We start from the raw sequence: 56914 nt of genomic DNA, 5'->3' as shown, positions 1-56914 counted from the left end.
ACCCGCAAAATCGCGCCGCACGTGCGCGGCATCATCGTGCCGGGCTCAACCCAGGTGCGGCAGCAGGCGGAGGCGGAAGGACTGGCGGCCATCTTTATCGACGCTGGCTTCGAGTGGCGTCAGTCGGGCTGTTCGATGTGTCTGGCGATGAACGAAGATGTGCTGGCACCGGGCGATCGCTGCGCATCGGGCACCAATCGTAACTTTGCCGGCCGTCAGGGCGCGGGCGCGCGTACTCACTTAATGAGTCCGGCGATGGTCGCCGCCGCTGCGCTGGCGGGCCATCTGGTTGATGTTCGTCACTATCTGCAATCCGGGGTTTAATATGCAAGCTTTCACTACCATCACCGGCAAGCTGGCACCGCTGCCGGCTGCTAACATCGATACCGATGTGATTATGCCCAAGCAGTTTCTCAAAGGCATTGACCGGCAGGGGCTGGACCGCGGCGTGTTCTTTGACCTGCGCTTTCTGGCCGACGGTGCACCAAACCCTGATTTCATCCTCAATCAGCCGGGCTGGCAGAACGCGACGTTTTTGCTGGTCGGCGCCAACTTTGGCTGTGGCTCCAGCCGCGAACATGCAGTGTGGGGGCTGAATCAGCTGGGCATCCGCGCGATTATCGGCACCAGCTTCGCCGGCATTTTTGACGACAACTGCCAGCGTAACGGCGTGCTGACGCTGAGCCTGAGCGAGGCGGATTATCAGCGTCTGAGCGCGGTGGCCGCCGATGCGCAGCGCAACACCATCAGCGTGTCGCTGGAGCAGCAAACCATTCAGTTCGCGGATGAAGTGATTCACTTTACGGTCAGTGCCCTGAAGCGCGAAATGCTGATCGGTGGCGGCAGCGCGGTGGACTGGACGCTGCAATATGAAGCGGATATCCGCCAGTTTGAAGCGCAGCACTTTGCGCAGCGCCCGTGGCTGCAGCGCACCAGGGAGCAACCATGAGTAAGATTATCGATCGCGGCCCGTCGCCGTTTATCGCCGGTTTTACCCTGCAGGATGTGACGCTGGATAATGGCGTTACGCTGCGCGTGGCCAGCGGCGGCAAGGGCACGCCTTTGCTGATGCTGCACGGCCATCCGCAAAATCATCTGGCCTGGCGTAAAATCGCACCACAGCTGGCGCAGCATTATCAGGTGATCCTGCCGGATTTGCGCGGCTACGGTGACAGCAACAAGCCCGCCAGCGATGCTGAACATCTGCCGTATGCCAAACGCAGCATGGCACAGGATATCAGTCAGCTGATCGACGCGCTTGGCCTGCAGCGCGTGGCGTTTGTCGGCCACGATCGCGGCGGGCGCGTCGGGCACCGGCTGGCGCTCGATCATCCGGAGAAAGTCAGCTGCTGCGTGTTTGTCGATATCGCACCCACTGCCACCATGTACGCGCTGACCGATCAGGCGTTCGCCACGCGCTATTTCTGGTGGTTCTTCCTGATTCAGCCGCACCCGCTGCCGGAGACCATGATTGGTCACGATCCGGCGTTCTTTTTGCGTAAACACATTGATGGCCAGCTGAAAACGCCGGGTGCGACCGAAGCGGCGATATTCGAAGATTATCTGCGCTGCTATCAGGATCCGGCGATGATCCACGCGGTATGTGAAGATTATCGCGCCGCCGCCAGCATTGATTTGCAACACGATGCCGCTGACAGCGACCGGCGCATTGCCTGCCCGTTGTTACTGTTGTGGGGCGAAAAGGGCACGGTCGGTCAGCTGTATGATGTGGTGCACACCTGGCAGGACAAGGCGCTGCAGGTGCAGGGCGAGGCGTTACCGTGCGGCCATTCACCGCAGGAAGAGGTGCCAGAGCGGTTTCTGCACTCGCTTCAGCGCTTCCTGGGATCTGTGTTATAACCACGTGGCGTTCACTCACCATGTGCTGTTATGAAAATACTGCTTGCCGGAAAAAGTTATCAGAAGCCGTTACAGGGTTGGCCGTCGATTGAAGACCTGTACGTGTTTATCAGCGTGGCGCGGCATGACGGTTTCGGCCGCGCGGCGATTGAGCTGGGTCAGTCACCGTCTTACATCAGTAAACGCATCGCCATTCTGGAAAAACAGCTGGAGACGCGGCTGTTTTTCCGCACTAACCGCGTGATGCGCCTGACGCCGGAAGGTGAAAAAGCGCTTGAGGGCGCGCTGCAGGTAGTGCAGGAAATGGATGGCTTTCTCAATAATTTCCGTCAGTGGCGCGGCGAGTTGACCGGGGAAATTACCGTCGGCTGCTCATTTGGTTTCGGTCAGGACTATTTGTCGGATGCGGTTTCGGCATTTATTCACCAGCATCCGTCGCTGAATATTAAACTGATGCTAAGCGATCGGGCATTCGACCTGCTACAGAGCGGCACGGATGTAGAAATCTGCGTTGGCGATGATCTCAACCCTTCCTATATTGCCCGCCGGCTGATTGCTAACCGGCGCATTTTATGTGCCGCGCCGGCGTATTTATCCCGCGCCGGAATGCCAGACTCGCTGGATGCGTTAATTCATCACAGCTGTCTGATCATTAATGAACGCGATAATTCATTTGGAAACTGGGCATTGACCAATGGCGAGCAGCAGGTATTGTGTCGCCTGAACAGCCATTACTCTTCCAATAGCGGCAAGGTGATTCTGCACTGGGCGTTGCAGGGGCATGGTATTGCGCTGCGTTCAGCGTGGGATGTGGCGCCGTATCTGGCGACGGGCGAGCTGGTGGCGGTATTACCGCAATGGTATCAGGAAGCCAATATCTGGGCGGTGTATACGCAACGCGCCGCAGAATCGCAGCGTATTAAAGTTTTTCTCGATTTTCTCGCTGCCTATTTTAATGAAAAAAGCCTGCCAGAAATGACGGGCAGGCCATAAACAGAAAAACGTGTTAATCCCAGCATCAGCCGTAAGCCACCTTGTCATTGATGTGATAAAGCGTGGCGGTGGCAGCCATCACGTGCTGGCCGTCGTGGCCCGGCTCATGCGATTCAACGTCGGTGATGTGATAACCGACGGCTCCAGCCGCCTGGGCTTTTTTCACAATGGCGTCTGTTAACTCTTCCATTGATGTGGCCCAGCTTACAGTAGTGACACCCGCCGGATGGATTGAAGATAATTCGCGGTGCGTCAAATCGGCGCGAATTAAAACCGGTTTAACATTTTGCGGCGTAAAAATGGAAATCACATCGTTAATTAACGCTTTCATGGTCTTACTCCTCAAAAATAACAACAGAGCCGGAAGTGAATTAACCGATCCTGAGATCGTTGTTTATTGGTTTATACATTCCGGCAAAGCGCACGGTGAATCATCATGCCGGTAGGGTTAATAAACACCTTTTGAGGTTATGCGTTTTAGCTTTAATTGCTAATCAGATGTTAAGAAAAGTTCCGCCACAACTCAGGTAATGTTTCGCTACTATTTTTTCATCTGCTTACATTTACCGCGCAGAATAAAAGGCGGGAGGAGCAGGCCATCCGTGGCCCTGCGGCTTAAAACTCGCGCTGGCCGCCCAGTTCGATCACCCGGTTGGGCGGAATATGAAATTGCTCATGGGCGCGCAGCGCGTTGCGCTGGCAGAAGTGAAAAATCCCGCCGCGCACCCGCGCCAGACCGCGGCGTTTTTTCATCACAAGCGTATCGTGCGCGGTAAAAAATGATGCTTCATTCACCGTGCAGCCAAAACCTTCCAGTCCGCACAGATGCAGAATCTCGGCCATCGACGGCACTTCACGCCAGCCGTAAGCGGCAGTGACCTGCCAGAACGACGGCGACAATTGCGTAATGCTGATGCGCTGCTGATTATAGACGCGCGGCGTGTCGGTGGTGCGGATATGCAACAGCACCTCGCGGCGGTGCAGCACGCGGTTATGCTTGAGGTTGTGCAACAGCGCCTGGGGAATTTCAAACTCCTTGCGCGCGAGGAAGATGGCGGTGCCCTCGACGCGGTTCGGCGGATTGCTCTCCAGCGATTTCACCAGCGCCAGTAAACCGTCCTGATCGTTATTCAAGCGGCGAATCAGGCGGTTACGCTCGCTGCTCCAGATTAGCATCAATCCCATCATGGTCAGCGCCAGCAGCACCGGCACCCAGCCGCCGGACAGCAGTTTCATCAGGTTGGCGATGAACAGCGGCACGTCGACCACCAGCATACACAGCAGGAACAACAGCGCCAGCGGCAGCGGCCAGCGCCAGTTACGCAGCGCCACCACGCCCGCCAGACAGGCCGTGATCACCATGGTGCCGGTCACCACGATGCCGTACGCCGAGGACAACGCTGACGACTGACGGAAAGCCAGCACAATCAGCATCACGGCGGTGAACAGCAGCCAGTTCACCACCGGAATGTAAATCTGCCCGGACTCAGTATGCGAGGTAAAAATGATGCGCATCGGCGGTAAAAAGCCCTGGCGAATGGCCTGATGCGTCAGGGTATAGACGCCGGAAATCACCGCCTGCGCCGCGATGACCGTGGCCAGCGTTGACAGCACAATCAGTGGAATCTGCGCCCAGCCGGGAGCCAGATTAAAGAACGGATTGTTCAGCGCCTGCGCATCGGCGATCACCAGCGCGCCCTGGCCGAAGTAATTCAGTATCAGCGCCGGCATGGCGATCACCAGCCAGGCGAGACGAATCGGCGCTTTGCCCAGGTGGCCCATGTCGGCATACAGCGCTTCCGCGCCGGTCACCGCCAGCACCACCATGCCCATTGCCGCGAGCGAGAGCGCTTTGTGGCTGAGCAGGAAGGTCAGCGCATAGGACGGACTGAGCGCGTGCAGCACTTCCGGGTTGAGCAGAATACCGCGAATGCCAAGCGCGCCGATGGCCACAAACCAGACAAACATCACCGGGCCAAACACCCGGCTGACCTTTTCCGTGCCGTGTTTCTGAATAATGAACAGCAGCGCGAGAATGGTGAGCGCCAGCGGCACCACATATTTTTCCAGCCCGGGCGAGACCACCTGAATCCCTTCAATGGCCGACAGCACCGAGATGGCCGGGGTGATCACGCCATCACCGTAGAAAAATGCGCCGCCAATCAGACCGGCCAGCACGATGATATGACCGGCTTTGCGGCCAACGTTGCGGCGTGCCAGTGACATCAGGGTGAGAATACCGCCTTCGCCGTCGTGGTCGGCGCGCATCACGAAGCAGACATATTTCAGCGTGACGATGAGCGTCAGCGCCCAGAAGATCAGCGACAGAAAGCCCATCACCGCCAGCGCCGACGGCGCGCCGTCCGGCAAAATCGACAGACACTCTTTCAGGGTATACAGCGGGCTGGTACCGATATCACCAAACACGATGCCGGCGGCGGCCAGCATGCCAGCAGGCAGAGACTGTTTCTCTGATTGACTCATACATTTCCTGTTTTTTCAGGGAGAAAGGGCGAGCGCCATCAACCGCACCGGCGTGTCGCAATCACCCACTTTTATGCTGGCGAAGATAGCGTTTCAGCGGCGTAATCGGTAGGGGTTGGCGTTTTTTTGTACGCGATTTTTATACCAATCGACCAAATTTTTACGCCATTTTTACACCGCTGCGGCTTTTTCAACCTGAAGTGTAGACGGTTCAGACAGCAGCAGAAGCAGGCTGGCTGGCAGAAAATGGGATGGGGGAGCGGGGACGTTGTGGGGGTGGGACAGGTCCAGGTGCGCATAAATGCGCACCCTACAATATTGTGGCGGGTTCACGATTAATGATGACCGCGATTGATGTAGGGTCGCCATTTATGGCGACCGTAATTGCCGCATGGTTGCGATTAATAGCGACCGCATACGCTTACCAACCCTTAATAATATCGCCTTTATAAATCTCGTTGGCTTTATCCAGCACCGGCTGGGACTGGAACGCTTCTTTCAGCTTCTGCACGTTCGGGCTGTCTTTATTATCTTCGCGCGCCACAATCGCATTCACGTACGGCGACGCTTTGCCTTCCATAAACATCCCGTCACGCGAGGCGGATAAATTCACCAGCGCGGCAAAGTTATTATTAATGATCGACAGATAAACCTGCGGATCGTCCAGCGTGCGCGCCAGCTGCGGCGTATCCACTTCCACAATCTTCAGCTTTTTCGGGTTGTCGGTAATGTCCAGCGTGGTCGGCAGCAGACCGGCTTCGGGTTTCACCTTCAGCAGGCCCTGCGCCTGCAGCAGCAGCAGGCTACGCCCCAGAGTGGTCGCTTCGTTAGACACGGTCACGGTAGCGCCATCCGGCAGATCCTGCAGTGACTTAATTTTGCGCGAATAACCGGCAATCGGGAACACGAAGGTATTGGTCACGACGGCAAATTTATATCCGCGCTCTTTGGACTGCATCTCCAGATAAGGCAGGCTCTGGAACGCATTGGCGTCCACATCTTTATTGAACAGCGCTTCGTTCGGCTGCACGTAATCGTTAAACGCCACCACATCAACATCGAGCTGATATTTATCGTGTGCCACCTGCTTCACGGTCTGCCACAGCGCTTCATCCGGTCCGGTATTGATCGCCACTTTGATTTTGTTGTCGTTGTGGTTGTCGCAGGCGCTGAGCAGGGTGACAGAGGCCGCCAGCAGGGCGGTAAGCCATGTTTTTTTCATTGTTTGCAGGTTTCCTTATGTTTGCAGGAAACCGACTATAGTATACGTCCAGACGTCTGTACATCCGTGCGCGGTGCGATCGCCTGGTATTTATCCAGCGCGGCTGTGTAAGCGCTACGGCTGGGGATGTTGCAGACAGGCCAGATAGCGACGGCCCGACTGCTGCACCGCCTCATCGGCACGCGAGAGAATTTCGCGGCCGGCAAACGCGCCGTACAGGCGCGTAAACTTCACGCCCTGCAACCGCTGCAGCATGGCTGTCACCGTGGCGCCGGCCAGCGGTAACATATTGGGATAGCTCCACATAAACGAAACTGCACTGGCACCGGGCGTTACCTGCAAAATGTCGCCGCTCAGCAGCACGCCATCGTCGTGCGCCCAGTGCAGCACCGTGCCGCCGGCAAAGTGGCCGCCGAGACGTAACAGCCGCACGCCCGGCAGCAGATCACAGCTGTCGCCGTGCCAGGGCAGCAGACGGGGCGATGCGCGCATGATCCACTCGCTGTCGCTGGCGTGCAGATACACAGGCGCGTCGAAGGCGTCGGCCCAGTCCTGCATGGTGCTGTAATAGTGGGGATGGGAGATGGCGATGGCGTGCAGGCCGCCGAGCGCACGCAGCAGCGTGACGGTGGCGTCATCCAGATGCGCGATGCAATCCCACAGGATATTGCCGTGCGGCGTTTGCAGCACAAAGGCGCGCTGGTTGATGGCAAAATCCGGTACGGTTTGCAGGCTGAGCAGCCCGGGCGCCAGCTGTTGCCACTGATTTTGATGCGAGGCGCGCAGCGCAGACTGATCGATCCACTGCTGCCCGCCGGGCGGCACAAACTGGCGTTCATCCTGACAAATGCGACACTGCGTAAGGGCAGGTTGCTGCTGCTGATAAGACGTGCCGCAGGCGGTACAAATGGTAATCATATTGTCTCCTCACAGTCCGGTGAGGATCAGTTTAGGCAAGGTACGAGGTTAGCGCGCGACGTCCTGCTGTGGCTGCAGCTGATAAATCCACGCCGTCCGCTGCTGGCCGTCGGTCGTGGTGACCTCGACCGGCACCCGGTCGTAACCATCTTCAAACTCATCCAGCATCGGCCAGTGCAGCGCCAGCCGATCTGAGATGAACAGATAACCCGGCACGCGCGCGCCGTGCTCATCCAGTACGATGCCGGGAAAATCGGCGGCCGCGCCCCAGCCGTTGGCATAGTAAGTGCCGGCGACCGTCCCTGCCAGCCACTCACCGCCGATGTTTTCCAGGATATGCGCATTGCACTGGCCCGGCTGCAGCGTGCCGTAAACGAAAAGCGTGTTCATTTTCCCTCGTAAAATCATGCAAAAGCGTTACTTTACCTGCCTGCTGCCGCCCTGTCATCCGCCAGAGGAAGGCCACACCGGCAGCGAAATTCTGCGTTACCGGTGGTGCGATGGCTCGTAATGTGAGGACGCGCGCGGCATAAAACGGTTAACGTAGCCGCAGATGTTTACCGCTGCTGCCAGCCAGCTTTCTCTTTTTCGAGGTATCCGCGCTATGTTGAAGGGTTCCAGCCTCTGCCGGGGTGCAATCAGGGGGTATCCGCACTCCGCTCAGTTTGATGGCAAAAAGTTTCGCAATGTCCAGCCGCGTCAGTCGCTGAGCTTTGGCGACTACCGCAAAATGCTGTGGGATTTCCTGTTCAATAAACCGAAAGATACCCAGCCGCCGGCCGCGCTGCCGGTGCAGCCCATCACGGCCGCCGCGCTGGCACAGGCCGCGCCCAACAGCGTCTTTCGCCTCGGCCACTCTTCGCTGTTGCTGAAGCTCAATGGCCAGTTCTGGCTGACCGATCCGGTGTTCGCCGAGCGCGCGTCACCCTTTAAGCGACTGGGACCAAAGCGCTTTCAGCCAGCGCCGATTGCCGTGGCCGATCTGCCGCCGATCGAAGGCATTATTTTGTCGCACGACCATTACGATCATCTCGATTACCACACCATCATGCAGCTGAAAGATCGGGTGAAGCACTTTCTCACGCCGCTCGGCGTCGGCGATTTGCTGATTAAGTGGGGCGTTGCGCCGGAGAAAGTCACCCAACTCGACTGGTGGCAGTCGCGGGATATCGGCGGCATCCACTTTGTCGCGACGCCGTCGCAGCACTTTTCCGGACGTGGCTTGTTCGACAGCAACAAACGGTTGTGGTGTTCGTGGACGCTGATTTCTGACCAGTTCCGCCTGTTTTTTGGCGGTGACTCCGGTTACTTCGACGGTTTCAAAGCGATTGGCCGGAAATACGGTCCGTTTGATGCGGCGTTTCTGGAAAACGGCGCTTACGATGCGCGCTGGGCCGACATTCATATGCTGCCGCAGGACACGCTGCGCGCGTTTCAGGACCTCAACGCGCGCTGGCTGTTTCCGATTCACAACGCGGCTTTTGATTTAGCTTTTCACCGCTGGGACGATCCGTTTACCCAAATCGTCCAGCTGGCGGCGGAGCATCAGGTTGCACTGTGTCTGCCGATGCTGGGCGAGGGCATTGATCTGTTACAGCCGCAGCCCACCGCGGCCTGGTGGTAAAGCACGCAACCCGATGGCCGTTTGGCTATCGGGTTGCGCAGGTCAGGCCGTGAGTTCGTCGTACAGGCTGCGCAGCCGGGTGCGCAAAAACAGAACAGCTTTATGTTTGCGCGACAGCAGCGCCTGCACGCTGCATCCGCTCTCAGTGGCCAGATCCTGATAGCTGAAGCCGAGCAGTTCGGTCTTTTCAAATATCTCGCGCTGCGCAGCAGGCAGTTCCGCGAGCGCATCGTCCAGCTCTTCCCACAGTAGCGTCTTCAGATACTCATCCTCCGGCGTCTGCGCCACGCCAAACAGCGTTTCGGCAATTTCATCCTCGGGAAAATCCTCGTCTCCGGCGGCGTTGAACAGCGAGAGTTCGCGTTTTTTCCGCGATCGATCGGTGATCTCGTTGCGCGCGGCGCGAAACAGCCAGGCGCTGATGTTCTCCACCGGCTGTTCCACCTGCAGCAGTTTCCAGCTGATCTCCTGCAGGATATCTTCGGCCTCATCGTGCCGCTCGCTGCGGCCGCGAATAAAGGTGCTGAGCTTAGTGCGGCAGGCGCTGAGGGCCGCCAGCAGCCGCGAATCCTGCGCCATGCCGTTTACTCTGCATCCGGGGATTTGGCGGGCGCATCGTCCGCGGGCGGGCGCGGATCGTCACGCTGGCTGCGGCGATCGTGCCAGTCACAGCGTCCGCCATGATGACCACGGCCGCCAAACCGCTCGCGCCGCTGCTGCATAAAGGCTTCACGCTGCTCCGGCGTCATCTGCATCCAGCGTTCATGCATGCGGCGACGCGCCATGCCAAACATACCGGGATGGAAGCCCAGCCCGCCGAACAGGATGCGACACAGAACCAGCAGTCCCAGCGCCTGCCAGAAGCCAATACTTTTTACGCCGGTCAGTTCCGGCAGCAGCGCATTCCACAGCGACATCACCAGCAGGCCAAGGGCAGCAAACAGCACCACGCCGAGCAGCAGCGGTTTCGCCATGCGGTGATGACCAAAGTGGTGACCACGTGAATGCTGATGCCTGTTAAAATCTCTCATTGGGGTTCCTCATTACGGTGATAAACAGGGTTGGTGATGAGGTAGACGAATCAGCGACGAAAATATTGCTAAAAAAATGAAAAAAGTGCGCGCTGCGCGTCAGGCCGCTGGCTTGACTTCTTCCCTGCCTGCCAGTAGGTTGACCGATCTCTGTTGTTCTACCGGATTGCGTTATGACTGCCCGTTCCTCTAAAGCCCGCGAAATCATGGCCTGCACCCGCCAGTTGCTCACTGCCGGCGGCTATAAAAGCTTTAGCTATGCCGATATTGCCGCCCAGGTGGATATCCGCAAGGCCAGCATCCACCACCATTTTCCCGGCAAAGCCGATTTGGTGAAAGCGGTGGTGGAGGAATATCGTGCTGAGGCGCAGGCGGGCATGCAGGCGATGGATGAACAGATCAACGATCCGCTGAACGAAGTGAAAGCCTACGTCGATTACTGGGCGCACTGCATTAAAGAGGGAACTTCACCTTTCTGCATCTGCGCGATGCTGGCGGCGGAAATGCCCACGCTGCCGCCGGATGTTGCCACGGAAGTCAGCGGCCACTTCAGCGATCTCTCCGGCTGGTTAGCGCGCCAGCTGAGTAAAGGCGCCGCCAGCGGCGTTTTCCAGCTCAGCGACAGCGCTGAAAACGAAGCCAAAACTCTGATGGCCAGCGTGCACGGCGCGATGCTGGCGGCGCGGGCATTTAATAACGCCGGGATGTTTGAGCAGATTACTCATCCGCTGCTGCATAAGCTGATCAAAACCGCCTGACGGCGCACAATCAGTGCGCGCCGGCCTGGGCGGATGTGGTTTGATTACGGAACGAAGCTTCCATCCTCTCCACCAGCGTTAGCGCTTCCCGTAAATGCAGCAGGATAATTTCCCGGTCCTCCTGCATTTCCGCCAGCTCTTCCAGCATTTCGCACTGCTCCGTCAGCTGACGGATGCCGGTGACGCGCAGCGATCCGGTGATGCGATGAAACAGGCTGGCGGCAGTCGCGAGATTGCCGCTTTGTACCACGTCAATCGCCTGCGTCAGATCGGTGCGTGCTTCATTAATCACGATGTCGAGAAAATCCGCGATCGCGCCGGGACTGTTGGGCATATATTTCTCGATTTCGGCAATATCCACCCAGTCAGAAAAATCATCACCGACCGACAGCGCGCTGGCGCTGTGAATCTGGCTCAGAATCGTGGTTAACTGCGCCAGCTTAACCGGCCGGAACACGCACTCGTTCATGCCCGCTTCGAGGCAGCGCTGACGCTCGGACTGCTGCGCGTTGGCGGTGATGCCGATGATGTAGGTGCTCTTATCTTCCCGGCGGATGTTGCGCGTCATATCCAGGCCGTTCATCACCGGCATATTGCAATCGGTAATGATCACGTCTGGCTTCTGCTGCCGCCACTGCGCCAGGCCTTCTTCACCGTTGTTCGCTTCGCGGAAACTATGACCTAACAGCGTCAGCTGACGCGAAATCAGCAGGCGGTTGGCCGGATGATCGTCAATGATCAGCACATTCAGCGCGACCTGTGGCGCAGCGGGCAACGGTTCCGCGACCGGAGACGGCAGCGGGGTAGCGATATCACGCACGCTGACCGGCACGGCGACGTTGAGCACGGTGCCGACGCCGGGTTCGCTCTCCAGAGAAATGCTGCCGCCCATCAGGCGGGTGATCTCCTGGCAGATAAACAGGCCCAGCCCGGTGCCGGCGTTATCCGACAGGCCCGCCTGTTCGAACGGGCGGAACAGCGCATTTTGCGCCGCTTTATCGATGCCGCGTCCGGTATCGGCCACCTGGATCCGCAGCTCGGTATGGCTCTCCAGCGGCGTCAGACCCACCGTAACCTTCACTTCGCCCTGATCGGTGAACTTGACGGCGTTACCCACCAGATTAGACAGCACCTGGCGTACGCGACTGGCATCGCAAAACAGATCGTCATCGCCGACCGGCAGCATCAGGTTCAGGTTGATGCCTTTTTGTCGCGCCAGTCCGTCAAAGGCACAGATAACCGGACGTACCAGCGCATGCAGGCTGACCCACTGCGGCTGCAGCGTCATGCGTCCGGACTCAATTTTCGCCATATCGAGAATGTCGCCGACGATATCCATCAGGCTGACCGCCGCTTCGTGCGCCACGCGAATCAGTTCGGTATCGGCGCGGCCTTCCTGCGTCTGCAGTTCCAGCAGGCCAATCACCGCGCTGAGCGGCGTGCGAATTTCATGGCTCATGGTGGCGAGGAAGTCGCTTTTGCTCTGGCTGGCCAGCTCGGTGGCTTCGCGCGCCAGCGAAAGATCTTCCAGCAATTGCAGGTAGTCGGTGACATCCTGCCAGCCGCAAATCAGCCCTCCGCTGCCCACTTCATCGCCGGTGTACGAGGTCATCCAGTGACGGATATGGCGCTTCTGCCGCCCGTCATCAATAACAAATTCCGCCTCTTCCGGAATGTCGCCTGGCTGGATGTTTTTGTCGATCTGCTGCCACACGTGATAGAGCGGATGGCGACAGTCATACAGCGAATAGCCCAGATGGGTTTGTTCTTCCGGGGTGAAAAACTGGGTAAACGCCGGATTGGTGTGCACGATCATCCCATCCAGCGAGGCCACATAAAATGGCCGCGGCGGACCATTGATCAGGCGATCGCGCAGCTGAATTTCCTGGCGCAGCAGCGCTTTGGTGCGGCGCGTCCGTTTGACCTGCCGCATCAGCAGCACCGCCCAGACAAAGGTGACGGCGATGATAGTGGCTGCGCCCAGCGCGCCGACATAAAACTCTTTACGGTACAGCTTCCAGGTGTCGAAATGCGCGGCGGGCGTGGCCTGCCAGTGGGTTAATACATCGGTCATCATGCCGGCCGGAATGGCGGCCAGCGCTTTGTTCATGATGTCCTGCAGTTCCGGCTCGCTGCGGCTGATGCCAAAGGCGATAGCCGCTTCCTGTGCCGGTTTCAGCTCGGTTAAACGCAGTTTGCCGGGATACAGACCTTCGGAGAGATAGCGTGCGCCCACCAGCGTATTAATGGTGGCGTCGGTTTGCCCATCCGCCACCCACTGCATCGCCAGGCTGGGATTGCCAACATAATCGACTGACACATCAGGATATTTTTTCAGAAACCAGTGGGAGGCATCCTGCTCGCGTACCAGCGCGGCGCGTTTTGGCGGCCCTTCCTGCGCGGCGGTGTTGGTCACCAGCACTTCCGGCGTGAACATAAACGGTGTGGTCATCAAAAAGTCACGGCTGCGCTGCTGGCTCCAGATCAGCGGAGCGGCAATAGTGACATCGCCGCGTTTCATCCGCGCGGTCAGATCGCGACTGTCGCTGATCTCAACAAAGTTGAAGCTCAGCCCGGTGCGCATTTCAATCAGGTTGAGCAACTCCGGCACGATGCCGGTGATTTCGCCCTGCGCATTTTTGATAAAGAACGGTGCGACCAGGTCCGTGACCGCCATGTTGATTTGGCTGTGCGTCTGCAGCCAGGCCTGCTCGGTGGGCGTTAGCGCCAGCGGCGTGGTGACAAAGCGCGTGATATTAGCGATATCCCAGCGTGCAGCGATGATCTCACCGGCCGCGTGGCGCTGCAGGGCGTCAAACGCAATGCGCATCGCCCGCGCCAGCACGTGTTCTTTGCTGTTAACCACAAAGCGATACGGCGAGCTGAGATCGGGCAGAATGTGATCGATGGTCAGCGTATTCAGGTAGTTGCGTTCAATCAGGTAATAGGCTTCCACCGCCGGCACATCGGCATAGGGCAGCGTACCCATTGCGACCTGCGGCAATTGGCTGTAAGGGGAGGTTATCGCCGGGCCGGGTAAAAACTCCTGACCGGCCAGCGGGTTACTGCTGCTGCGTACCACCCGAACCGGGCTGGCTTTCAGCGCGGTTACGCTAATGGTGTCGTTAACATGCGCCGGCACCGCTTCACCGGCCGGCACAAATATCATATCCAGCTCTTCGCGCGCCAGCGCGGCAAAGGCTTCGGGCGCGGTGTCGTAATGTTTGACGCGAAAACTGATACCCAGGCTGTGCAGCGCAGCGTAAGCCGCATCGGGAATGTAGCCAAACACTCTTCCCTCAGGATTGGTGCGCAACATCGGTGGCCGATCCGGCCCATAGATGCCAATCACGCTGTCGCGCTTTTGCCCCAGCCAGTGCCAGTCGCTGTCATTGAGCATCGGCGCGGGCATCGTCGGCAAATCGTTAGGCTGATAATTAAGCTGCTGCACCGCCGCGCGCAGTGGGGCGACCAGCAGCAGCGCGCAGTACAGCGCGCACAGGAAAAAAAGTCGCATCAGTTGATCTGGTTCCGGCGGGTGAAATCGAGCAAATCCTTTTGATTTTTGAGCGATAACTTTTCCATCAGTCTGGCTTTATAGGTGCTGACCGTTTTATTGCTGAGCTTCATGCGGTTGGCAATTTTGACAATCTCGGTGCCTTCACCGAGGTAGCGCAGCACTTCGTATTCGCGATGCGACAGCAGCAGCAGCTTGTCGCTGTCCTGCACCAGCTGATCGCCCTCCGCCTGATGACTCAGGCGCAGCGGGAAAAAACCATAGCCGGACAGCACCGCGTCGACGGCATGGGTCAGATCATTGAGGTTGTTTTTTTTACTGATAAAGCCATTAGCACCGGCTTTTTTACTCTCATAAGCGTAAAATTCCGCGTTTTTTCCGCTCATCACAATCACCGGGATTAACGATCCGGCGGTGCGAAGATTCCTGACCGCTTCAATACCGCCAATGCCGGGCAGATCAATATCAATAATTGCCGCATCGGCACCATACTCTTTGACCAGGCTAAATATATTGTCGCCGTCGCCAGCCTCTGCTGAAACACGATGTCCGGCATTTTCCAGCACCAGCCGTATCGCCACGCGCACAATAGGATGATCATCAACAATAACAAAGTTAGCCATACGCACTGCCTTTCTCTTAATTAATCTGAGCACGCTCGTTCAAAAGCACACTTATATAACGGCATCTTAATCAACTCAAGACCATTCTGTTTGCAGGTGTTTATTTTTAAATGTAGTCCATAACTTACAGCTGATTACTGACTGTCTTATTTACAATATTAAAATCTCGCCTGCGACTTTTCTGCTTAGCATAAAGATTATTCACTAAGGATAAACGGCGCGAGTTTATTAAACTTAAGTGCTGAAGATTAAAGGTTCGTAAGTTTTTAAAAAGTTAACATAGCATCTGAGGGCGAAAAAATTAGTTATTAAATAACAGTGGTTTACCGTAACTCTTTGAATGGTTGATGTTATGGGTAAGTTATGAGATCTGCGCCAAGTGAATTATTTGATAAATAAATTGGTCGTTGTTGTTGTATTTAGGTGATAAACCAGACATGCAGTAATTCGGGTAAATGAATAAACGCTGAATTAACCATGCTGCATTGCGGGTTGCAATGGGAGATGTGGCGTTTATTCTCTGCGCACTCAGGTTGCGCGGAAGCATTGTTTTTGAGTTATTTAAATTTCAAGGTGAGCAAACCTGTAGTCCTCAGCCTACAGCGTAACCTGATGGTTTTTATTTGTCTGGCGATTAGTTTTGAGACAGGTCTTAAAGAGGTCAAGACCTGTCTCAACGTTAGAATTCAGCCCAATCCCGTAGCTTTAATTATTTTGCGGCATCAGGTGGAGGAGAAAATTCTTATCGCATCGCCGCCGTTTAAACCGTTAGGTCGTATCCGTCCGGGTTCGACATAATCAGAATCAGGAAAAAGCATGAACAAAAATTATCGTGTTATCTGGAATTATGCCCAGCAATGTTATGTCGTGGCCTCGGAACTGGCGCGCGGCAAAGTGAAGTCTTCCTGCTCTGGTGCAGCGACAAATAAATCATCACTGATTATTGGCGCGCTGGGCTCGGCGCTGCTGCTGGCCGGTTCACCGGCGGCGCTGGCCTCTTCTCATGGCGCAATGGTAAACGGCCCTGAGGATAAGCTGGAACTGAGCAACCAGACGCTGCAGGCGACCGGTAACGATCGTTATGGGCTGCTGGTGCAGAATGGCGGGCAGGCCAGCGCCACGGATGTCATCGTGCTCAATGATGGCAATAACGGCTACGGTGTATTCTCCACCCTTGCGTCTTCTGCGATTGAGATGACGCGCGGCAGCGTGCAAACCACGGGCGATGGCGGCTACGGCGTGGTCGCCAGCCTGACCGGCACATTAAAACTTGATGGCACCCGTGTAGAAACCAGCGGAAAAACCGCCTACGGCGCCTACGCTTCTTCGGCCGGTATCATTAACAGCCAGAACGCAGACTATATAACGCACGGCGACAGTGCCTATGGTGTTTATTCGCGCGCTGCGGGTTCGCTGATCGATATCACAGGCGGCAGCGTCACCACCAGTGGCACCAAGGCTTATGGTTTGGTGGCGGGTTCCGGCGGCAGCCTGACTGCGGATGGCGTAAATGTGGTCACCCATGGCGACCAGTCCTTTGGTGTTTTTGCTAACCTGGCCGGGACAGAAGTTACGCTGGCAGGCGGAGCAGTAACGACCAGCGGTACCAATGCCTACGGTCTGGCAGCGATTTCCGGTGGCAAACTCAACGCCAGCGGCGTGCAGGTTGCGACCGGCGGGCAGGATGCCCACGGTCTGTACGTCGGTGGCTCGGGGACGATGACCGCCTCAGATGCCCACGTCAGCACTTCTGGCCGGAATGCACACGGCGGCTACGCCAGCGGCGAGGGTTCTGTGCTCAACGTGGACAACAGTACATTTGTGGTTACTGGCACCGGTGCTAATGGCCTGCTTGCAGATCCAAAATCGACGCTGAATGCGTCGAACTCTGAAATAGAAGTTACCGGCAATGGTTCAGGCGTGGCCGCCAGTGGTTCCGGAACGGTGCTCAGTCTCTCTGACAGCCGAATCAACATCGGCCAGGATGGCGGATACGCTGCTTTAAGCAATTACAGTGCAACCACCAACCTGAAAAACGTTAATATTATCACTGATGCGGACAATGCAGCCCTGGCTCCAGGATATTCAGGCAATATCAATGCTGAGAATGTTTCCATACTGGCGCGCAGCGGCGGTTACGGCATTGAAGTTCAGGACGGAGGCACATTTAAGGGTAATAACGTTACCATTGAAAAAAGCGGCACAGATTCTCAAGGCTTTAACGCAGCCATCAACATGCTGAATTTATATTATCCGGATCCACGGAATACTCTTTCCCTGAGCGATTCCGATATTAATGTGTCCGGCGAAAACGCCACCGGTATTCTATCGCAGTATCAAACCACGCTGGCGGATATAAAACTGGCGAATACCGCCATCACCGCGACCGGCGGCACCGCCGTCAACGTGCTGACCGGCACCAGCATGCATATCGACGCCGATAATTCGCTGCTGAGCGGCAGCATGCTGCTGAAAACCGGCTATGACACAGCAGAAGGTTCGACCGCTGGCTCGGTGGTGCTGAACGGCAGCAACCACTCGCTGTTCGTCGGTGACGTGGACATTGACCGCAGCCAGACCACCGCCAGCCAGATCAACCTGAGCGGCAGCTCGGTGTGGACTGGCGCCTCCAGCGGCCTGAATACGCTGACGCTCAGCGACAACAGCCAGTGGAATATCATGGACAACAGCAGCGTCGATGCGCTGACCGCGAACAACAGCGTGATCAACGTGGCGCACAACACCGCGAACTTCACGGTGCTGACTGTTAACGGCAACTACACGGCGGACAACGCCACGCTGGTGATGAATGCGGCGCTGGGCGGCGACACCTCGGCCACCGACCGGCTGCACGTGCTGGGTGACGTCAACGGCAACACCGACGTGGTGGTGAACAACGCCGGCGGCAGCGGCGCGCAGACCATTCAGGGCCTGCAACTGATTCAGGTGGACGGCGCGACCAACGGCGAATTCCGTCAGAAAGGGCGTATTGTCGCCGGTGCCTATGACTACAACCTGGTAAAAGGCGCGGATCAGCACGGCTGGTATCTGGTGAGCGACAAAAACGGCAGCGAGACCGATCCGGTTAATACCGATCCGGTGACCGCACCGGGCGAAGGCACCGGCGGTGACATCATCGCGCCGCCGGCGGAGCAGCACAATATGATCGTGCGCCCGGAAGCGGCGAGCTACAGCGCCAACATCGCGGCGGCCAACACGCTGTTCGCCACCAGCATGGACGACCGCCCGGGCGTCACGCAGTACACGGACGCGAACGGCCGGCAGCAGCACACCCGCCTGTGGCTGCGCAACAGCGGCGGCCACAACCACCAGAAAGACAGCAGCGGCCAGCTGAAAACCGACACCAACCGCTACGCCATCCAGCTGGGCGGTGACCTGGCGACCGGTACGCTGACCGGCGCGGACAGCCTGCGCCTCGGCGCGATGGCCGGCTACGGCAACGCGCAGAGCAAATCGCGCTCGGCGGTGAGCGGCTATCAGTCGCGCGGTCAGGTGCACGGCTACAACCTGGGCATTTACGGCACCTGGCAGCAGAACGCGGCCGAGCGCAGCGGCGCGTTTATCGACAGCACGCTGAGCTACAGCTGGTTCGACAACAGCATCAAGGGCGAGGACATCGGCGAGGAGTCCTACAAGTCTAAGGGCATCCTGGCGTCGCTCGCCGGCGGCTACAGCGCCGAAGTGGCGACGCTCTCCGAGTCGACCGGCTTCTGGCTGCGTCCGCAGGCGATGCTGAACTGGCAGGGCGTGAAGGGCGATGACCTGACGGAAGGCAATGGCACCCGCGTACGCGGCACCGGTGAAAATAACCTGCAGAGCCACGTCGGCGTGCGCGCCTCACTGCGCTCCGGGCTGGAGCAGGGGCGCAGCGTGGAGCCGTACGTCGAGGCCAGCTGGGTGCACAACACCCGCGCGCTGGGCACCTCAATGAACGGCGTTACCATCCATCAGGCCGGCACGCGCAACGCCGGTGAGCTGAAGCTGGGCGTCGATGCCACGCTGAATGCCAACGTCAACCTGTGGGGCGGCGTAGCGCAGCAGCTGAGCAGCCACAGCTACAGCGACACCAGCGCCATCGCCGGCGTGAAGGTCAGCTTCTGATGACAGACGGCTCCCGCAACGGGGGCCGCTTTTTTTATCCCTGCCATTTACCCTCGCCCTCAGCAGTCTTCTTCTGCAGCCAGTTTTTCTCCTCTGCAATGCACGATTTATTGATCCTGAACATAGCGCAACAGCTTACTTTTTGTAGTCCGGCGACTACAGCCGCCTGCCGGTGCTCTCATGTTCACCCCCTGACGATTTTGCGAAGATTTTTTCATCGGCCACTTCAGGCTGAACGGCAGAAAGAGATTTAAGCCGCAAGATTTTGATTGAATCCGGGTCAGGAAAATTATGAACAAAAGTTATCGCGTTATCTGGAATTATGCCCTGCAATGTTATGTCGTCACCTCTGAACTGGCGCGCGGCAAAGTCAAATCATCCTGTTCAGGTATAGCGGCGGGTAAATCACGACTGGTCAGCGGTGCGCTGGGTTCGGCGCTGCTGCTGGCCGGTGCACCGATGGCGCTGGCCTCTGACCATGGCGCACTGGTAAACGGCCCGGAGGAGAAGCTGGAACTGAGCAACCAGACGCTGCAGGCAACCGGTAACGATCACTATGGACTGCTGGTGCAGAACGGCGGACAGGCCAGCGCCACAGATGTGACCGTGCTCAACGATGGCAATAACGGCTACGGTGTCTTCTCCACCCTGGCGTCTTCAGCGACTGAAATGACGCGTGGCAGCGTGCAAACCACGGGCACCGGCGGCTACGGCGTGGTCGCCAGCAGGACTGGCACCTTAAAACTCAATGGCACCCGCGTGGAAACCACCGGACAGGCCGCCTACGGCGCCTATGCCTCTTCGGCCGGGATCATTAACAGCCTGAACGCAGACTATGTTACGCACGGTGACAGTGCCCACGGTGCTTATTCCCGCGCCACCGGTTCGCTAATCGATTTAACCGGCGGCAGCGTCACCACTGGCGGTGCGAAAGCCTACGGTCTGTTCGCAGGCTCCGGCGGCCAACTTAATGCCAGCGATGTGCAGGTGAGCACCAGCGGCGATCAGTCTTATGCTGTGATGGCCACAGACAAAAACAGTGAACTGACGATGACGGGCGGCAAAGTGACCACGACCGGCACCAAAGCCTACGGTCTGGCCGCGGGTACCGGCAGCAAACTCAATGCCAGCGGCGTGCAGGTCACCACCAGCGGTAACCAGTCGAATGGCGTGACTGCAAACAATGCCGGTACGGAAGTGAACCTGGATAACAGTACGTTCGAAACCGCCGGAGCAAGTGCTTTTGGTCTGTATGCCGGCAGCGCTTCAGCCTTAAATGCCAGAAACGTAAAGGTCAGCACCAGCGGTAACCAGTCGAATGGAGTGACTGCAAACAATGCCGGTACGCAAGTGAACCTGGATAACTGTACGTTCGAAACCACCGGAGCAAGTGCTTTTGGTCTGTATGCCGGCAGCGCTTCAACCTTAAATGCCAGAAACGTAAAGGTCACCACCAGCGGTGATAAGGCACACGGCGCAGTCACGGAAAGTGCAGGCACAGTATTAACCATAAGTGGCGGGGAAGTGGCAACGACCGGACAGGGTGCGCATGGCTTATATGCCAGAACCGGCTCGACACTGAACGTCAGCGATGAGCAGGTCGGCACTTCTGGCCGGAATGCACACGGCGGCTACGCCAGCGGCGAGGGCACTGTGCTGAACGTGGACAATAGTTCATTTGCAGTGAGCGGCGCAGGCGCTAATGGCCTGAATGCAGACGCAAAATCGACGCTGAATGCCTCAAATGCTGACATAAAAGTCACCGGCAGTGGCTCAGGCGTGGCCGCCAGTGGTTCCGGAACGGTCCTCAGTCTCTCTGACAGCCGAATCAACATCGGCCAGAATAGCGGATACGCTGCTTTAAGCAATTACAGTGCAACCATCAACCTGAAAAACGTTAATATTATCACTGATGCGAACAATGCAGCCCTGGCTTCAGGATATTCAGGCAATATCAAAGCTGAGAATGTTTCCATACTGGCGCGCAGCGGCGGTTACGGTATTGAAGTTCAGGACGGAGGCACATTTAAGGGTAATAACGTTACCATTGAAAAAAGCGGCACAGATTCTCAAGGCTTTAACGCAGCCATCAACGTGCTGAATTTATATTATCCGGATCCACGGAATACTCTTTCCCTGAGCGATTCCGATATTGATGTATCCGGCGAAAACGCCACCGGTATTCTATCGCAGTATCAAACCACGCTGGCGGATATAAAACTTTCGAATACCCGCGTCACCGCCACCGGCGGCACCGCCGTTAACGTGCTTACCGGCACCAGTATGAATATCGACGCGGATAATTCAGTGCTGAGCGGCAGCACGCTGCTGAAAACCGGCTATAACACAGCAGAAGGTTCGACCGCCGGCTCGGTGGTACTGAACGGCAGCAACCGCTCGCTGTTTGAAGGCAACGTAGACATTGACCGCAGCCAGACCACCGACAGCCAGATCAACCTGAGCGGCAGCTCGGCGTGGACCGGTGCGTCATCCGGCCTGCACACGCTGACGCTCAGCGACAACAGCCAGTGGAACATCACCGGCAACAGCAGCGTCGACGCGCTGAGCGCCAGCAACAGTACGCTGAACTTCACCCACGACGGCGCCGGCTTCAGCACCCTGACGGTCAACGGTAACTACAGCGGCGACAACAGCACGCTGGTGATGAACGCGGCGCTGGGCGACGACCACTCCGCCAGCGATAAACTGCACATCCTCGGCGACAGCAGCGGCAGCACCGACGTGGTGGTCAACAACGCCGGCGGCAGCGGCGCGCAGACTATCCAGGGCCTGAACATCATTCAGGTGGACGGCGCTAACAACGGCGAGTTCCGTCAGAAAGGGCGTATTGTCGCCGGTGCCTATGACTACAACCTGGTGAAGGGCGCGGATCAGCACGGCTGGTATCTGGTGAGTGACAAAAACGGCAGCGAGCCCGATCCGGTGGTGACGCCGGGCGAGGGCGAAGGCGGCCAGATCGTCGAGCCACCGGTAAATCAGCACAACATGATCGTGCGTCCGGAAGCGGCGAGCTACAGCGCCAACCTGGCGGCGGCCAACACGCTGTTTACCACCAGCATGGACGACCGTCCGGCGGAAACCTTCTACACCGACGCGAACGGCCAGCGGCAGAGCACGCGCCTGTGGCTGCACAACAGCGCCGGCCACAGCCGGGTGAAAGACAGCAGCGGTCAGCTGAAGTCCGACACCAACCGCTACGCCATCCAGCTGGGCGGCGACGTGGCGAGTGGCACGCTGACCGGCAGCGACAGCCTGCGCCTCGGCGCGATGGCCGGCTACGGCAACGCGCAGAGCAAATCGCGCTCGGCGGTAAGCGGCTACCAGTCGCGTGGTCAGGTGAACGGCTACAGCCTGGGTGTGTACGGCAGCTGGCAGCAGAACGCGGCAGAGCAGAGCGGTGCATTTGTTGACAGCTCGCTGAGCTACGGCTGGTTTAACAACAGCGTGAAGGGCGACGACATCGGCCAGCAGTCGTATAAATCCAAAGGCATCAGCGCGTCGCTGGCCGGCGGCTACCGCGCCGAAGTGGCAACGCTGAGCGACAGCACCAGCCTGTGGCTGCGTCCGCAGGCGCAGCTGAACTGGCAGGGCGTGAAGGCGGACGACGTGAAAGAGCAGAACGGCAGCCGCGTGCAGGGCACCGGTCAGGACAACCTGCAGAGCCGCCTGGGCGTGCGCGCCTCGCTGCGCACGCTGCTCGACCCGCAGTCGCAGAGCGCCATCGAGCCGTACGCCGAGGCGAACTGGCTGCACAACAGCAAGGCGTTCGGCACCGCGCTGAACGGCGTCAACATCCAGCAGGCGGGCACGCGTAACGCCGCCGAGGTGAAGCTGGGCGTGGACGCGCGGCTGAACGCGAACGTCAATCTGTGGGGCGGCGTGGCGCAGCAGCTGGGCAACCACAGCTACAGCGACACCAGCGCGGTGGCGGGCGTGAAAGTCAGCTTCTGATGATAAACGGCTCTCGTACGGGGGCCCTTTCTTTTTTACTTGAGTTGAACTATCCCCAATATGGGGATATGATGTCCCTTAGATGGGGACAGGGAAAGGGCCATGCAAGCGACGTTTATTGAGCTTTCCAGCTTTCAGAAATACCGGGCAGATTACCTGAGCGACGATCAATTCAGGCTGTTTCAGAATATGTTGCTGGCCGACCCCGAAAAGGGCGACGTCATTCCCGATACGGGCGGGCTTCGTAAAGTTCGTTTCAGGGATGAACGCCGGAACAAGGGATCGCGGGGCGGGATTAGAGTTATCTATTACTGGACGAATGAAAAAGGCCAGTTCATCCTGTTCAGCATATATGATAAAGATCAACGCGACGATCTGACCAAACAACAGCGCGATGCCCTGGCGGAGGCGCTGAACGTGATCAAAAAGGGGCTGAGACATGACTGAACGCGATATTTTCAGTGAGCTGATGGCGGGTATGCAGGAGCTGAAAGACCACCAGGACGGAAAAATCACGCTCAAGACCTATAAGGTCAGTAAGCGCGCGCCTGTCACCATTGCGCCGCAGGAGCTGCGCGACGTGCGCGAAAAGCTTAACCTGTCACAGGCCGTTTTTGCGCACTATCTTCACACGGGCGAAACCACCTATCAGAACTGGGAGCAGGGCAGGGCAAAACCTAACGCTCAGGCCGTACTGCTGATTCGCATGGTGCAGCAAAATCCTGAAACACTGCAGACTCTCGCGCAATTCTGATGCGCCTGAAACCGCGCTCACCAGCGCGGTGGCGGGCGTGAAAGTCAGCTTCTGATAAGTGACATATAATAGAACCGGTGGGGCGTGTCGCCTCACCGGTATTTTTGTATCTGTAATGCGGAGGTCAGGTGTCATTATCCGTGCAACCCGAGTCCGGCCAGTCGATCATTCTTTATGATGGACAATGCAAGCTGTGTAATGCCTGGGTGATTTTTCTGCTGCGCCACCGCCTGCCGCGCGATTATCACTTTGCAGCGATCCAGAGCGAGCGCGGCAAACAGCTGCTGCAGCGCGCCGGATTACCGCAAGCTAACATCCGCACCATCGTGTTACTGCGCGATGGGCAGCACTGGCTGCGCGCGCAGGCTATCTGTCGCATTATGCACTCGCTGCCCTGGCCGTGGCGCGCCTGCGGCGTTCTGCGTTATCTGCCGGACGGGCTCACTAACCTGATCTACAACCTGATTGCCCGCAATCGCTATCGCCTGTTTGGCCGTTATGACCAGGTACACGCGATTGAAGCAGATTATCCCGGACGATTTCTGACCGACTAAAGACTGACGCGCCGGCCCTGCGCATCAATCACCACCTCACCATCCTCTTTAGTAAACGGACCGCGCTGCGCATCGGGCAGGATATCCAGCACCTGCTCAGAAGGACGGCACAGACGCGTTCCCAGTGGCGTCACCACAATCGGGCGGTTGATGAGAATCGGCTGCGCCAGCATGGCATCCAGCAGTTGCTCATCGCTCAGCGTTTCACGTACGGGCCCCAGCGCCTGCCAGGCGTCGGTGTTTTGACGCACCAGCGCGCGCAGACCAATCCCCATGGCGTCGATCAATTGCTGCAGCGTTTCACGCGTGGGTGGCGTAACCAGATAAAGCACAATGGTGGGCTCGACGCCGCTGTTGCGAATCAGTGCCAGCATATTGCGCGAGGTGCCGCAGTCCGGGTTGTGATAGATGGTAATGTTAGTCATTGTCAGTCTCTTAACGGTCAAAGGGAAAGGCGCAGCGCCAGAGCTGCCAGCGTCACGGCCAGCACCGGTAACGTCAGGGTGATGCCGACGCGAAAATAGTAGCCCCAGCTGATGCGAATCTCTTTTTGCGCCAGTACGTGCAGCCATAGCAGCGTTGCCAGACTGCCAATCGGAGTGATTTTCGGACCCAGATCGCAGCCGATAATGTTGGCGTAAATCATCGCCTCGCGCACTACGCCCTGCGCCGTGCTGGCATCAATCGCCAGGGCGCCCACCAGCACCGTCGGCATATTATTCATGATGGAGGAGAGCAGGGCGCTGAAGAAGCCGGTGGCAAACGTTGCGCCCCACAGGCCAGTGGAAGAAAAATCGTTGAGCAAGCCGGTGAGCCAGACGGTCAGCCCGGCGTTGCGCAAACCATACACCACCAGGTACATGCCGAGCGAAAACACCACAATCTGCCACGGAGCGCTGCGCAGCACTTTACGCGTATCAATCACCTGACCCCTCCGCGCCACCAGCCACAGCATCAGTGCGCCTGCGGCGGCCACGGCACTCACCGGTACGCCCAGCGGCTCAAGGGCAAAAAAGCCAGCCAGCAATAAGAGCAGCACCAGCCACCCCGCGCGGAAAGTAGCTCGATCCCGAATTGCCGCCGCAGGCGACGTCAGCCGGGCGCGATCGTAGCTGAGCGGTAGCTCTTTGCGGAAAAACAGGTGCAGCATCAGCAATGTCGCCAGCACCGCCGCCAGCGTGACCGGCACCATCACAGCGGCGTAATCGCCAAAGCCGATCCGGAAATAGTCGGCCGAGACGATGTTAACCAGATTGGACACCACCAGCGGCAGGCTGGCGGTATCGGCGATGAACCCGGCCGCCATGACAAACGCCAGCGTGGCCCCCCGGCTGAAACCCAGCGCCAGCAGCATCGCGATCACGGTAGGCGTCAGAATCAGCGCGGCGCCGTCATTGGCAAACAGCGCGGCGACTGCGGCGCCCAGCAGGATAATAAAGGAGAACAATTTTTTACCGCTGCCACCGCCCCAGCGCGCCACGTGCAGTGCCGCCCAGGCAAAAAAGCCGGCCTCATCAAGCAGCAGGCTGATGATGATCACCGCGATAAAGGTGGCGGTGGCGTTCCAGACAATCTGCCACACCGCCGGGATATCGCCGGGATGCACCACGCCCGTCAGTAGCGCCAGAAGCGCGCCGGCGCTGGCACTCCAGCCAATGCCCAGCCCGCGCGGTTGCCAGATCACCAGCAGTAAAGTAATGGCGAAAATAGTCCCTGCCAGTAACATGTTTCCTCCGGAAAGTCAGGTTGTGTTCGTTTCATATATGGTAAATCGAATATGTATGGGTAAAATTTTTTACAGACACACCGCCCGGCCATCGGTGGTCAGCTGGTCACGCTGCACCGGCAGCAGCAGGGCATGGATCGCATCGCGCTGGCATTGCCATGCCTGTTCGATCACCGTCGCTGCCCACACCGGCATATGTGGCGAAAGGCGATAGTGGATCCACTTGCCGTCACGACGATCGCTCAGCAAACCGCTGTTGCGTAGCAGCGCCAGATGACGGGAAATCTTCGGCTGCGGCAGTTGCAGAATGGCAGACAGCTCGCACACGCACAGCTCCTGACGTTCTTTCAGCAGCAGCACCAGCGTCAGACGCGTCTCATCGGAAAGGTTTTTAAACAGCTGCAGTGGCGTTAGCGGCGACATAATCCCTCCTGAATGGAAAGCAAACAGTGTGGTGCGGCGACGTGATGAAGTCAACTACATATGCGAAAAAAGAGATGTGTTTATCCTGTGATGCGCCAGGCTCACCGTGAGCGGCTTGAAGCTGGTCACAAATCTGTATTGTGGTGCCCGCGGGCCTGAGCGGAGTAAAAACGGGGCTGGCTTTGTTAACTCATTGTTAATATTGAGGGTGGCCCGTTGCCGGCAGCGATTAATGCGCCGCACGCATCACGCCATGCGTTTATTGCGCTTATTAACCTTAACGTTCTGATCCAGTCTTCCGAAGCAGGCGCGATTGATAACAGCGCCAGGGACAAACTGGAGATACTTATGCATTCCTCTGCCTTACCGATGACCACCCGAGCCCGGGTTGGCGCTATTTTCCGCGTCACCTCCGGCAACTTCCTCGAACAGTTCGATTTCTTCCTGTTCGGTTTCTATGCCACCTATATCGCGCACACCTTTTTCCCCGCCAGCAGCGAATTCGCGTCGCTGATGATGACCTTTGCGGTGTTCGGTGCCGGCTTCCTGATGCGGCCGATTGGCGCGATTGTGCTGGGCGCTTATATCGATAAGGTTGGCCGGCGCAAAGGGCTGATCGTCACGCTGTCAATCATGGCGGCGGGCACCTTCCTGATCGTGCTGATCCCGTCGTACCAGTCGATTGGCCTGTGGGCGCCGCTGCTGGTGCTGATTGGCCGTTTGCTGCAGGGCTTCTCGGCCGGGGCAGAACTGGGTGGCGTGTCGGTTTATCTGGCAGAGATTGCCACGCCAGGGCGCAAAGGTTTCTACACCAGCTGGCAATCCGGCAGTCAGCAGGTTGCCATCATGGTCGCGGCCGCAATGGGCTTCGCGCTCAATGCTGCGCTGGAGCAGAGCGCCATCAGCGCCTGGGGCTGGCGTATTCCATTCCTGTTTGGCTGCCTGATCGTGCCGTTTATCTTTATTCTGCGTCGCCGTCTGGAGGAAACGCAGGAGTTCAGCGCGCGCCGTCATCATCTGGATATGCGTCAGGTATTTAGCACGCTGTTACAAAACTGGCCGGTGGTGATTGCCGGGATGCTGATGGTGGCGATGACCACCACCGCGTTCTACCTCATTACCGTCTATGCACCTACCTTCGGCAAAAAAGTGCTGATGCTGAGCGCCTCGGACAGCCTGCTGGTGACGCTGCTGGTGGCGATCTCCAACTTTATCTGGCTGCCAGTTGGCGGTGCGCTGTCGGACCGCTTTGGGCGTAAACCGGTGCTGCTGGCGATGACGCTGCTGGCGCTGGCGACCGCCTACCCGGCACTGACGCTGCTGGCGCAGACGCCGACCTTCAGCATGATGCTGAGCGTGCTGCTGTGGCTGTCGTTTATTTACGGCCTGTATAACGGTGCGATGATCCCGGCGCTGACTGAAGTGATGCCGGCAGAAGTGCGCGTCGCCGGTTTCTCGCTGGCCTACAGCCTGGCAACCGCGCTGTTTGGCGGCTTTACGCCGGTGGTGTCTACCGCGCTGATCGAATACACCGGCGACAAAGCGTCACCGGGTTACTGGATGAGCTTTGCGGCGATTTGTGCGCTGCTGGCGACGCTGTACCTGTATCGCCGCCGCGCGCTGACGTTGCAAACCGCGCGTTAAGCGTGATGAGACTGTTCGATAATCAGCTTTTCCAGTTCCGCAGCGACGTAAGATTGCATACGTCCGCTGCGGCGAATTAATCCCACCGAACGGGTGACCTGCGGATCGGTCAGCGCCAGCTGGCGCAGCAGCGGATGCCCGTTCGCCGGCATCGACATCGCGGGCACGGCAGCAATGCCGATGCCCGCTTCTACCATCCCCAGCAGCGTCGTGACATGGCGCGTTTCGCAGATGCTTTGCCGGGCGGGCGTAATGTGCGCCAGCGCGTTGTCCAGCAGATTGCGGTTACCGGACACTTTATCCAGCGCCACATAATCCTGCGCAAAATACTCCTGCCAGCTGAGCTGCTGGCGCGTCGCCAGCGGATGATCGTGGCGACAGGCGGCGACGTAAACATCTTCCACCAGCGGCGTGAAGGTGAGCTCCGACGGAAGATTGCGCGCAAAGCAGATACCGAAATCGGCCTGTCCGCTGCTGACTGCATCCATCACGTTGCCGACGCTGCTGTCTATCAGCTTGATGCGCACGCGCGGGTAACGCGCCTGAAAGCGGCGGATCACCTCCGGCATAAAATAGTAAGCGCCCGAGGGCACGGTAGCGACGGTGATCAGGCCGGTGCGATCCTGGCTGGCGCGCTCGACGTCGGCCAGCATCGATTCGACATTATCCAGCAACTGCTCCGAGCGCTGAGAAAAGTTCTGGCCATACAGCGTCAGCGTGACGCGCCGCGTGGTGCGGTCAAACAGCCGGGTGCCGAGCGCCGCTTCCAGCTTCTCAATTCTGCGGCTGAGCGCTGACTGCGACAGGCAGATTGACTCCGCCGCCAGACGAAAGTTGCCGTACTCCACCAGCGCGCGGAAGGCGTAGAGATCGTTGAGGTCAAAATTGACGGGCATAACCGCGACTATCCTGCGTAATAACGCCAGCACACTGCGCCGCTGACGTTAAAAAGTTGTTATAGCCGACGAGTGTAACAGGCTGCTGCGCGTTTCCGGCGGCGCAGAGGGAAAAAATCCGTTTTTAGCGCATCAGCGGCACTCAGCGCATCCAGTCAGCGATGAGCTGCCCGTAAATCTGCTCAGCCTCGCTCAGACGACTCACCAGGCAGTATTCATCGGTCTGGTGCGCCTGCGTCGGCTCACCGGGACCGAGAATAATGCAGGGCGGATCGCCGAGCGCCGGCAGCAGCAGCGAGGCATCGGTAAAATAGGGCACGATGCGCGCTTCCGCAGGTTGCTGCGTCACGGCTTCGCAGGCACGGTACACCGACTGAATCCACTGGTGCCGCTCCGGGCTTAGCACCGCTGGCAGATTGACCAGCGTGCTGATGTGCACGCTGTCACCGAGAAAGGTCGCCAGCTGCTGGCGAATTACCGCGTGTTGCAGGTTGGGCGCGCTGCGGATATCCACATCAAACGCGGCGCGGTCCGGCACCGAGTTGATGTTGAGACCGCCCTCAATGCGGCCGACGTTCAGCGTCGGCTGTTTCATCAGCGGATGCGGCGCGCCCGGTGAAAAGTGACGAATTTTACCCAGCGCATCAGCCGCCAGGTAGATGGCGTTGATGCCCAGCTCCGGCATGGCTCCGTGCGCGGTTTTGCCACGCGTTTCGCAGCGCAGCCACAGCGCGCCTTTGTGGCCGATCACCGGCTGGTTGGCGGTTGGCTCGCCTACGATCAGCGCGCCAACTTCAGGCAACAGCCCGGCAGCGATCAGCGCCTGCGCACCGTGGCAGCCGGTCTCTTCACCGCCGGTCAGCAGCAGTACCACGCCGCGCCCGGCGGCAATCGCCGCTTTGTGCTGCACGCAGGCCAGCACAAACGCCGCTACCGCCGCTTTCATATCGCTGGCACCGCGCCCGTACAGCCGGTCGCCATCAATGTCGTGACCAAACGGATCAAACTGCCACGGCTGATTACCCAGCGGCACGGTGTCCAGATGGCCGGTAAAGGCCAGCGGTTTGCCCGGCATCTGGCCCGGCAGGCGGGCGATCAGGTTGGCGCGCTGCTCGCCAAACCCCGTCAGTTCGACCACGAAGCCCTGCTCCTGCAGCCACGCGGCGAGGAATTGCACACAGGCCAGCTCATTGCCCGGCGGATTGATGGTGTCAAAGCTCAGCAGCTGCTGCGCCAGAGGCAGTGAGCGCGCTGGCATCAGTCACGCTCCGTCAGCCAGTCGAGACAGTTGATCCACAGCTGGCGATAGCCCGGCCAGCGGCTGAACTCTTCCGGCAGCCAGTGGGCTGACATGTCACTGGTCCACACCAGCGAGCGGCCTTGCTGATATTCGCGCACCGCCAGCAGCGGATGGCCGGTGCCCGCCACGGTGGCCAGCAGCGTGCCTTCCGGCTGCATCTCCACTTCGTTGTAACCGAGCAGCCACGGCCAGTCGCCGGGAAGATCGGTAACCACTTTGTGTGACATTGTCACCTCGGCGTAACTGCCCTCCGGCGTTTCGATGCGGTCATCCCAGGCCAGACAGCGCACCGGCAGCACTTTCTCCACCAGCGTATTGCGATAGCGTGCGCCGCCGTTAATCCCCTGAAAACTGTAATAGCCGCCTACCATCATCAATGCGCCACCCGCGGCAACATAGTCGTGTATCAGCGCCAGGCGATTGGGCGTGCGCCGGCTTTTCAGCCAGGTGTCCGGATGCAGCAGCAGGGTATTGGCACCGATATCGGACAGAATAATCACGTCCCAGCGCTGCAAATCCTCCAGCGTCTGCGGAAAATCAGTGGCGGCGGCGTGAGCCGGCATATGCGTGACGGCATAGGTGCTATCCTGCAGCGCAGCGAGAAAATCCGCCGCACCGCTGTGCCAGGTGGCGGTAGCAAACTGATCAAAGCCTTTTACGTGCGTTGCGGTACTGGTCCAGGATTCACCGACCAGCAAGACGTTCTTTTGCATGCCAACTTCTCCGTTTATCCGCCAAACACCCGTTGCGGATTAGTGATCATCAGGGTTTCGAGTTGTTCGCCGCTGACGCCATGACGTTTCAGGCGCGGCACAAAATGTTTGAGGATGTAGCCATAGCCGTGACCGCCGTAACGCGTCAGCATGGTTTTCAGGAATACGTCCTGGGACAGCAAAATCTGCGGCAGATAACCGTCGTCGATCAGTGCGCAAATGGCGCGCGCGTTCTCCTCATCGGACGGTGACTGCGCCGATTCGTCGGCGTAGTAGTAGCTCATGCCGATCATGTCGTATTCGAGGAACACGCCGCGATCCGCCAGCTCGCGCTGGTAGGTTTTGTCGGCAAAGCTGGGGTTCATGTGACATAGCACGGTGTGGCGCAGATCGGCACCTTCCTGCGCCAGAATATCCAGCACCTTATGGCCGAGCCGCTCCCAGCCCGGCAGATGCACCTGAATCGGCACGCCGGTGGCCGCGCTGGCGCGCCCGGCGGCACGCAGCGATTTTTCTTCATCGGACGTGAAGCGGCTGGATATGCCGATTTCACCGATCAGCCCGGCCAGCACCTCCGGCTTCTCCGGCAGTCCGCCGAGGTCGTAAATCAGCTTGTCGGTCAGCTGTTCCACGCTGATGGTTTTTACCCACTCGGGATGCGACGGCTCCAGATACAGGCCGGTGCCCATCACAATATTCAGGTCGGTGAGACGTGCAATGCGCTGCAGCGCTTTGCCATCGCGGCCGATGCCGATATTGGTCGGATCGATCACCGTTTCGCCGCCCAGCGCGCGGTATTTCATCAGCTCGTCAATCGCGGTATCGACGTCAAACAGCTGGCAGTTGTCGCGACTCATCAGCGGGTTGAGCGACAGCTCGCCGAGGTTTTCGATGCACACCGGCATTTCAGCAATGTGGCGGTCGCTACAGCAGCAGGGCGGCACCCATTTACCGGAGGCATCCAGTAAAATGTGCTCGTGCATCAGCGTGACGCCCATCTCCGCCACCGGCAGCGGACCGAGTACCGTCATCACTTCGCCGCTGCTGACGCCGAGCGGCAACGGATCCGCATGGCGAAAAATTGATCCTTTCATGGGCTATCCTTTGGCGGGCGCGCGGCTCGGGTTGAGAATGCGGGTGTTGAGCCAGATGGCGAGCAGAATGATGGTGCCAGTGGCGATCTGGGTATAAAACGGCGAGATATGCGACAAAATCAGCCCGTTCTGGATAATGGCAATCGACAGCGCGCCGAGCAGCGTACCGATCACGGTTCCAAAGCCGCCAAACAGGCTGGTACTGCCCAGCACCACCGCCGCAATCACCTGCAGTTCAAAACCTTCGCCCTGGTTAGAAGAGCCGCTGCCGAGGCGCGCGGTGATGATCATGCCAGCCAGCGCCGCCGCCATACCGCTGAGAATGTACACTTTCATGGTCACCGCTTTGGTATTGATACCGCTGCGGCGTGCGCCTTCCGCGTTGGCACCGATGGCGGTGACGTAGCGGCCAAAGCGCAGGTGATTAAGCACAATGTGACCGGCCAGCAACACCACGATGCCGATCAGCGCCGGCATGGGAATCCCCAGCACCCAGGCGCGCCCCATAAAGGTGAACAGGCTGTCAGCCGGCACCGGAATCGAATAGCCCTGCGTCACCAGCAGCGCGATGCCGCGCACCACTGCCAGCGTGGCCAGCGTGACGATAAATGCCGGTATCCCTTCCCAGGCGATAAAGAAGCCGTTGATGGCGCCCACCAGCGCGCCGAGCAGCAGCCCGCCAATCAGCACCACCGGCCACGGCAGGCCCCAGTTATTGAGCGCAATCGCCGACAGCGCGCCCACCAGCGCCAGTGTTGAGCCGACTGACAAATCGATGCCGCCGGTAGTAATCACCAGCGTCATCGCGGTGGCGACGATCAGCAGCGGCGCGCTTTGCCGGATGATATTCAGCCAGTTGGTACTGGTAAGAAAGTTGCTGGTGATCAGCGAAAACACCACGCAGCAAAAGACAAAAAACAGCGCGATGCTCACCACACCCGAATGGTTATGCAACAAGCGGCGCGGCAGAGAGTGCTGGATCATGCGTGAACTGCCTAAATTCATGATGCTCATCCTGTTACCTCAGTGTGCTGCCGCGGACTGCGCGGTAAATTTCTCACCTACGATCAGGTTGACGATATCGCTCAGGCTGGTGTCCGCCACGCGGCGATCGGCCACGTTAGTGCCCTCGTACATCACCATGATGCGATCGCACACCAGGAACAGATCCTGCAGCCGATGGGTGATGAGGATCACGCTGACGCCGCGCGCCGACACGCGGCGAATCAGCTCCAGCACCGCCTCGACTTCCGCTACCGCCAGCGCGGCAGTGGGTTCATCCATAATCAGCACTTTGGGATCGAACGCGGCGGCACGGGCGATAGCAATCGCCTGACGCTGCCCGCCGGAGAGGTTACGCACCAGCAGACGGGTATCAGGAATCGAGATGCCCAGACCTTTCAGCATCTCACGCGCCTGCGCATGCATTGTGGCCTGATCGAGAAACGGCACGCCGAGGATGCGTCTGGTCGGTTCGCGGCCCATGAACAGGTTACCGGCCACGTCGACCGTGTCGCACAGCGACAGATCCTGATAAACCATTTCGATATGGCAACGGCGCGAATCCGCCGGATTGCTGAAGTGCTGCTGTTCGCCATCAATGCGGATCGCGCCGCTGGTAGGGATCACCGCGCCGGACAGCACTTTGGTCAGCGTCGATTTGCCGGCGCCGTTGTCGCCCACCAGACCGAGCACTTCACCGGGGGCCAGCTGCAGATTGACGCCGCGCAGAGAACGAATTGAGCCGTAGGTTTTGGTGATGTTAATCATCTCCACCCGGGCAGGAAGAGCTGGTAATTGCTGCATTGGATCACTCCCATCAACGCCTGTGGGAAATGTTTAGCCGGTCGGGAAAAAGAGGCTATCTGACACGATTTACAATCTAGTAAACCGGTTTACCTGTCAGATAAACCCTTAATTCGCAGCAACAGGGTAAACGCTACAATGATATTTACTCGCCAGGTATGACATTGCAGCATCCATGCCAGCCTGAATAACAGGCACTGCACTCGCGGCTAACTTGTTGTAATACATCGTATGTTATGTAATCAGCAAGTAAACCGGTTTACTCACTATACCGCTAACGGAAAAAATCGCTCACTTTTTGCGCCATGATTGTGCAGTTTTGCCTCATTTTGGGACATCGCTAACAAATCCCACCGAATCGCGACCAATCCATTCCACCGGTAAACGTGTCTCCATCGGGATGCTGCTGTCGTTGTTGAGCAGGCGCAGCATAATGCTTACCGCCGTGTGGCCCAGCTGGCGCGCTGGCTGGCGGATGGTGGAGATACGCGGCTGCGTCAGATCGCTGTAGTTGGCGTCATCGAAGCCGACCAGCGACAGCGCCGCCGGTGCCTGCAGGCCGATGGCGCGCAGACCGTCGAGCAGTCCCAGCACCAGATAGTCACTGGCGGCGAACACGGCGGTAGGGCGTGGCGTGCAGCGGAACAGGTGCTGCAACGCCTGCTGACCAAATTCGCGTTCGTAGTTGCCATACATCACCCATTGCAGCGGTACGGTTAAACCGGCCTGCTGCATCGCGGTGCAAAAGCCAAGATAGCGTTCGCGCACGCTCATCAGCTGCTCCGGGCCGCCGATAAACGCAATCTGCGTGTGCCCGGCGGCGATCAGCTGCTCGGTTGCCATGCGGCCACCCTGCACGTTATCTGCAAAGACCTTCGGCACGTTACTGCCGGGAATGTCTTCATCCAGTAGTACCACATGGCGCTGGCGCTGGATCTCGTCGCGCAGCAGGCCGTTGTCCGGCCGGTTGGTGGTGAACAGCAGGCCATCCACCTGGCGCGTATCCAGCCAGCGGATAAACTGCGCCTCTTTGTCCGGGTTGTTGCGCGTGATGCACAGCACCAGACTATAGCCGTGCGCTGACGCCGCTTCTTCGGCGGCATCCGCCAGTTCGGCAAAAAACGGGTTAGTGATATCCGGCAGCACCAGGCCCAGGGTTTCGCTGCCGCCTTTGCTTAAACGCCGCGCAAGAGAATTACCGCGATAGTCCAGCGTGCGGATCGCGCTTTCAATGCGGTCAACGGTGTCCTGCGGCAGCACAATACTGTGATTCAGATAGCGTGACACCGTGGCTTTTGACAGGCCAGCCAGCTTTGCCACGTCAGATAACAACACGCGTTTTGTACTCATCCATTTCGCCATGTTTGCCGGGGTGGCTTATCTGTAACACAGTTAAGCGCGACTAATACAGCGCTTTCCCGATTGCGTTGCTGGAGAAATAAACACTTGACAAAAAAATTCGTCGGGCGAATTGTATAAAGCGTTTACCGCAGTACCGGGATTAACTTCCCAACCCGACATTGTTTTTTTTCACCCCGCACTCCCAGTGGATGGGATGCCGAAAAAGACGACGCCGGCGGCATCAAAACACGGCATTATCGCCGTGCTCAGAATCATTGAACTGATATTTACCTGCCAAAAAAACGCTCAGCGGTACGTCGCTGAGAAGCGCTGGTTATTATTATTCCCGACGAGGAACTCAATGATGTCATCTTTCAGCGGAAAACTGCGTTCACTGTTCATTGCGAGTGGTTTACTCGCCGCAGGTTCATTATGCGTTCAGGCTCACGCCGCACCCACATATGCGTTAGTCCAGATTAATCAGCAGGCGCTGTTTTTTAACCTGATGAATCAGGGCGCACAGGAAGCGGCCAAAGCCAGCGGTAAACAGCTGGTGATTTATAACGCCAACGATAATCCCGTGGCGCAAAACGATGCGATTGAAAACTATATTCAGCAGGGAGTGAAAGGCATTCTGGTGGATGCAATTGATGTCAACGGTATTATGCCAGCGATAAAAGAAGCCGCAGCGGCGAATATTCCGGTGATTGCGATTGATGCCGTATTGCCTGCCGGTCCGCAGGCAGCGCAGGTGGGCGTAGATAACCTCGAAGGCGGTAAAATCCTCGGTAAATACTTTGTCGATTATGTTGCGAAAGAGATGGGCGGCAAAGCGCGACTGGGAATTGTCGGCGCGCTCAATTCGGCCATCCAAAACCAGCGCCAGAAAGGTTTTGAAGAGACGATTAAAAGCAACAGCCAGATAACGGTCGCCGATGTGGTCGATGGCCAGAATATTCAGGACAACGCCATGACCGCCGCCGAAAACCTGATTACCGGCAACCCGGATCTCACCGCGATCTATGCCACCGGCGAACCGGCGCTGCTGGGTGCCATTGCCGCAGTAGAAAACCAGGGGCGGCAGAATGACATTAAGGTATTCGGCTGGGATCTGACGGCAAAAGCCATCAGCGGCATTGACGGTGGCTACGTTACCGCCGTGCTGCAGCAGGATCCGAAGAAAATGGGTGAAGAAGCGCTGAAAGCGCTGAATAGCCTGACGGCCGGTAAAACCGTGAGCAAAACCATTCTGGTTCCGGCCACGGTGGTGACCAAAGCCAACGTCGATAGCTACCGTTCGCTATTTAAGTAACCGCCAGGCGCAGACGCAAACGTCTGCGCCCTGGCTTAGCGCTGCGCCAGAATACGTTGTAATTCATCAGCATCGGGAAACGCGTTCAGCGTGCCGGTGCGACTGACGGTGATCGCCGCCGCCGCGCTGGCATGCTGCAGCGCCAGCAGGTCGGGCGCGATGCCGCGCAGCAGGGCAGACGCCAGCAGCACGGCGAGGAAGGTGTCGCCGGCGCCGGTGGTATCGACGGCCGCGACGTTAATCGCCGGGCAGTACACGCGCTGATTGCCGCGTATCAGCAGCGCACCGGCAGCACCCTGGGTAATCACCAGTGTGTTAACGCCGGCGGGTTGCAGCAGATCGGCTTCCGGTTGATTGACTACCGCGATGTCAATCAGTGGCCAGAGATCGGCGAAGTCCGGATTGACCGGTGAAGGATTAAATACCGTGGTTAAGCCGTGCGCTTTTGCCCAGCTAAATAACCGGCGGGTTTTATCAGCAGAAAAATTGCCCTGCTGCAGTAGAATATCGCCGGCAGCGGCATCGGTTAAGTGAGCCAGGATAATATCCGCTGCCAGCGCGTCGGCCGCGGCGGTGGTAGTAATAATGGCATTATCGCCATCGCTGCTATTAAAAATAATTGAGGTGTCACTGTGAGCAGACAAAAACTGAGGCGGCAGTAGTGTTAATTTTTCGTGCCGGATGCGTTCGCGGATCCACTGGCCGTTAATATCATCGCCGGTGGCGCTAATTAAGCGCGTGTCGATGCCGCAACGCGAAAGTATAATTGCCTGATTGGCGCCTTTGCCACCGATATCCTGCGCAATTTTTTTGCCATGAATTGAGGCGCCTTTTTCAGGGAGTTGATCGATGGACCAGGTTTCATCCACCACAATATTGCCTGCAACATAGACACGCATAGTTTTCTCGTTAATAAGGTGAAAGAGATGGCTTCTATATCAGCAGAAAAAAGTAACGCGATACAAGATATTTTTTCACGCAGTAAAGCGGTGATTGGTGTTATTCACTGTGATGCTTTTCCCGGCTCGCCGAAATATCGCGGCAAGCCGGTGAGTGAAATTATCGATTGTGCCCTGCGCGATGCGGATAATTATCTGGCCGGCGGCGTGCACGGTTTAATCGTTGAGAATCATGGCGATATTCCCTTTGCCAAGCCTGACGATATTGGTCCGGAAACGGCGGCATTTATGGCGGTGATCACCGATAAAATTCGCGAGCGTTTTGCTGCACCGCTGGGAATTAACGTGCTGGCCAATGCGGCAATCCCGGCGATTGCCACGGCATTAGCCGGCGGGGCGGATTTTGTGCGCGTTAACCAGTGGGCCAATGCCTATATCGCCAATGAAGGTTTTATCGAAGGGGCAGCCGCTAAAGCGCTGCGCTATCGCAATCAGCTGCGGGCCGATCACATCCGCGTATTTGCCGATAGCCATGTTAAACACGGCAGCCACGCGATTGTCGCCGACCGCTCGATTCAGGAGCTGACGCGTGACGTTGACTTCTTCGAAGCCGATGCGGTGATCGCCACCGGCCAGCGCACCGGCGACAGCGCCACGCTGAGTGAGATCGACGAAATCCGCGCCGCAACTGCCTTGCCGCTGCTGGTGGGCTCAGGCGTGACGCCGGACAACGTCTGTCAAATCCTTGGCCGCACGCAGGGGGTGATTGTCGCCAGCACGCTGAAAGTCGATGGCGTGTGGTGGAACCCGGTGGAACTGGCGCGCGTGAAGCACTTCATGGCGGTGGCGCAGGCTGCGCTGGAGGAGGCGTGATGGAAAGCTTCAGCGATCGGCTGCTGACGCAGCATCAGGCGCTGTGGCAGGCGATGCAGCAGCACCGCTTTGTCGTCGACATTGAGCACGATCGGCTGCCGGCCAGCGTGTTTAATCGTTATCTGGTGTTCGAGGGTAACTTCGTCGCCACCGCCATCGCTATTTTTGCGCTGGCGGTGAGCAAGGCGCCCGGCATTCGTCAGCAGCGCTGGCTGATTGGCGTGCTCAATGCGCTGGTGGATACGCAAATCGCCTGGTTTGAGGCGGTGCTGGCGCGGCGCGGCATTCAGCCAGCGGATTATCCGGACGATCTGCCCGGCGTCAGCGCATTCCGCGATGGCATGCTGAAAGTCGCGCAGCAGGGCAGCTATGCGGAAATCATCACCCTGATGTTCGGTGCCGAGTGGATGTATTACCACTGGTGCCTGCGCGTCAGCGCGCAATCGCAGCAGGACGCTGACGTACGCCGCTGGGTAGAGATGCATGCCGAAGACGAGTTCCATCAGCAGGCGCAGTGGCTGAAAGCCGAGCTGGACCAGTGCGCACTGACGCTCAGCGCGGCGCAACAGGCGCAGCTATCGCAGCTTTACGCCCGCGTGCTGCAGTGGGAGATCGATTTCCACAGCGCGGCTTACCCGGAGAGCGCCCATGACTAGTTGTTTCATCGAAGCGCGCAACATCGGTAAACGCTTCGGCGCGCTAACGGCGCTCAGCCAGGTCAATCTGTCGATCCATCGCGGCGAAGTGCTGGCGCTGCTGGGTGACAACGGCGCGGGCAAATCGACCTTTACCAAAGTGTTATCCGGCGCGTACAGCGCCAGCGACGGCGAGCTGTGGGTGGACGGCAGGGCGGTGAAATTCACCTCGCCGCGCCAGGCCGCCGAGCACGGTATTGCCACCATCTATCAGGAGCTGGCGCTGGCAGAGAATCTGTCGATTGCCGAGAACGTGTTTCTTGGCCGCGAGCTGAAGCGCCGCGTGCTCGGCATTCCTTTTCTGCGCCGCCGCGCGATGCGCGAAACGGTGGATCAACTGCTGACCGAACTCGATGCGCACATTTCCGATGCCGAAGCGGCGGTTGGCAGTCTGTCCGGTGGTCAGCGCCAGGCGGTGGCGATCTGTCGCGCGCTCAATCTCAACGCGCAGCTGGTGATCATGGATGAACCCACCGCCGCGCTGGCGGTCGCGGAGACGCAGAAAGTCCTGCAGCTGACGCGCCGCCTGGCGGAACGCGGCTGCGCCGTGGTGCTGATCAGCCACAACATCAGCGATGTGTTTGCCGTGGCCGATCGCATGGTGGTGTTTCGTCGCGGCCGCAAAATCGCCGAGCGCCGTCACGCGGACACCACGCCAGACGAAATCGTTGCACTCATTACCGGTGCGCATCCTGATGCGCGCATTTTCGAAAACACCTAAGCACTCACACCAGGGGAAATCATCATGCATCGCATTGCTACTGCTGTTTGTTCGCTGTCGTTGCTGGTATCGGGTTACGCCTTCGCGGCACAAAAGGTGGCCTTCGTGCCGCAAATCATCGGTATTCCCTATTTTCAGGCGATGGAGGCGGGCGGCAAGCGCGCCGCGCACGATCTCGGCGTGGAGTTTGTCTACAGCGGTCCGGTAGATACCAACCCGATGGATCAGCTGCAGATCGTGCAGAACCTGATTGCGCAGAAGGTCAATGCGATTGGCATCAGCGTGCTGGATGCCTCCAGTATTGCGCCGGTGATGGCGCAGGCGCAGGCGAGTAATGTGCATCTGTTCACCAGCGACAGCGATGCGCCCGACAGCGGCCGGCCGGTCTATGTGGCGCAGGCCACCGATGAGGGCCTGGGCGATACGGTGATCGATGAGATGGTCAAACGCGTCGGCGAGCGCGGCAAAATTGGCATCGTCTCCGGCGAAGCCACCGCGTCCAACCTCAACAGCTGGATTGGCTTTATGCAGCAGCGGGTGAAAAGCAAATATCCGCACATTACGCTGCTCAAACCTCAGTACGCCGGCGGCTCCGCCAGCCGCGCGGCGCAAATCACCACCGATTTGATGTCCGCTAACCCCGATCTGAAAGGGGTGATTGCCATGGCCTCCACAACCTGTCCGGGCGTGGCGCAGGCCATCGAAACCGCCGGCAAAAACGGCAAGGTGATTGGCAGCGGTTTCTGCAGCCCGAACACCGCGCGCGCCTACCTGAAAAGCGGGGCGTTTGGCTACACCGTGCTGTGGGACCCGGAAAAGCTTGGCTATCTGACGGTGTGGGCGGGCAAACAGCTGATCGACGGTAAAGCCTTTGCCGCCGAAAACCACGTTCCCGGCTTTGCTCAACCGGTGACCTTTGACAGCAAAACCGGTGTGCTGCTGCTCGGCAAGCCAGCGGTGTTCACCAAAGATAACGTCGACCAGTTCAAATTCTGACGAGGCCTGTGATGCATATGACTTCGCGGGAAATCGTCCTGCTGGCGATCGCCGTGCTGGCTGGCGCCTGCTTTACGTGGTTTTCACCGTGGTTTGCTACCGCTGACAACCTGCTGACCATTCTGCGCAACAGCAGCGAACTGCTGTTGATCGCGCTGGGTATGACGCTGGTCATCGCCATGGGCGGCGTGGACGTCTCGGTGGGCGTAGTGATGGGCGTGGCCGCGTGGGGTATCGGACAACTGCTGATGCTGCAATCCCCGCTGCTGGCGGCGCTGGCCGGACCGCTTATTGGCCTGCTGGCAGGGCTGATCACCGCGCTGGTGGTGGTGATTGGCCGCATTCCGGCAATAGTTGGCACGCTGGGGCTGTTCGGCGTCTGGCGTACGGCGCTGTTTGTGCTGCTGGGCGGGCAGTGGCTTTCCGGTCTGCCGGGCGATCTGACGCATGCGCTGATGCGGCCGCTGCTGGGATTGCCGCTGATGGCCTGGCTGATTGTCGCGGCCTGGGCGCTGGTGTGGCTGGCCCTGCGCCATACGCCGTACGGGTTATGGCTGCTGGCCGCCGGCAACTCGGAAGAAAAAGCGCGGCTGGCGGGCATTCCGGTAACCCAGGTGCGTGTCGCGACCTTTGCCCTCAGCGGCGTGCTGTGCGGCCTGGCCGCCACCTGCTACATCGCCACCTATCGTAACGTGGAGATGACCGTCGGCGGCACGCTGGCACTGGAGGCGATTGCCGCGGTGGTGCTGGGCGGCACGCGCATTACCGGCGGCTCCTGCAGTCTGCTCGGCACGCTGCTCGGCGTGCTGCTGTTGCGCATTCTGCAAAATGGCCTGCTGCTGATTGGCGTACCCTCGCTGTGGCAAACCGTGGTCACCGGGGCGGTGCTGTTGCTGGTGCTGAGCAGTGAAGCAGCCAGTGGGCGGCTGTTATCGCTAAGGAGGCTGGCATGAAACTGTGGCGCAAAGCCCCCGATCTGACGCTGCTGCTGGCGCTGTGGCTGTTGCTGCTGGGCGGCATCGCGATTGTGCTTCCGCAGATGCTGGCGGCATGGTCGCTGACCTCCATCCTGCAGTTTGCCACGCTGCTGTCGCTGGTGGCGCTCGGGCAGTCGCTGGTGGTGATGACTGGCGGCGGCGGCATTGATTTGTCGGTTGGCGGTAACGTTTCGCTCTCGGCGGTCATCGGCATGCTGGCGCTCGATCAGGGTATTGCGCCGGGCTGGCTGCCGCTGATTTGCCTGCTGAGCGGTAGCCTGGCTGGCGCGCTGAACGGCCTGCTGGTGGCGCGCTTACGCCTCTGGCCGCTGATCGTTACGCTGGGCAGTTTTTATCTGTTCTCCGGCCTGGCGCTGGCATTAACCGGCGGTGCGGCGCTGGCCGGCGTGCCGCCGCTGCTGACGCAGTGGGGCCGGGCGGCCATGCTGTCCGTTCCGTTGCCTTTTTTAACCTGTGTCATCCCGGCGTTTCTGCTGGCGTGGCTGATCCTCAGCAACAGCGCGTGGGGCAAATGGATCTACGCCTGCGGCTTCAATGAGCACGCCACGCGGCTGGTGGGCATTCCGGTCGATCGCCTGCGGCTGCTGGTTTATTGCCTGAGCGGCGCGCTGGCGGGCTGCGCCGGCTTTATTTCGCTGTGCTGGCTCGGCAGTGCCCGCCCGGAAATCGGCGTCAATCTTGAGCTGGAATCGCTGACCGCCGCGCTGCTGGGAGGCGTGGCGATCTTTGGCGGGCGCGGCAGTGTCATCGGCGTTCTCGCCGCCGCGCTGATGCTGGTCACCCTCAAAACCTGCATGTTGCAGCTGGGGCTGAACAGCGTGTGGCAACTGGGCGTGGTGGGCATGCTGTTAATCATGGTGTTAATGGCACAACGACTTTTTATCTATCGGAGATAACACATGAGTCTGACTGAAAAAATTAGCGCACACGTCGATGCCAGCGCGCAGCGTATCGCGCAGACATTATGCGACCTGCTGGCATTTCCCTCGGTGGTGAAAGTCGATCCGCGCGAGGCCGGGCCAGGCGAGCGCGACTGCCAGCACTATCTGCAGCAGCGGCTGATGGCGCTGGGCATGGACACCGATCTGTGGGATCCGGATGGCCCGGCGCTGTACCAGAAGTATCAGGGCCGCCCGGGCGCCAATAAAGGCCGCACCTTCGAAGGCCGTCCCAATCTGGGCGGCACCCTGAGCGGATCCGGTGGCGGCAGGTCGCTGATGCTTACCGGCCATATTGACGTGGTACCACCGGGTCCGGCTGAGCACTGGCACAGCGATCCTTTTGTGCCGGAGATCCGCAACGAGGCGGTGTATGGTCGCGGCGCGGTCGATATGAAAGGTGGCGTGGCCTGCATGCTGATGGCGGTGGAGCTGCTGCAGGATCTCAACGTGCAGCTGGCCGGCGACGTGGTGTTCACCACGGTAGTGGATGAAGAGATCGGCGGCATGGGCTCGCTGGCAATGGTGGATCGCGGCTTCAAAGCCGATGCCGGTATCATGACGGAGCCCACCGCCAACCGCATCGCGCCGATTTGCCACGGCATTTTGTGGGCGCGCATCATTCTGGATGGCATCGGCGGTCATGCGGAATTAACGCCGAACAGCTGGGACAGCAGCGGTCCGGTTGATGCCGTGATGTTGTGTCGCCAGATGCTGGACGGGCTCGATGTGCTGAACCGCCGCTGGCAGACGCAGCCCGACAAAAACCATCCACTCATGGATCTGCCCAACCAGATTATCGTGACGCAGCTGAAAGTGGGCGAGCATCCGGCGTCAATTGCCGGCCGCGCCGAGATCGTCATCGACGTGCAGTATCTGCCGGCAGAAAAGGATGAGATGGGGCTGGGCGGTAAGGTAAAACAGGAGATTGAGGCGCACGTGGCGAAGGTGTGCGCGCTGGATCCCTATCTGGCAAAGCATCCGGCGCGCGTGGAGTGGATACTGGACGCCGACTGCGCCGAGATCCCGGCCGATCATCCTTTTGTCAGCGCTTTTCAGCAGGGCGTGAGTGACGCGGCACTGAGCCCGCAGCTGGCCGGCTTTGGTGCCCACAGCGACATTGGCCTGCCCAGCACGCTGGGCCAGACGCCGACGGTCAACTTTGGTCCCGGCGATCCGGCGCTGTCGCATCAGCCTAACGAACATGTGCCGATTGCCGATCTGGTGGCCTGTACCAAAGCCATTGCGCTGACGCTGGTGCACTGGTGCGGGCTGGCTAAGGAAGCGGGGCGCTGAGAGCATTAACCACCGCAGTGACGCTGGCCGCAGAGGGCCGGCGTCATGCGTTAGCGCATTCTGTCACTGGCAAGGTGGTAAACGTCACTGCGCTCGCGTTTACCCACCGCGACCACGGCGATGATCAACTGGTCATCAATCACCTGATAAACCAGGCGAAACCCGGAAGCCCTGAGTTTAATTTTGTAGCAGTCTTTAATGCCACGCAATTTGGCTGAGGGGATATGAGGATTTTCACAACATTTTTTGAGCTTTTTGGCAAACTGCTGCTGAATGGCTTTATCCAGCTTATGCCACTCCTTCAGGGCTTCTTCCCTGAACTTAACTGTACATGTCACAGAAAGCTGTCCAAATCCACGTCAATCAGCGGCTGCTGTTGGCGTTCAGTTACCTTTTTAACCAGTTCCTGATCGTCCAGCGCTTCCAGCATTTGCTCGTAAAGTTGTGCGGGAACACAATAAAAGGCGGGCTGATTACGATTGAGAATCGCCACCGGCAAGCCTTCTCCCGCATTGACGGTCGCCATAGGATTCTTTTTTAATTCACTGACGCTGGCGCTCATATCGCTGAGAATGATGTTTGGCATACGTCTCTCCAGACTGGTTAACAGGTCTCAATATTATCAGCTTGATGACCTGTTAACCAGTCCTGACGGCTTAGCCATTCACATTTTTCCCCCCTCCGCCAGCCCGCATGCACTGGCGGAAGGGACCTGCATTACGGCTGGTCAGGCAGCGCGGCGAGTAACTTATCCAGCGTCACCGGATAGTCTCTCACTCGTACGCCGGTTGCATTGTAGACCGCATTAACCAGCGCAGCACCGACGCCACACAGCCCCAGTTCACCGACGCCTTTGGCTTTCATCGGCGAAGAGACTGGGTCGGTGTCATCGAGGAAAATCACCTCCTGCTCAGGCACATCGGCGTGTACCGGCACTTCATAGCCTGCCATGTCGTGATTGACGAAGTAGCCGAGCTGGGTGTCCACCGCCAGCTCCTCCATCAGCGCGGCGCCGAGGCCCATGGTCATCGCGCCGATCACCTGACTGCGCGCGGTTTTGGGGTTGAGAATGCGCCCCGCGGCACATACCGCCAGCATGCGCCGCACGCGCACTTCGCCGGTGGCGCTATCGACCGCCACTTCGACAAAATGACCGGCAAAGGTGGATTGCTGGAAGGTTTTGTCCAGATCGCCGAATTCCATGGTCTCTTCCGCCATCAGCGGACCCGCCGCAGTGAGTGGCAGGCGCTGCCCGCTGGCGTGAATGTGCCCATCGGCAAACTCTGCGCTTTCCGCATCCAGACCCAACTGTGCGGCAACCTTCTCGCGTAGCCGGACGCAGGCCGCATACACCCCGGCCGTGGAGGTATTGGCTCCCCACTGGCCACCCGAACCCGCCGAGACAGGAAACGCCGAATCGCCAAGCCGCACGCTGACCTGCTCAATCGGCACGCCCATCATCTCGGCTGCCGTCTGGGCAATGATGGTGTAGCTGCCGGTGCCGATATCGGTCATATCGGTTTCGACAGTGATTGTGCCTTGCGCATCCAGCTGCACGCGCGCGGCGGAGGGCGCCAGCAGGTTGTTACGGAAACCGGCTGCCACGCCCATGCCCACCAGCCAGCGCCCCTCGCGCCGCTGCCCGGGTTGCGCACTGCGCTCCGCCCAGCCAAATTTGCTGGCGCCGGTGCGCAGGCATTGCACCAGCTGGCGGCGTGAAAAGAAGCGCTCCGGATGCAGCGGATCGACCTGTGTATCATTGATGATGCGAAACTCAACCGGGTCGATACCGGCGATGGCGGCCATTTCATCCATGGCGATCTCCAGCGCCATCAGACCGGGCGCTTCACCCGGCGCACGCATCGCGTTGCCCTCGGGCAGATCGAGTTCGGCGAGGCGCAGCCCGGTAAGCCGGTTGGCGGCGGCGTAGAGTAATTCAGTCTGCTGCACCGCAGTTTCCGGCGTTCCGCCCGGCAGATTACCGGACCAGCTTTCATGGGCAATGGCGGTGAGATGGCCTTGCGCATCGGTAGCTAATCGGATGCGCTGCCGCGTCGCTGGCCGGTGCGTGGTGTTGTTGGGGATCATCGGGCGCGGCACCATCACTTTCACCGCGCGTCCCACGGCGCGCGCCCCCAGAGCCGCCAGCAGCGCATCGCTTCGTAAAAACAGTTTGCTGCCGAAGCCACCGCCGACGTAAGGAGACAGCACGCGCACCTTTTCCATCGGCATGTCGAGCGTGTGCGCCAGGTCGGTATGGCACCAGTTAATCATCTGATTCGAGGTCCAGACCGTCAGGTGATCGTCCTGCCACAGCGCCATGGAAGCGTGCGGTTCCATTGCCATATGGCTTTGATCGGGCGTGGTGTAGGTGGCGTCCAGCGTAAAGGCTGCGCTGTGCAGGGCAGCATCGACGTCGCCCAGTGTTTTATCCGGCTCACCTTCGGGTGACGTTGTCACCTCTGGCTGGGCCGCTTCAAGATCGTAAGCTCCCGTTTCAGCCTGGCAGTTAACCTTAACCAGCTGCGCGGCTGCACGTGCCTGCTCAAAGGTCTCCGCCACCACCAGCGCCACGGCCTGGTGGTAGTGTTCGATTTTATTATTTGCCAGCAGCGTCGCGGTGTTGCGCTCTGCCTTGTTGAGCTTACCGGCGGTTGCTCCGGTGACGATGCCGAGCACGCCCGGTGCCTGTGCTGCGGCGTGGGTGTCAATCGAGAGAATATTGCCTTTGGCAACTGGCGCGCCGACCACATAACCGTAGGCCGCATCCGGTGCTTCAGCGTGCCATTCATAGGCGTAATGCGCCGAGCCGGTGGTTTTTAACGGCCCGTCGATGCGTGCCAGCGGCTGGCCGACGACGCGCTGCTGGTCGATAGGATTGGCGGTTGCAGGTGTGTCAAATTTCATGCGTTGCTCCTCGCTTCCGCGATCGCTGAGGCGAGCGTGCGCTGCGCCAGCAACAGTTTGTATCGGTTGGCTTCAGTGGGACGCGCATCAGCAAACAGCACATCGCAGACCGCCTGCGCCCCGTGAGGAAGTTCAGCATCCGCCGCCGCGCTGCGCCACGGCTGATGGGCCACGCCGCCGACGGCCACCCGGCCGCCACCCTCAGGCAGGATAACCGCTGCTACTGAGACCAGCGCAAAGGCGTACGAAGCGCGATCGCGCACCTTACGGTAAATGTGCGTGCCACCCAGCGGTGCAGGCAGGGTAACCGCAACGATCAGCTCACCCGGCTGCAGCACGGTTTCGATATGCGGCGTGTCGCCCGGTGCGCAGTAGAATTCAGCGATGGGAATGGCGCGCTGGCTGCCATCAGGGCTGACGGTTTCAATCACCGCATCCAGCAGTCGCATCGCCACCGCCATATCGCTGGGATGGGTGGCAATACAGGCTTCGCTTACACCCACTACCGCATGCTGGCGGCTGAATCCTTCGCGTGCGGCACAGCCCGTACCGGGCTGACGCTTATTGCAGGGTTGATTAACATCGTAAAAATAGGGACAGCGCGTGCGCTGCAGCAGGTTGCCGGCGGTGGTGGCCTGATTGCGCAGCTGGCCAGAAGCGCCTGCCACCAGCGCGCGCGTCAGCACGGCATAGTCGCGCCGGATGCGCGCATCTGCCGCCAGATCGGTATTGCGCACCAGCGCACCAATACGTAAGCCGCCCCCGGCGGTGGGTTCAATGCTGTCCAGCGCCAGTCCGTTAACATCAATCAGGTGCGACGGGGTTTCAATTTCCAGCTTCATCAAATCGAGCAGATTGGTACCGCCGGCAATAAACCGTGCGCCCGGATGCTGCATCGCGCTGCTGGCAGCCTGTGCGGGCGTCGCTGCCCGTTCAAAGGTAAAGGCTCTCATGCTTTCTGGCCTCCGGCGTACTCTTCAATGGCGGCAAGAATGTTGGCATAGGCGCCGCAGCGGCAGATGTTGCCGCTCATGCGTTCACGAATCTCTTCATCGCTCAGCTCTGGCGCGGCAGTCAGATCGCCCGTGACATGGCTGGGAATGCCCGCCGCAATTTCCTGCAGCACCGCCAGCGAGGAGCAGATTTGCCCCGGCGTGCAGTAGCCGCACTGATAGCCGTCGTGGCGGATAAAGGCGGACTGCAGCGGGTGCAGATCATCGGGCGTGCCGACGCCTTCAATGGTGGTCACTTCGGCATCCTGCTGCATCACCGCGAGAGTGAGGCAGGCGTTGATGCGGCGGCCATTGACCAGCACGGTACAGGCACCGCACTGACCGTGATCGCAGCCTTTTTTGGTACCGGTCAGGTGTAAATGTTCGCGCAGTGCGTCCAGCAGCGTGGTACGGGTATCCACGTTAAGCTGCTGAGGTTCGCCGTTCACCTGCAGCGTGACTGGCACCGTGACGGGGACCGGCGCGGCGGAACCGGCACCGGCCGTCAGCCGGGCTCGCTCTGTCTCTTCCTGCTGCGGTGAATACCGCTGCGTCTTTTCATCGCGTGGGTTGCTCATGCCTTTGCCTCCGGACAAGTGGCGAAATGAAATCTCAATGACACCGATTTTTATAAGGTTTTGGAAAACTTTAAGCATAGACGTCAATACGCAGACGGCCATGCGGCAGGGGGAAACGGATCCCAGCAACGGACAAGTCTGAAGCCTGCCGGACTGTTCACGGTGACAAATGCCCGCATTCATGATTAATATGCATGCTTTGCTAAACCGTTTTAGCGATTAAGTGAGACCGAATCATGATGAAACGTATCTGGTGTCTGGGTGATGCCGTAGTGGATTTGCTGCCTGATGACGCAGGCCGTTTGTTGCAGTGTCCCGGCGGCGCGCCCGCCAATGTGGCAGTGGGTATCGCCCGGCTGGCGGGCAGCAGCGGATTTATCGGACGGGTGGGCGACGATCCTTTTGGTCGGTTTTTGTGTCGTACGCTGGCGCAGGAAAAGGTGGATGTTTCCCATATGCGCAAAGATATGCAGCAGCGCACCTCCACGGTGGTCGTGGCCCTGGATGAGCAGGGCGAGCGCACCTTCACCTTCATGGTGCGCCCCAGCGCCGACTTATTTCTCACGCCAGACGATTTGCCGCGGTTTCAGTGTGGCGAGTGGCTGCACTGCTGTTCGATTGCGTTACTCGCCGAGCCGTCGCGCACGGCGGCGTTAACCGCCATGCGGCGCGTGCGTGAGGCGGGCGGTTTTGTCAGCTTCGATCCCAATATCCGTCTTGATTTGTGGTCCGATGCGGCGGAGTTGCTGCAATGCCTCAGTGCGGCCCTGCAACGGGCGGATGTGGTGAAGCTCTCCGTGGAAGAACTGGCCTTTATGACGGACACCGCCGACATTGACAGCGGCATCGCGCAGCTGGCGCAGCGCTTCTCCGTAAAATTGTTGTTAGTCACACAGGGCAGCGCTGGCGTGCGTGCTTATTTTGATGGCCGGCAAACTCACTATCCCGCGCGTGCGGTGATCAGCGTGGATACCACCGGTGCCGGCGATGCCTTCGTGGCGGGACTGCTGTGGGAACTGGCGCAGCGGGGTCTGCCGGCGGATGAAGCGCAGCTGGCGGCCTGCCTGCGCACGGCGCAGGTGTGTGGGGCGCTGGCCACTACCGCCAAAGGCGCGATGACCGCGTTACCCAACTATCAACAGCTACAGCAGCACAGTATCTGACCCCGCCGTTTTCCCTGTTTTGCGATGTATCTCACATCCACTAAATCGGTTTAGCAAAATCCATTGCGCTTTAAAAATCGGCACCGCTATGATGCGGTGCCTAAACCGGTTTAGCAAAAAAAATACATCTGATGATAGCCTTGCCTCAGGGATGCAAAACAGTGAAAAAAAGCATAATCGCGATAACCCTTAGTACCGTATTAGGCTCAGGCTCAGCCTGGGCGGCAGACGACCTGAGCAGTATTGAAGCGCGTCTGGCGGCGATGGAAAAACGGCTGGCCGCGGCTGAACAGCGTGCCAGCGTGGCGGAGCAGCGCGCGCAGGCGGCGGAACAGCAGGTGCAAAAGCTGGCTGCGGTGCAGCAGCAGAACCCGACGCCAGTTGCCGTCGCACAGACCGAACCGCGCGCCGCTCAGCCTGTGGCGCCCGCCGCCAGCAGCGAGTCAGAGGGCTTTGAGTTTCATGGCTACGCGCGTTCCGGCCTGTTGATGAACAGTTCCGCCGCCAAAACTCAGGGCGGGCCCACCGTCACGCCAGCCGGTGAGACCGGCGGTCACGTCGGGCGGCTCGGCAATGAGCCGGATACCTACGTTGAACTTAACCTCGAACATAAACAAACGCTGACCAACGGTGCCACCACGCGCTTCAAGGCGATGCTGGCTGACGGACAGCGCACCTACAACGACTGGACCGCCGCCAGCAGCGATCTCAACCTGCGTCAGGCGTTTGTCGAGCTGGGGCAGCTACCGACCTTCACCGGCGCGTTTAAAGACACCACGGTGTGGGCCGGTAAGCGTTTCGATCGCGATAACTTCGACATCCACTGGATCGATTCCGATGTGGTGTTCCTCGCCGGAACCGGGGCCGGTATTTACGACATGAAGTGGGGCGATGACGCCCGCAGCAACCTGTCGATTTATGGCCGCACCTTCGGTGACATCGAAAATAACGAAAACACCGCGCAAAACTACATTCTGTCGCTGAATAACTTCGTCGGCCCGCTGCAGCTGATGGTGAGCGGCATGCGCGCCAAAGATAACGATCAGCGCACCGATATCGACGGTCGTCGCGTGAAAAGTGATGCTGCTAATGACGGTGTGCACGCCCTGGTCGGATTGCACAACGACAGCTTCTACGGCCTGGGTGAAGGTTCAGCGAAAACCGCGCTGCTGTACGGTCATGGCCTCGGCGCAGAAGTGAAGAGCATCGGTTCCGACGGCGCGCTGTTGCCGCAGGCGAATACCTGGCGGCTCGCCAGCTACGGGATGACGCCGCTGGGCGCGGGCTGGCACATCGCGCCGGCGCTGCTGGCGCAGAGCAGCAAAGACCGCTACGTCAAAGGCGACAGCTATGAGTGGGCCACCGTGAACCTGCGCCTGATTCAGGAATTTACGCAGAACTTTGAGATGCAGTATGAAGGCTCATATCAGTACATGGATCTGCGGCCTGAAGGCTATAACAATCGTCAGGCCGTCAGCGGCAACTTCTACAAGCTCACCGTCGCCCCCACGCTCAAAGCCAGCGATGTGGGCGAATTCCTCAAGCGTCCGGAAATCCGCCTGTTCGCCAGCTGGATGGACTGGGATCATCGTCTGGATAACTACGCCAGCGATGACGCCTTTGGCAGCACCGGCTTTAAATCCGGTGGCGAGTGGAACTTTGGCGTGCAAATGGAAACCTGGTTCTGATGAAACGGCCCGCGTGCGGGCCGCTTAGCGCATGATGGCATAACAACCAAAAACAGAGGTTACTATGGATTTTGTTACTCTTTCCCGGTCGCTGCTGCCGCTGCTGGGAGGCCGGGAAAATATCGCCAGTGCGGCGCACTGTGCCACACGTTTGCGCCTGGTGCTGGTGGATGACGCCAAAGCCGACACCGCTGCGATTGGCAGGCTGGAGGGCGTGAAGGGCTGTTTTCGCAATGCCGGACAGCTGCAGGTGATTTTTGGCACCGGCGTGGTGAATAAAGTGTATGCCGCGTTTATCCGCGAAGCTGGCATCAGTGAAACCAGCAAGTCGGAAGCGGCGGATATCGCCGCGCGCAAGCTCAACCCGTTTCAGCGCATTGCGCGTTTGCTGTCGAACATTTTTGTACCGATCATCCCGGCGATTGTGGCCTCTGGCCTGCTGATGGGACTGCTCGGCATGGTTAAAACCTACGGCTGGGTTAACCCCGACAACGCGCTGTATATCATGCTGGATATGTGCAGCTCGGCGGCCTTTATCATCCTGCCGATCCTGATTGGCTTTACCGCGGCACGTGAGTTTGGCGGTAACCCGTTCCTCGGTGCCACACTCGGCGGCATCCTGACGCATCCGGCGCTCACCAACGCCTGGGGCGTGGCGGCCGGCTTCCATACCATGAACTTTTTCGGTATCGAAGTGGCGATGATCGGCTACCAGGGCACGGTGTTTCCGGTGCTGCTGGCGGTATGGTTTATGAGTGTGCTGGAGAAGCAGCTGCGCCGGGTGATTCCGGACGCGCTGGATCTGATCCTGACGCCGTTCCTGACGGTGATTATCGCCGGCTTCGTTGCGCTGCTGGTGATTGGTCCGGCAGGGCGGATGCTGGGCGACGGTATTTCATTCGTTCTCAGCACGCTGATTGCCCATGCCGGCTGGCTGGCCGGACTGGTGTTTGGCGGGCTTTACTCGGTTATCGTGATCACCGGCGTGCACCACAGCTTCCATGCGATTGAAGCCGGACTGCTGGGCAATCCGGCGATTGGTGTCAACTTCCTGCTGCCGATTTGGGCGATGGCTAACGTGGCGCAGGGCGGTGCCTGTCTGGCGGTGTGGTTTAAAACCAAAGATGTGAAAATCAAAGCCATTTCGCTGCCGTCCGGCTTTTCAGCGCTGCTGGGTATTACCGAGGCGGCGATTTTCGGTATCAACCTGCGCTTTATGAAACCCTTTATCGCCGGCCTGATCGGCGGCGCGCTGGGCGGTGCCTGGGTAGTGTCGGTGCATGTGTATATGACGGCTGTCGGTCTCACCGGTCTGCCGGGCATGGCGATTGTGCAGGCCAGTTCGTTGCTTAACTATGCCATTGGCATGGTGATTGCCTTCAGCAGCGCATTTATGATCTCTTATCTGCTCAAATACAAAACGGACGCGGAATAATGGCGGCTTCTACATTGTTACCCGATATTTTACAGGCGGTGATGCGCGGTCAGCCGCGCGCGCTGAGCGATGCGCATTATCCGGGCTGGCATCTGGCGCCCGTCACCGGATTGCTTAACGATCCGAACGGCTTTATTCACTTCGCCGGGCGTTACCATCTGTTCTATCAGTGGAATGCGCTGGGCTGTCAGCATCAGCATAAATGCTGGGGCCACTGGAGTTCGGCCGATCTGCTGCACTGGCAGCATGAACCCATAGCGCTAATGCCGGATGAAGAGTATGACCGCAGCGGCTGCTATTCGGGCAGTGCCGTCGATGATAACGGCGCGCTGACGTTGATCTATACCGGCAACGTGAAGTTCGCCGATGGCGCGCGCACCGCGTGGCAATGTCTGGCGGTGCAAAACTCACAGGGCGGCTTTGACAAGCTCGGGCCGGTGATCGCGCTGCCCGACGGCTACACCGGACACGTGCGCGATCCCAAAGTATGGTGGCATGGCGAGCACTGGTTCATGGTGCTGGGCGCGCAGGATTTGCAAAAGCAGGGCAAAGTGTTGCTGCTGCGCTCGGCGGACCTGCGTGAGTGGCACAATCTGGGCGAGATTGCCGGCAGCGGCCTGAACGGGCTGGCGGCAACCAGTTATATGTGGGAATGCCCGGATATGTTTACCCTCGGCGATAGCACGTTCCTGATTTGCTGCCCGCAGGGCATCGCGCAGGAAGATCATCGTTTTCTGAATGCGCATTCGAGCGCGTGGCTGTCCGGCGATCTTGATTACGCTAACGCCAGTTTTAGCCATGGCGAAATGCATGAGCTTGACGCCGGTTTCGAGTTTTACGCGCCGCAAACCACGCTAACCGCCGACGGACGCCGGCTGCTGGTGGGCTGGATGGGCGTGCCGGACGGCGAGGAGATGCTGCAGCCCACGGTGGCCAATGGCTGGATCCATCAGATGACCTGCGTGCGCGAACTGGGCACGCGTGATGGCCGGCTGTTCCAGCGGCCGGTCACTGAACTGCAGGCACTGCGCAACGCTGAACAGCATTATCAGGGCCCGGCCGGCGATGCGCCGGTAATCGATGCGCAGCGGCTGGAATTGCTGCTGAGCGGGCAGGGCGACATCACCCTGAACTTTGCTGACCAGCTACGGCTGGAATGGCGCGCTGACGGGCTGCGGCTCGCACGCCGCAGTCTGGCAAACGGCGAGTGGCAGTTCCGTTACTGGCGCGGCGCGGTGAGTCAGCTCCAGCTGCTGTGCGATCACTCCAGCGTTGAGATTTTCATTAATGAAGGCGAAGGGGTGATGAGCAGCCGCTACTTCCCGGCGCATCCGGCGCAATTAACCCTGACCGGACACGCAGAAGTGACGGCGCGCTACTGGTCGTTGCGCCCGTGCATGGTAGAATAAGTCATTGTTTCCTTAACCGATGCACTGACGTGAGAAAAACCAAACGCGTTACCATAGCGGATATTGCTGCGCTGGCGGGGGTGTCCAAAGCCACCGCCAGTCTGGTGCTGAATGGCCGTGGCAAAGAGTTGCGCGTGGCGAAAGAGACGCGCGAACGCGTGTTAACGCTGGCGCGCGAGCATCACTATCAGGCCAGTATTCACGCGCGCTCGCTGCGTGATAATCGCAGCCATACGCTGGGTTTAGTGGTGCCGGAGATCACCAACTATGGCTTTGCGGTGTTCTCACACGCGCTGGAAAATCTGTGTCGCGAGGCAGGCTTACAGTTGCTGATATCCTGCACTGACGAAAACGCCGGGCAGGAGCGGGTGGTGGTGGATAATCTGGTGGCGCGTCAGGTGGATGGGCTGATTGTGGCGTCCAGCATGTTAAGCGACAGTGACTACGTTAAACTGAGCGACCAGCTGCCGATCGTGCTGTTTGACCGCTACGTTAATGATACGCAACTGCCGCTGGTGATGACCGATTCGGTCACGCCGACTGCCGAGCTGGTGGAACGGCTGGCGCGCGCCAATCCGGATGAGATTTATTTCCTCGGCGGTCAGCCGCGTCTGTCACCCACCAAAGATCGTCTGGCCGGTTTTATGCAGGGTCTCGAACGGGCAGGTGTGACGCCGCGGCCGGAGTGGATCATTCACGGCAACTATCACCCAAGCAGCGGTTATGAAATGTTTGCCGCACTGTGCGCCCGGCTGGGGCGTCCGCCCAAAGCGATTTTTACCGCCGCCTGCGGTCTGCTGGAAGGGGTGTTGCGCTACATGAGCCAGCATCACCTGCTGCACAGCGACATCCGCGTGGCCAGCTTTGACGATCACTATCTGTATGACTCACTGACACTGCCGATCGATACCGTTGAACAGGATGTGCCGCGCCTGGCGCAGGAGTGTTTTACGCTGCTCACTACCATGATTAACAGCGATGAACCCATCAGCCAGCATACCGTGCTGCCGGCAACGCTGCGGCTGCGCTTTGGCAGGTAGCGCAGCCGCATCGCGTTTAACGACTCAATCGGTCTCCGGCTCACACACCTGCCATCTGACCGAGCTGACGCCTTTTTCCAGGCTGATGCGGCTGACCAGATTTTCCAGCTGATCGGTCAGGCTGGGTTTACCCAGCACTTCCGCATTTACCGCCATGCGGTGTGAGGGTTCCAGATCCTCACTGTGCAGGGATTGCAGCCGCAGACCGCTGCCACCGAGGCTATGCAGCATCAGGCTGCGCACCTGCACCTCATCGGCCGCCAGACAGATGATCTGCACTTTGTAATACTGGCTGGCGTCTTCCGCAGTAATGATGCTTTGCCGATTGATGCCCTGTGCCAGCTCGCGCAGCAGGATGTTGGCGCACAGAATAACCACACAACCGATGCCTGCCTCCAGCAACAAGCCCATGCTGCATAACACGCCAATCGCCGCGGTACACCACAGCGTGGCAGCGGTGTTAAGACCGCGCACATTCAGGCCATCGCGCATAATGACGCCACCGCCAAGAAAGCCGATGCCGGAAACCACATAGGCCGCGACGCGCGAGGCATCTGCGGCAATTCCCGGTACGCTTTGCGTCATCAGCACAAACAAACAGGCACCGGTGCTGACCAGCGCATTGGTGCGCAGCCCGGTCAGGCGCTGGCGCAGCTGGCGCTCGCTGCCAATCAGCGCGCCCAGAATCAGCGCGACCGTGACGCGCAATAAAAAGATTTTCCAGTCCATGTCAGACCTCACTCCATCACCGCCGGGCAATGGATATTCAGAGTTATAAGAATGGATTACAGCGGGGCCAGACAGAACGCAGGAAAAAGGGGGAGGAAAATCCACCGTCTTAACGCAGGGCTAAGACAGCGATGAGGCTATCTCAGCATCGGCACCGATTGTAATCGTGTGGGACAGGTGTCCAATTGTGTATCCTCATCAGTAAAAATTTCGCCGGCATTGTAGACGCTTTGCTCCGTCAGTGCGAAGACAAATCGCGCATCGTTTAAGCGGGGTTAAACATGCGCGGTATAATTATGCGTCTTTGATGATGTCAATATAAACAACGTTATTGTGGGGATCGGCATAGTTATTGAAGGTGAAGCCTGTCAGATCACCAAATAGCGTGGTTAAAGACGACGTGTCGCGATAAATCAGGTGCCAGTCCATTATCAGTTGTAAATAGCCCCGTCCGGAACTGTCGGGGCTGAAATTGCCAACCACCAGACGTCCTCCAGGTTTGAGAATATTTTTCAGTGACTCACTGAGTGCTTTGGCGTTGCGCTGAGGCAGATAATCATACAAGCCGGCGGAATAAATAAAATCATAGCTCTCCTGTTCAGTGCGTGATGTCTGCAGTAAAGCGTTGATGCCTGCAACCTGCGTTTTTACTCTGCCACCATAAGCACGATTAACTTCAGCGCAGGACTCTGCATCCTGATCGAAGGCGACGATCTCGCCTTTAAATATATCCGAAAGCGCCAGCGTATTTTCAAACTCCCGGCAGTGACCGGAGGCAACCGATAATATGCGTGCCTGTGGATCGTTTAGCACCGTTTCATTGATATAGGCAGTTAACAAGTGTCGTCTGAATAAAACCGATAACCCCAT

At 58.8% G+C, this 56914-nt stretch carries 53 protein-coding genes (1 of these 53 cut by a window edge); 26 read left to right on the top strand and 27 right to left on the bottom strand.

The annotated features are described in order from the left end of the window. The 4 genes in view from leuC to C1N60_RS20300 are tightly spaced (at most 30 nt apart) and all read left to right on the top strand, a layout consistent with a single transcriptional unit that may run on beyond the window. Positions 1-324, top strand: partial view of a 3-isopropylmalate dehydratase large subunit gene (gene leuC, locus C1N60_RS20315; RefSeq protein ID WP_058770123.1) — the end only. The gene continues 1098 nt to the left of window position 1, outside the view; 324 of the gene's 1422 nt are visible here — the last part of the coding sequence; its start codon lies beyond the left edge, outside the window; its stop codon occupies positions 322-324. 1 nt (position 325) lies between these two features. After that, entirely contained in the window at positions 326-949 is a 624-nt protein-coding gene (gene leuD, locus C1N60_RS20310) for a 3-isopropylmalate dehydratase small subunit (RefSeq protein WP_058770124.1), read from the top strand. After that, complete coding sequence (locus tag C1N60_RS20305; protein WP_104093591.1) at positions 946-1860, top strand: alpha/beta fold hydrolase; 915 nt, start codon at positions 946-948, stop codon at positions 1858-1860. The genes leuD and C1N60_RS20305 overlap by 4 nt, the downstream gene beginning before the upstream one ends. Before the next feature lie 30 nt (positions 1861-1890). Continuing rightward, positions 1891-2853: a LysR family transcriptional regulator gene (locus C1N60_RS20300; protein ID WP_152390809.1), complete on the top strand. Its 963-nt coding sequence runs from the start codon at positions 1891-1893 to the stop codon at positions 2851-2853. Positions 2854-2878: 25 nt separating this feature from the next. On the opposite strand, the gene C1N60_RS20295 is transcribed toward C1N60_RS20300, so the two are convergent. The 5 genes from C1N60_RS20295 to C1N60_RS20275 all read right to left on the bottom strand — a co-directional run bounded on the left by C1N60_RS20295 (position 2879) and on the right by C1N60_RS20275 (position 7867). After that, a complete protein-coding gene (locus C1N60_RS20295; protein WP_058770126.1) occupies positions 2879-3184 on the bottom strand; it encodes a YdgH/BhsA/McbA family protein in 306 nt (101 codons plus the stop codon). Between the two features lie 284 nt (positions 3185-3468). Continuing rightward, positions 3469-5337: a low affinity potassium transporter Kup gene (gene kup, locus C1N60_RS20290; protein ID WP_394521902.1), complete on the bottom strand. Its 1869-nt coding sequence runs from the start codon at positions 5335-5337 to the stop codon at positions 3469-3471. A gap of 421 nt (positions 5338-5758) precedes the next feature. Continuing rightward, entirely contained in the window at positions 5759-6559 is an 801-nt protein-coding gene (locus C1N60_RS20285) for a MetQ/NlpA family ABC transporter substrate-binding protein (protein WP_021509481.1), read from the bottom strand. 114 nt (positions 6560-6673) lie between these two features. Beyond that, the gene (locus C1N60_RS20280) at positions 6674-7477 is read right to left on the bottom strand and encodes an MBL fold metallo-hydrolase (RefSeq protein WP_127834859.1); all 804 of its coding nucleotides are present in this window, start codon (positions 7475-7477) and stop codon (positions 6674-6676) included. A gap of 48 nt (positions 7478-7525) precedes the next feature. After that, positions 7526-7867, bottom strand: coding sequence for a gamma-glutamylcyclotransferase family protein (locus C1N60_RS20275; RefSeq protein ID WP_058770129.1), 342 nt, complete (start codon positions 7865-7867; stop codon positions 7526-7528). A 214-nt stretch (positions 7868-8081) separates the two neighbouring features. On the opposite strand from C1N60_RS20275, the gene C1N60_RS20270 reads away from it, so the two are divergent. After that, positions 8082-9101 (top strand): MBL fold metallo-hydrolase, encoded by a 1020-nt coding sequence (locus tag C1N60_RS20270; protein WP_127834860.1) that lies wholly within the window; start codon positions 8082-8084, stop codon positions 9099-9101. 42 nt (positions 9102-9143) lie between these two features. On the opposite strand, the gene C1N60_RS20265 is transcribed toward C1N60_RS20270, so the two are convergent. After that, positions 9144-9680, bottom strand: coding sequence for an RNA polymerase sigma factor (locus C1N60_RS20265; protein ID WP_127834861.1), 537 nt, complete (start codon positions 9678-9680; stop codon positions 9144-9146). A gap of 5 nt (positions 9681-9685) precedes the next feature. Then, complete coding sequence (locus C1N60_RS20260; protein WP_127834862.1) at positions 9686-10132, bottom strand: hypothetical protein; 447 nt, start codon at positions 10130-10132, stop codon at positions 9686-9688. Positions 10133-10305: 173 nt separating this feature from the next. Between C1N60_RS20260 and C1N60_RS20255 the strand changes: the two genes are divergently transcribed. Then, entirely contained in the window at positions 10306-10890 is a 585-nt protein-coding gene (locus tag C1N60_RS20255; RefSeq protein ID WP_021509474.1) for a TetR/AcrR family transcriptional regulator, read from the top strand. A 10-nt stretch (positions 10891-10900) separates the two neighbouring features. On the opposite strand, the gene C1N60_RS20250 is transcribed toward C1N60_RS20255, so the two are convergent. Continuing rightward, positions 10901-14407 (bottom strand): response regulator, encoded by a 3507-nt coding sequence (locus C1N60_RS20250; RefSeq protein ID WP_394521901.1) that lies wholly within the window; start codon positions 14405-14407, stop codon positions 10901-10903. Next, on the bottom strand, positions 14407-15030 hold the full coding sequence (locus C1N60_RS20245) for a response regulator (protein ID WP_127834864.1): 624 nt from the start codon (positions 15028-15030) through the stop codon (positions 14407-14409). Before C1N60_RS20245 ends, C1N60_RS20250 begins: the two co-directional genes overlap by 1 nt. 504 nt (positions 15031-15534) lie before the next feature. Here C1N60_RS20245 and C1N60_RS20240 point away from each other — a divergent pair. The 6 genes from C1N60_RS20240 to C1N60_RS20215 all read left to right on the top strand — a co-directional run bounded on the left by C1N60_RS20240 (position 15535) and on the right by C1N60_RS20215 (position 24432). After that, on the top strand, positions 15535-15828 hold the full coding sequence (locus C1N60_RS20240) for a hypothetical protein (protein ID WP_127834865.1): 294 nt from the start codon (positions 15535-15537) through the stop codon (positions 15826-15828). 18 nt (positions 15829-15846) lie between these two features. Beyond that, positions 15847-19152, top strand: coding sequence for an autotransporter outer membrane beta-barrel domain-containing protein (locus C1N60_RS20235; RefSeq protein WP_394521900.1), 3306 nt, complete (start codon positions 15847-15849; stop codon positions 19150-19152). A gap of 291 nt (positions 19153-19443) precedes the next feature. Further along, positions 19444-23124 carry an autotransporter outer membrane beta-barrel domain-containing protein gene (locus C1N60_RS20230; RefSeq protein WP_394521899.1) on the top strand — a complete coding sequence of 1227 codons (3681 nt, stop codon included), beginning with the start codon at positions 19444-19446 and terminating at the stop codon, positions 23122-23124. A 102-nt stretch (positions 23125-23226) separates the two neighbouring features. Further along, the gene (locus tag C1N60_RS20225; protein WP_141496026.1) at positions 23227-23571 is read left to right on the top strand and encodes a toxin; all 345 of its coding nucleotides are present in this window, start codon (positions 23227-23229) and stop codon (positions 23569-23571) included. Beyond that, a complete protein-coding gene (locus tag C1N60_RS20220) occupies positions 23564-23878 on the top strand; it encodes a helix-turn-helix domain-containing protein (RefSeq protein WP_058758775.1) in 315 nt (104 codons plus the stop codon). Before C1N60_RS20225 ends, C1N60_RS20220 begins: the two co-directional genes overlap by 8 nt. Before the next feature lie 128 nt (positions 23879-24006). After that, entirely contained in the window at positions 24007-24432 is a 426-nt protein-coding gene (locus C1N60_RS20215) for a thiol-disulfide oxidoreductase DCC family protein (RefSeq protein WP_264444604.1), read from the top strand. Here the strand turns inward: C1N60_RS20215 and arsC are convergent. The 3 genes from arsC to C1N60_RS20200 all read right to left on the bottom strand — a co-directional run bounded on the left by arsC (position 24429) and on the right by C1N60_RS20200 (position 26581). Next, a complete protein-coding gene (arsC, locus tag C1N60_RS20210) occupies positions 24429-24857 on the bottom strand; it encodes an arsenate reductase (glutaredoxin) (protein WP_394521898.1) in 429 nt (142 codons plus the stop codon). The genes C1N60_RS20215 and arsC overlap by 4 nt on opposite strands. 17 nt (positions 24858-24874) lie before the next feature. Then, on the bottom strand, positions 24875-26158 hold the full coding sequence (locus tag C1N60_RS20205) for an arsenic transporter (RefSeq protein WP_394521897.1): 1284 nt from the start codon (positions 26156-26158) through the stop codon (positions 24875-24877). A gap of 69 nt (positions 26159-26227) precedes the next feature. Next, positions 26228-26581 carry a metalloregulator ArsR/SmtB family transcription factor gene (locus C1N60_RS20200; protein WP_021509466.1) on the bottom strand — a complete coding sequence of 118 codons (354 nt, stop codon included), beginning with the start codon at positions 26579-26581 and terminating at the stop codon, positions 26228-26230. A 348-nt stretch (positions 26582-26929) separates the two neighbouring features. On the opposite strand from C1N60_RS20200, the gene C1N60_RS20195 reads away from it, so the two are divergent. Continuing rightward, positions 26930-28225, top strand: coding sequence for an MFS transporter (locus C1N60_RS20195; protein ID WP_222952343.1), 1296 nt, complete (start codon positions 26930-26932; stop codon positions 28223-28225). Here C1N60_RS20195 and C1N60_RS20190 read toward each other — a convergent pair. The 7 genes from C1N60_RS20190 to C1N60_RS20160 all read right to left on the bottom strand — a co-directional run bounded on the left by C1N60_RS20190 (position 28222) and on the right by C1N60_RS20160 (position 35396). After that, positions 28222-29121 (bottom strand): LysR family transcriptional regulator, encoded by a 900-nt coding sequence (locus tag C1N60_RS20190; protein WP_394521896.1) that lies wholly within the window; start codon positions 29119-29121, stop codon positions 28222-28224. The two genes, C1N60_RS20195 and C1N60_RS20190, sit on opposite strands and share 4 nt — an antisense overlap. Before the next feature lie 142 nt (positions 29122-29263). Then, positions 29264-30379 (bottom strand): M20 family metallopeptidase, encoded by a 1116-nt coding sequence (locus tag C1N60_RS20185; RefSeq protein ID WP_394521895.1) that lies wholly within the window; start codon positions 30377-30379, stop codon positions 29264-29266. Next, complete coding sequence (locus tag C1N60_RS20180; protein WP_136547742.1) at positions 30379-31134, bottom strand: glutamine amidotransferase; 756 nt, start codon at positions 31132-31134, stop codon at positions 30379-30381. The genes C1N60_RS20185 and C1N60_RS20180 overlap by 1 nt, the downstream gene beginning before the upstream one ends. A 14-nt stretch (positions 31135-31148) precedes the next feature. Further along, a complete protein-coding gene (locus C1N60_RS20175; RefSeq protein ID WP_394521894.1) occupies positions 31149-32228 on the bottom strand; it encodes a phosphotriesterase family protein in 1080 nt (359 codons plus the stop codon). Between the two features lie 3 nt (positions 32229-32231). Further along, positions 32232-33233: an ABC transporter permease gene (locus C1N60_RS20170; protein ID WP_164861075.1), complete on the bottom strand. Its 1002-nt coding sequence runs from the start codon at positions 33231-33233 to the stop codon at positions 32232-32234. Positions 33234-33251: 18 nt separating this feature from the next. After that, on the bottom strand, positions 33252-33998 hold the full coding sequence (locus tag C1N60_RS20165) for an ATP-binding cassette domain-containing protein (protein WP_021509459.1): 747 nt from the start codon (positions 33996-33998) through the stop codon (positions 33252-33254). A gap of 360 nt (positions 33999-34358) precedes the next feature. Next, positions 34359-35396 carry a LacI family DNA-binding transcriptional regulator gene (locus C1N60_RS20160; RefSeq protein WP_275029976.1) on the bottom strand — a complete coding sequence of 346 codons (1038 nt, stop codon included), beginning with the start codon at positions 35394-35396 and terminating at the stop codon, positions 34359-34361. A gap of 340 nt (positions 35397-35736) precedes the next feature. Here C1N60_RS20160 and C1N60_RS20155 point away from each other — a divergent pair, with 340 nt between their 5' ends. After that, on the top strand, positions 35737-36687 hold the full coding sequence (locus tag C1N60_RS20155; protein WP_222987112.1) for an ABC transporter substrate-binding protein: 951 nt from the start codon (positions 35737-35739) through the stop codon (positions 36685-36687). A 35-nt stretch (positions 36688-36722) separates the two neighbouring features. On the opposite strand, the gene C1N60_RS20150 is transcribed toward C1N60_RS20155, so the two are convergent. Further along, positions 36723-37586 carry a PfkB family carbohydrate kinase gene (locus C1N60_RS20150; protein WP_394521893.1) on the bottom strand — a complete coding sequence of 288 codons (864 nt, stop codon included), beginning with the start codon at positions 37584-37586 and terminating at the stop codon, positions 36723-36725. A 27-nt stretch (positions 37587-37613) separates the two neighbouring features. On the opposite strand from C1N60_RS20150, the gene C1N60_RS20145 reads away from it, so the two are divergent. The 7 genes from C1N60_RS20145 to C1N60_RS20115 are packed head-to-tail and all read left to right on the top strand — an operon-like array spanning position 37614 to position 44103. After that, positions 37614-38459: a BtpA/SgcQ family protein gene (locus C1N60_RS20145; protein WP_058758763.1), complete on the top strand. Its 846-nt coding sequence runs from the start codon at positions 37614-37616 to the stop codon at positions 38457-38459. Further along, on the top strand, positions 38459-39115 hold the full coding sequence (locus C1N60_RS20140) for a TenA family protein (protein WP_394521892.1): 657 nt from the start codon (positions 38459-38461) through the stop codon (positions 39113-39115). The genes C1N60_RS20145 and C1N60_RS20140 overlap by 1 nt, the downstream gene beginning before the upstream one ends. Beyond that, positions 39108-39875 carry an ATP-binding cassette domain-containing protein gene (locus tag C1N60_RS20135; RefSeq protein ID WP_058775029.1) on the top strand — a complete coding sequence of 256 codons (768 nt, stop codon included), beginning with the start codon at positions 39108-39110 and terminating at the stop codon, positions 39873-39875. The genes C1N60_RS20140 and C1N60_RS20135 overlap by 8 nt, the downstream gene beginning before the upstream one ends. A 24-nt stretch (positions 39876-39899) precedes the next feature. Continuing rightward, positions 39900-40871, top strand: coding sequence for an autoinducer 2 ABC transporter substrate-binding protein (locus C1N60_RS20130; protein ID WP_058758760.1), 972 nt, complete (start codon positions 39900-39902; stop codon positions 40869-40871). Between the two features lie 11 nt (positions 40872-40882). After that, on the top strand, positions 40883-41824 hold the full coding sequence (locus tag C1N60_RS20125) for an ABC transporter permease (protein ID WP_166719217.1): 942 nt from the start codon (positions 40883-40885) through the stop codon (positions 41822-41824). Then, on the top strand, positions 41821-42765 hold the full coding sequence (locus C1N60_RS20120) for an ABC transporter permease (RefSeq protein ID WP_394521891.1): 945 nt from the start codon (positions 41821-41823) through the stop codon (positions 42763-42765). Before C1N60_RS20125 ends, C1N60_RS20120 begins: the two co-directional genes overlap by 4 nt. Positions 42766-42768: 3 nt before the next feature. After that, positions 42769-44103 (top strand): M20 family metallopeptidase, encoded by a 1335-nt coding sequence (locus tag C1N60_RS20115; protein ID WP_264240388.1) that lies wholly within the window; start codon positions 42769-42771, stop codon positions 44101-44103. A gap of 50 nt (positions 44104-44153) precedes the next feature. Here the strand turns inward: C1N60_RS20115 and C1N60_RS20110 are convergent, their stop codons facing one another. The 5 genes from C1N60_RS20110 to paoA form a co-directional block, all read right to left on the bottom strand. Further along, positions 44154-44441: a type II toxin-antitoxin system RelE family toxin gene (locus tag C1N60_RS20110; RefSeq protein ID WP_394521890.1), complete on the bottom strand. Its 288-nt coding sequence runs from the start codon at positions 44439-44441 to the stop codon at positions 44154-44156. Next, complete coding sequence (locus tag C1N60_RS20105; protein ID WP_104093611.1) at positions 44438-44689, bottom strand: type II toxin-antitoxin system Phd/YefM family antitoxin; 252 nt, start codon at positions 44687-44689, stop codon at positions 44438-44440. Before C1N60_RS20105 ends, C1N60_RS20110 begins: the two co-directional genes overlap by 4 nt. Before the next feature lie 131 nt (positions 44690-44820). After that, on the bottom strand, positions 44821-47010 hold the full coding sequence (gene paoC / locus C1N60_RS20100; protein WP_394521889.1) for an aldehyde oxidoreductase molybdenum-binding subunit PaoC: 2190 nt from the start codon (positions 47008-47010) through the stop codon (positions 44821-44823). Then, on the bottom strand, positions 47007-47963 hold the full coding sequence (locus C1N60_RS20095) for an FAD binding domain-containing protein (protein ID WP_132463796.1): 957 nt from the start codon (positions 47961-47963) through the stop codon (positions 47007-47009). The genes paoC and C1N60_RS20095 overlap by 4 nt, the downstream gene beginning before the upstream one ends. Beyond that, a complete protein-coding gene (gene paoA, locus C1N60_RS20090) occupies positions 47960-48580 on the bottom strand; it encodes an aldehyde dehydrogenase iron-sulfur subunit PaoA (RefSeq protein ID WP_394521888.1) in 621 nt (206 codons plus the stop codon). Before paoA ends, C1N60_RS20095 begins: the two co-directional genes overlap by 4 nt. A gap of 236 nt (positions 48581-48816) precedes the next feature. Here paoA and C1N60_RS20085 point away from each other — a divergent pair, with 236 nt between their 5' ends. The 5 genes from C1N60_RS20085 to C1N60_RS20065 all read left to right on the top strand — a co-directional run bounded on the left by C1N60_RS20085 (position 48817) and on the right by C1N60_RS20065 (position 55315). Next, positions 48817-49743 (top strand): aminoimidazole riboside kinase, encoded by a 927-nt coding sequence (locus tag C1N60_RS20085; protein ID WP_283342292.1) that lies wholly within the window; start codon positions 48817-48819, stop codon positions 49741-49743. A 161-nt stretch (positions 49744-49904) separates the two neighbouring features. Next, positions 49905-51431 (top strand): carbohydrate porin, encoded by a 1527-nt coding sequence (locus C1N60_RS20080; protein ID WP_394521887.1) that lies wholly within the window; start codon positions 49905-49907, stop codon positions 51429-51431. Positions 51432-51495: 64 nt separating this feature from the next. Then, on the top strand, positions 51496-52866 hold the full coding sequence (locus C1N60_RS20075) for a sucrose-specific PTS transporter subunit IIBC (protein ID WP_394521886.1): 1371 nt from the start codon (positions 51496-51498) through the stop codon (positions 52864-52866). Continuing rightward, the gene (locus tag C1N60_RS20070; RefSeq protein WP_394521885.1) at positions 52866-54275 is read left to right on the top strand and encodes a sucrose-6-phosphate hydrolase; all 1410 of its coding nucleotides are present in this window, start codon (positions 52866-52868) and stop codon (positions 54273-54275) included. The genes C1N60_RS20075 and C1N60_RS20070 overlap by 1 nt, the downstream gene beginning before the upstream one ends. Before the next feature lie 29 nt (positions 54276-54304). Then, positions 54305-55315: a substrate-binding domain-containing protein gene (locus tag C1N60_RS20065; protein ID WP_394521884.1), complete on the top strand. Its 1011-nt coding sequence runs from the start codon at positions 54305-54307 to the stop codon at positions 55313-55315. A 24-nt stretch (positions 55316-55339) separates the two neighbouring features. On the opposite strand, the gene C1N60_RS20060 is transcribed toward C1N60_RS20065, so the two are convergent. Then, positions 55340-56044: an MgtC/SapB family protein gene (locus tag C1N60_RS20060; protein WP_021509440.1), complete on the bottom strand. Its 705-nt coding sequence runs from the start codon at positions 56042-56044 to the stop codon at positions 55340-55342. Positions 56045-56338: 294 nt separating this feature from the next. Then, positions 56339-56914 carry a methyltransferase domain-containing protein gene (locus C1N60_RS20055; protein ID WP_394521883.1) on the bottom strand — a complete coding sequence of 192 codons (576 nt, stop codon included), beginning with the start codon at positions 56912-56914 and terminating at the stop codon, positions 56339-56341.

It is taken from the genome of Pantoea sp. SGAir0184 (assembly GCF_043544755.1).
Note: the sequence above shows the minus strand (reverse complement) of the source record. Positions and strands in the feature narration are given on the sequence as shown.

Excerpts from the sequence above, each read along its gene's own strand:
- C1N60_RS20250 (WP_394521901.1), bottom strand. The coding sequence starts at position 14,407 with ATGCGACTTTTTTTCCTGTGCGCGCTGTACTGCGCGCTGCTGCTGGTC.
- C1N60_RS20060 (WP_021509440.1), bottom strand. The coding sequence starts at position 56,044 with ATGGACTGGAAAATCTTTTTATTGCGCGTCACGGTCGCGCTGATTCTG.
- C1N60_RS20295 (WP_058770126.1), bottom strand. The coding sequence starts at position 3,184 with ATGAAAGCGTTAATTAACGATGTGATTTCCATTTTTACGCCGCAAAAT.
- C1N60_RS20225 (WP_141496026.1), top strand. The coding sequence starts at position 23,227 with ATGCAAGCGACGTTTATTGAGCTTTCCAGCTTTCAGAAATACCGGGCA.
- C1N60_RS20135 (WP_058775029.1), top strand. The coding sequence starts at position 39,108 with ATGACTAGTTGTTTCATCGAAGCGCGCAACATCGGTAAACGCTTCGGC.
- C1N60_RS20255 (WP_021509474.1), top strand. The coding sequence starts at position 10,306 with ATGACTGCCCGTTCCTCTAAAGCCCGCGAAATCATGGCCTGCACCCGC.
- C1N60_RS20085 (WP_283342292.1), top strand. The coding sequence starts at position 48,817 with ATGATGAAACGTATCTGGTGTCTGGGTGATGCCGTAGTGGATTTGCTG.
- C1N60_RS20185 (WP_394521895.1), bottom strand. The coding sequence starts at position 30,379 with ATGCCAGCGCGCTCACTGCCTCTGGCGCAGCAGCTGCTGAGCTTTGAC.
- C1N60_RS20105 (WP_104093611.1), bottom strand. The coding sequence starts at position 44,689 with ATGCCAAACATCATTCTCAGCGATATGAGCGCCAGCGTCAGTGAATTA.
- C1N60_RS20200 (WP_021509466.1), bottom strand. The coding sequence starts at position 26,581 with ATGTCGCCGCTAACGCCACTGCAGCTGTTTAAAAACCTTTCCGATGAG.
- C1N60_RS20280 (WP_127834859.1), bottom strand. The coding sequence starts at position 7,477 with ATGATTACCATTTGTACCGCCTGCGGCACGTCTTATCAGCAGCAGCAA.
- C1N60_RS20235 (WP_394521900.1), top strand. The coding sequence starts at position 15,847 with ATGAACAAAAATTATCGTGTTATCTGGAATTATGCCCAGCAATGTTAT.
- C1N60_RS20270 (WP_127834860.1), top strand. The coding sequence starts at position 8,082 with ATGTTGAAGGGTTCCAGCCTCTGCCGGGGTGCAATCAGGGGGTATCCG.
- C1N60_RS20160 (WP_275029976.1), bottom strand. The coding sequence starts at position 35,396 with ATGGCGAAATGGATGAGTACAAAACGCGTGTTGTTATCTGACGTGGCA.
- C1N60_RS20150 (WP_394521893.1), bottom strand. The coding sequence starts at position 37,586 with ATGCGTGTCTATGTTGCAGGCAATATTGTGGTGGATGAAACCTGGTCC.
- C1N60_RS20205 (WP_394521897.1), bottom strand. The coding sequence starts at position 26,158 with ATGTTACTGGCAGGGACTATTTTCGCCATTACTTTACTGCTGGTGATC.
- paoC (WP_394521889.1), bottom strand. The coding sequence starts at position 47,010 with ATGAAATTTGACACACCTGCAACCGCCAATCCTATCGACCAGCAGCGC.
- C1N60_RS20265 (WP_127834861.1), bottom strand. The coding sequence starts at position 9,680 with ATGGCGCAGGATTCGCGGCTGCTGGCGGCCCTCAGCGCCTGCCGCACT.
- C1N60_RS20260 (WP_127834862.1), bottom strand. The coding sequence starts at position 10,132 with ATGAGAGATTTTAACAGGCATCAGCATTCACGTGGTCACCACTTTGGT.
- C1N60_RS20230 (WP_394521899.1), top strand. The coding sequence starts at position 19,444 with ATGAACAAAAGTTATCGCGTTATCTGGAATTATGCCCTGCAATGTTAT.
- C1N60_RS20130 (WP_058758760.1), top strand. The coding sequence starts at position 39,900 with ATGCATCGCATTGCTACTGCTGTTTGTTCGCTGTCGTTGCTGGTATCG.
- C1N60_RS20275 (WP_058770129.1), bottom strand. The coding sequence starts at position 7,867 with ATGAACACGCTTTTCGTTTACGGCACGCTGCAGCCGGGCCAGTGCAAT.
- C1N60_RS20070 (WP_394521885.1), top strand. The coding sequence starts at position 52,866 with ATGGCGGCTTCTACATTGTTACCCGATATTTTACAGGCGGTGATGCGC.
- C1N60_RS20220 (WP_058758775.1), top strand. The coding sequence starts at position 23,564 with ATGACTGAACGCGATATTTTCAGTGAGCTGATGGCGGGTATGCAGGAG.
- C1N60_RS20285 (WP_021509481.1), bottom strand. The coding sequence starts at position 6,559 with ATGAAAAAAACATGGCTTACCGCCCTGCTGGCGGCCTCTGTCACCCTG.
- C1N60_RS20140 (WP_394521892.1), top strand. The coding sequence starts at position 38,459 with ATGGAAAGCTTCAGCGATCGGCTGCTGACGCAGCATCAGGCGCTGTGG.
- C1N60_RS20190 (WP_394521896.1), bottom strand. The coding sequence starts at position 29,121 with ATGCCCGTCAATTTTGACCTCAACGATCTCTACGCCTTCCGCGCGCTG.
- C1N60_RS20165 (WP_021509459.1), bottom strand. The coding sequence starts at position 33,998 with ATGATTAACATCACCAAAACCTACGGCTCAATTCGTTCTCTGCGCGGC.
- C1N60_RS20120 (WP_394521891.1), top strand. The coding sequence starts at position 41,821 with ATGAAACTGTGGCGCAAAGCCCCCGATCTGACGCTGCTGCTGGCGCTG.
- C1N60_RS20180 (WP_136547742.1), bottom strand. The coding sequence starts at position 31,134 with ATGCAAAAGAACGTCTTGCTGGTCGGTGAATCCTGGACCAGTACCGCA.
- C1N60_RS20175 (WP_394521894.1), bottom strand. The coding sequence starts at position 32,228 with ATGAAAGGATCAATTTTTCGCCATGCGGATCCGTTGCCGCTCGGCGTC.
- C1N60_RS20155 (WP_222987112.1), top strand. The coding sequence starts at position 35,737 with ATGATGTCATCTTTCAGCGGAAAACTGCGTTCACTGTTCATTGCGAGT.
- paoA (WP_394521888.1), bottom strand. The coding sequence starts at position 48,580 with ATGAGCAACCCACGCGATGAAAAGACGCAGCGGTATTCACCGCAGCAG.
- C1N60_RS20170 (WP_164861075.1), bottom strand. The coding sequence starts at position 33,233 with ATGAATTTAGGCAGTTCACGCATGATCCAGCACTCTCTGCCGCGCCGC.
- C1N60_RS20245 (WP_127834864.1), bottom strand. The coding sequence starts at position 15,030 with ATGGCTAACTTTGTTATTGTTGATGATCATCCTATTGTGCGCGTGGCG.
- C1N60_RS20125 (WP_166719217.1), top strand. The coding sequence starts at position 40,883 with ATGCATATGACTTCGCGGGAAATCGTCCTGCTGGCGATCGCCGTGCTG.
- kup (WP_394521902.1), bottom strand. The coding sequence starts at position 5,337 with ATGAGTCAATCAGAGAAACAGTCTCTGCCTGCTGGCATGCTGGCCGCC.
- leuD (WP_058770124.1), top strand. The coding sequence starts at position 326 with ATGCAAGCTTTCACTACCATCACCGGCAAGCTGGCACCGCTGCCGGCT.
- C1N60_RS20240 (WP_127834865.1), top strand. The coding sequence starts at position 15,535 with ATGTGGCGTTTATTCTCTGCGCACTCAGGTTGCGCGGAAGCATTGTTT.
- C1N60_RS20195 (WP_222952343.1), top strand. The coding sequence starts at position 26,930 with ATGCATTCCTCTGCCTTACCGATGACCACCCGAGCCCGGGTTGGCGCT.
- C1N60_RS20115 (WP_264240388.1), top strand. The coding sequence starts at position 42,769 with ATGAGTCTGACTGAAAAAATTAGCGCACACGTCGATGCCAGCGCGCAG.
- C1N60_RS20300 (WP_152390809.1), top strand. The coding sequence starts at position 1,891 with ATGAAAATACTGCTTGCCGGAAAAAGTTATCAGAAGCCGTTACAGGGT.
- C1N60_RS20145 (WP_058758763.1), top strand. The coding sequence starts at position 37,614 with ATGGCTTCTATATCAGCAGAAAAAAGTAACGCGATACAAGATATTTTT.
- C1N60_RS20095 (WP_132463796.1), bottom strand. The coding sequence starts at position 47,963 with ATGAGAGCCTTTACCTTTGAACGGGCAGCGACGCCCGCACAGGCTGCC.
- C1N60_RS20055 (WP_394521883.1), bottom strand. The coding sequence starts at position 56,914 with ATGGGGTTATCGGTTTTATTCAGACGACACTTGTTAACTGCCTATATC.
- C1N60_RS20075 (WP_394521886.1), top strand. The coding sequence starts at position 51,496 with ATGGATTTTGTTACTCTTTCCCGGTCGCTGCTGCCGCTGCTGGGAGGC.
- arsC (WP_394521898.1), bottom strand. The coding sequence starts at position 24,857 with ATGACTAACATTACCATCTATCACAACCCGGACTGCGGCACCTCGCGC.
- C1N60_RS20305 (WP_104093591.1), top strand. The coding sequence starts at position 946 with ATGAGTAAGATTATCGATCGCGGCCCGTCGCCGTTTATCGCCGGTTTT.